The organism is Citrobacter sp. wls717 (assembly GCF_005280955.1).
GTDB lineage: Bacteria > Pseudomonadota > Gammaproteobacteria > Enterobacterales > Enterobacteriaceae > Citrobacter > Citrobacter werkmanii.
Genome location: NZ_SZWW01000038.1, coordinates 1 through 57671, shown reverse-complemented (window position 1 = coordinate 57671; position 57671 = coordinate 1). Strand labels below are relative to the sequence as shown.

50 protein-coding genes, 1 tRNA gene and 1 pseudogene (1 of these 52 running past the window's edge) are annotated in these 57671 nt (G+C 52.3%); 30 read left to right on the top strand and 22 right to left on the bottom strand.

The window, feature by feature from the left end:
* Nucleotides 1-2229, bottom strand: the 5' portion of a protein-coding gene (gene rcsD, locus FDX09_RS18580) for a phosphotransferase RcsD (protein ID WP_137347677.1). The gene continues 441 nt to the left of window position 1, outside the view; only the first 2229 of its 2670 coding nucleotides appear in the window; its start codon is at nt 2227-2229; its stop codon lies off the left edge, out of view.
* 743 nt (nt 2230-2972) lie between these two features.
* Between rcsD and FDX09_RS18575 the strand changes: the two genes are divergently transcribed.
* The 6 genes and pseudogenes from FDX09_RS18575 (at nt 2973) to mgtE (ending at nt 10297) form a co-directional block, all read left to right on the top strand.
* A complete protein-coding gene (locus tag FDX09_RS18575) occupies nt 2973-4073 on the top strand; it encodes a porin OmpC (protein WP_121529301.1) in 1101 nt (366 codons plus the stop codon).
* Nucleotides 4074-4189: 116 nt separating this feature from the next.
* On the top strand, nt 4190-5242 hold the full coding sequence (gene apbE / locus FDX09_RS18565; RefSeq protein ID WP_137347676.1) for an FAD:protein FMN transferase ApbE: 1053 nt from the start codon (nt 4190-4192) through the stop codon (nt 5240-5242).
* A 79-nt stretch (nt 5243-5321) separates the two neighbouring features.
* On the top strand, nt 5322-6386 hold the full coding sequence (gene ada, locus FDX09_RS18560; RefSeq protein WP_137347675.1) for a bifunctional DNA-binding transcriptional regulator/O6-methylguanine-DNA methyltransferase Ada: 1065 nt from the start codon (nt 5322-5324) through the stop codon (nt 6384-6386).
* Nucleotides 6386-7076: pseudogene (alkB, locus tag FDX09_RS18555) on the top strand (DNA oxidative demethylase AlkB). Before ada ends, alkB begins: the two are co-directional and overlap by 1 nt.
* A gap of 35 nt (nt 7077-7111) precedes the next feature.
* Entirely contained in the window at nt 7112-8755 is a 1644-nt protein-coding gene (locus tag FDX09_RS18550; RefSeq protein WP_137347673.1) for a multidrug ABC transporter permease/ATP-binding protein, read from the top strand.
* 105 nt (nt 8756-8860) lie between these two features.
* Nucleotides 8861-10297 carry a magnesium transporter gene (gene mgtE, locus FDX09_RS18545; protein ID WP_069323415.1) on the top strand — a complete coding sequence of 479 codons (1437 nt, stop codon included), beginning with the start codon at nt 8861-8863 and terminating at the stop codon, nt 10295-10297.
* On the opposite strand, the gene FDX09_RS18540 is transcribed toward mgtE, so the two are convergent.
* A complete protein-coding gene (locus tag FDX09_RS18540; RefSeq protein WP_137347672.1) occupies nt 10260-11504 on the bottom strand; it encodes a SulP family inorganic anion transporter in 1245 nt (414 codons plus the stop codon). The genes mgtE and FDX09_RS18540 overlap by 38 nt on opposite strands.
* A 277-nt stretch (nt 11505-11781) precedes the next feature.
* On the opposite strand from FDX09_RS18540, the gene mqo reads away from it, so the two are divergent.
* Complete coding sequence (gene mqo / locus FDX09_RS18535; protein WP_085047851.1) at nt 11782-13443, top strand: malate dehydrogenase (quinone); 1662 nt, start codon at nt 11782-11784, stop codon at nt 13441-13443.
* A gap of 93 nt (nt 13444-13536) precedes the next feature.
* Here the strand turns inward: mqo and eco are convergent, their stop codons facing one another.
* Nucleotides 13537-14034 carry a serine protease inhibitor ecotin gene (gene eco / locus FDX09_RS18530; protein WP_038643271.1) on the bottom strand — a complete coding sequence of 166 codons (498 nt, stop codon included), beginning with the start codon at nt 14032-14034 and terminating at the stop codon, nt 13537-13539.
* Between the two features lie 413 nt (nt 14035-14447).
* Between eco and napF the strand changes: the two genes are divergently transcribed.
* The 15 genes from napF to FDX09_RS18455 all read left to right on the top strand — a co-directional run bounded on the left by napF (nt 14448) and on the right by FDX09_RS18455 (nt 26632).
* The gene (gene napF, locus FDX09_RS18525; protein ID WP_137347671.1) at nt 14448-14939 is read left to right on the top strand and encodes a ferredoxin-type protein NapF; all 492 of its coding nucleotides are present in this window, start codon (nt 14448-14450) and stop codon (nt 14937-14939) included.
* Nucleotides 14929-15192: a chaperone NapD gene (napD, locus tag FDX09_RS18520; protein ID WP_038642193.1), complete on the top strand. Its 264-nt coding sequence runs from the start codon at nt 14929-14931 to the stop codon at nt 15190-15192. Before napF ends, napD begins: the two co-directional genes overlap by 11 nt.
* The gene (napA, locus tag FDX09_RS18515) at nt 15189-17675 is read left to right on the top strand and encodes a nitrate reductase catalytic subunit NapA (RefSeq protein WP_038642191.1); all 2487 of its coding nucleotides are present in this window, start codon (nt 15189-15191) and stop codon (nt 17673-17675) included. Before napD ends, napA begins: the two co-directional genes overlap by 4 nt.
* 6 nt (nt 17676-17681) lie before the next feature.
* Nucleotides 17682-18377, top strand: a complete 696-nt coding sequence (gene napG, locus FDX09_RS18510) for a ferredoxin-type protein NapG (RefSeq protein WP_038642189.1) — start codon at nt 17682-17684, stop codon at nt 18375-18377.
* Complete coding sequence (napH, locus tag FDX09_RS18505; RefSeq protein WP_038642187.1) at nt 18364-19227, top strand: quinol dehydrogenase ferredoxin subunit NapH; 864 nt, start codon at nt 18364-18366, stop codon at nt 19225-19227. The genes napG and napH overlap by 14 nt, the downstream gene beginning before the upstream one ends.
* On the top strand, nt 19224-19673 hold the full coding sequence (gene napB / locus FDX09_RS18500) for a nitrate reductase cytochrome c-type subunit (RefSeq protein WP_038642185.1): 450 nt from the start codon (nt 19224-19226) through the stop codon (nt 19671-19673). Before napH ends, napB begins: the two co-directional genes overlap by 4 nt.
* Before the next feature lie 9 nt (nt 19674-19682).
* Nucleotides 19683-20285, top strand: coding sequence for a cytochrome c-type protein NapC (gene napC, locus FDX09_RS18495; protein ID WP_137347670.1), 603 nt, complete (start codon nt 19683-19685; stop codon nt 20283-20285).
* A 20-nt stretch (nt 20286-20305) separates the two neighbouring features.
* On the top strand, nt 20306-20926 hold the full coding sequence (gene ccmA, locus FDX09_RS18490) for a cytochrome c biogenesis heme-transporting ATPase CcmA (protein WP_038642182.1): 621 nt from the start codon (nt 20306-20308) through the stop codon (nt 20924-20926).
* Nucleotides 20923-21582 (top strand): heme exporter protein CcmB, encoded by a 660-nt coding sequence (ccmB, locus tag FDX09_RS18485; protein ID WP_038642180.1) that lies wholly within the window; start codon nt 20923-20925, stop codon nt 21580-21582. Before ccmA ends, ccmB begins: the two co-directional genes overlap by 4 nt.
* A gap of 75 nt (nt 21583-21657) precedes the next feature.
* Nucleotides 21658-22395 (top strand): heme ABC transporter permease, encoded by a 738-nt coding sequence (locus FDX09_RS18480; RefSeq protein WP_006683732.1) that lies wholly within the window; start codon nt 21658-21660, stop codon nt 22393-22395.
* Nucleotides 22392-22604, top strand: a complete 213-nt coding sequence (gene ccmD / locus FDX09_RS18475) for a heme exporter protein CcmD (protein ID WP_085047853.1) — start codon at nt 22392-22394, stop codon at nt 22602-22604. Before FDX09_RS18480 ends, ccmD begins: the two co-directional genes overlap by 4 nt.
* Nucleotides 22601-23080 carry a cytochrome c maturation protein CcmE gene (ccmE, locus tag FDX09_RS18470; protein WP_038642175.1) on the top strand — a complete coding sequence of 160 codons (480 nt, stop codon included), beginning with the start codon at nt 22601-22603 and terminating at the stop codon, nt 23078-23080. The genes ccmD and ccmE overlap by 4 nt, the downstream gene beginning before the upstream one ends.
* Nucleotides 23077-25032, top strand: coding sequence for a heme lyase CcmF/NrfE family subunit (locus FDX09_RS18465; protein WP_110497374.1), 1956 nt, complete (start codon nt 23077-23079; stop codon nt 25030-25032). The genes ccmE and FDX09_RS18465 overlap by 4 nt, the downstream gene beginning before the upstream one ends.
* The gene (gene dsbE / locus FDX09_RS18460) at nt 25029-25586 is read left to right on the top strand and encodes a thiol:disulfide interchange protein DsbE (protein WP_003834613.1); all 558 of its coding nucleotides are present in this window, start codon (nt 25029-25031) and stop codon (nt 25584-25586) included. Before FDX09_RS18465 ends, dsbE begins: the two co-directional genes overlap by 4 nt.
* The gene (locus FDX09_RS18455; RefSeq protein ID WP_087857385.1) at nt 25583-26632 is read left to right on the top strand and encodes a cytochrome c-type biogenesis protein CcmH; all 1050 of its coding nucleotides are present in this window, start codon (nt 25583-25585) and stop codon (nt 26630-26632) included. The genes dsbE and FDX09_RS18455 overlap by 4 nt, the downstream gene beginning before the upstream one ends.
* A 101-nt stretch (nt 26633-26733) precedes the next feature.
* Here FDX09_RS18455 and narP read toward each other — a convergent pair whose 3' ends face one another.
* The 7 genes from narP to FDX09_RS18420 all read right to left on the bottom strand — a co-directional run bounded on the left by narP (nt 26734) and on the right by FDX09_RS18420 (nt 32179).
* Nucleotides 26734-27381 (bottom strand): nitrate/nitrite response regulator protein NarP, encoded by a 648-nt coding sequence (gene narP / locus FDX09_RS18450; protein ID WP_016153764.1) that lies wholly within the window; start codon nt 27379-27381, stop codon nt 26734-26736.
* A gap of 494 nt (nt 27382-27875) precedes the next feature.
* Complete coding sequence (locus tag FDX09_RS18445) at nt 27876-28373, bottom strand: type VI secretion system tube protein Hcp (RefSeq protein WP_085047856.1); 498 nt, start codon at nt 28371-28373, stop codon at nt 27876-27878.
* 2 nt (nt 28374-28375) lie between these two features.
* Nucleotides 28376-28720, bottom strand: coding sequence for a putative T6SS immunity periplasmic lipoprotein (locus tag FDX09_RS18440; RefSeq protein ID WP_071888157.1), 345 nt, complete (start codon nt 28718-28720; stop codon nt 28376-28378).
* Nucleotides 28717-29277, bottom strand: coding sequence for a type IV secretion protein Rhs (locus tag FDX09_RS18435; RefSeq protein ID WP_137347669.1), 561 nt, complete (start codon nt 29275-29277; stop codon nt 28717-28719). Before FDX09_RS18435 ends, FDX09_RS18440 begins: the two co-directional genes overlap by 4 nt.
* 731 nt (nt 29278-30008) lie before the next feature.
* Nucleotides 30009-30085: transfer RNA gene (locus FDX09_RS18430), tRNA-Pro, on the bottom strand.
* 74 nt (nt 30086-30159) lie between these two features.
* Nucleotides 30160-31920 carry an LPS biosynthesis-modulating metalloenzyme YejM gene (gene yejM / locus FDX09_RS18425; protein WP_038642064.1) on the bottom strand — a complete coding sequence of 587 codons (1761 nt, stop codon included), beginning with the start codon at nt 31918-31920 and terminating at the stop codon, nt 30160-30162.
* A gap of 31 nt (nt 31921-31951) precedes the next feature.
* Nucleotides 31952-32179 (bottom strand): YejL family protein, encoded by a 228-nt coding sequence (locus tag FDX09_RS18420; protein WP_003027506.1) that lies wholly within the window; start codon nt 32177-32179, stop codon nt 31952-31954.
* Nucleotides 32180-32313: 134 nt separating this feature from the next.
* On the opposite strand from FDX09_RS18420, the gene yejK reads away from it, so the two are divergent.
* The gene (gene yejK, locus FDX09_RS18415) at nt 32314-33321 is read left to right on the top strand and encodes a nucleoid-associated protein YejK (RefSeq protein ID WP_006683753.1); all 1008 of its coding nucleotides are present in this window, start codon (nt 32314-32316) and stop codon (nt 33319-33321) included.
* Between the two features lie 118 nt (nt 33322-33439).
* On the opposite strand, the gene rplY is transcribed toward yejK, so the two are convergent.
* Complete coding sequence (gene rplY / locus FDX09_RS18410) at nt 33440-33724, bottom strand: 50S ribosomal protein L25 (protein WP_006683755.1); 285 nt, start codon at nt 33722-33724, stop codon at nt 33440-33442.
* A gap of 124 nt (nt 33725-33848) precedes the next feature.
* Nucleotides 33849-35609, bottom strand: coding sequence for a DEAD/DEAH box helicase (locus tag FDX09_RS18405; RefSeq protein ID WP_137347668.1), 1761 nt, complete (start codon nt 35607-35609; stop codon nt 33849-33851).
* Between the two features lie 151 nt (nt 35610-35760).
* Here FDX09_RS18405 and rsuA point away from each other — a divergent pair, with 151 nt between their 5' ends.
* The 3 genes from rsuA to FDX09_RS18385 all read left to right on the top strand — a co-directional run bounded on the left by rsuA (nt 35761) and on the right by FDX09_RS18385 (nt 38353).
* A complete protein-coding gene (rsuA, locus tag FDX09_RS18400; RefSeq protein WP_137347667.1) occupies nt 35761-36468 on the top strand; it encodes a 16S rRNA pseudouridine(516) synthase RsuA in 708 nt (235 codons plus the stop codon).
* Nucleotides 36469-36483: 15 nt separating this feature from the next.
* Nucleotides 36484-37674 carry a Bcr/CflA family multidrug efflux MFS transporter gene (locus FDX09_RS18395; RefSeq protein ID WP_042307254.1) on the top strand — a complete coding sequence of 397 codons (1191 nt, stop codon included), beginning with the start codon at nt 36484-36486 and terminating at the stop codon, nt 37672-37674.
* Nucleotides 37675-38008: 334 nt separating this feature from the next.
* On the top strand, nt 38009-38353 hold the full coding sequence (locus FDX09_RS18385) for a YejG family protein (RefSeq protein WP_029139605.1): 345 nt from the start codon (nt 38009-38011) through the stop codon (nt 38351-38353).
* 3 nt (nt 38354-38356) lie between these two features.
* On the opposite strand, the gene yejF is transcribed toward FDX09_RS18385, so the two are convergent.
* From yejF to FDX09_RS18340, 9 genes are all read right to left on the bottom strand, one after another.
* Complete coding sequence (yejF, locus tag FDX09_RS18380; protein ID WP_137347666.1) at nt 38357-39946, bottom strand: microcin C ABC transporter ATP-binding protein YejF; 1590 nt, start codon at nt 39944-39946, stop codon at nt 38357-38359.
* Between the two features lies 1 nt (nt 39947).
* Entirely contained in the window at nt 39948-40973 is a 1026-nt protein-coding gene (locus FDX09_RS18375) for an ABC transporter permease (protein WP_061382084.1), read from the bottom strand.
* On the bottom strand, nt 40973-42067 hold the full coding sequence (locus FDX09_RS18370; protein ID WP_038642053.1) for a microcin C ABC transporter permease YejB: 1095 nt from the start codon (nt 42065-42067) through the stop codon (nt 40973-40975). Before FDX09_RS18370 ends, FDX09_RS18375 begins: the two co-directional genes overlap by 1 nt.
* The gene (locus FDX09_RS18365) at nt 42068-43882 is read right to left on the bottom strand and encodes an extracellular solute-binding protein (RefSeq protein ID WP_137347665.1); all 1815 of its coding nucleotides are present in this window, start codon (nt 43880-43882) and stop codon (nt 42068-42070) included.
* Between the two features lie 100 nt (nt 43883-43982).
* The gene (locus tag FDX09_RS18360; RefSeq protein WP_087857389.1) at nt 43983-45542 is read right to left on the bottom strand and encodes a cyclic di-GMP phosphodiesterase; all 1560 of its coding nucleotides are present in this window, start codon (nt 45540-45542) and stop codon (nt 43983-43985) included.
* Nucleotides 45543-45710: 168 nt separating this feature from the next.
* Complete coding sequence (gene mepS, locus FDX09_RS18355) at nt 45711-46280, bottom strand: bifunctional murein DD-endopeptidase/murein LD-carboxypeptidase (RefSeq protein WP_003027474.1); 570 nt, start codon at nt 46278-46280, stop codon at nt 45711-45713.
* Nucleotides 46281-46693: 413 nt separating this feature from the next.
* Nucleotides 46694-47407: a phosphatase PAP2 family protein gene (locus FDX09_RS18350; protein ID WP_137347664.1), complete on the bottom strand. Its 714-nt coding sequence runs from the start codon at nt 47405-47407 to the stop codon at nt 46694-46696.
* A 34-nt stretch (nt 47408-47441) separates the two neighbouring features.
* Nucleotides 47442-48428 carry a GTP-binding protein gene (locus FDX09_RS18345; RefSeq protein ID WP_069323434.1) on the bottom strand — a complete coding sequence of 329 codons (987 nt, stop codon included), beginning with the start codon at nt 48426-48428 and terminating at the stop codon, nt 47442-47444.
* Nucleotides 48429-48547: 119 nt separating this feature from the next.
* Nucleotides 48548-50014 (bottom strand): mannitol dehydrogenase family protein, encoded by a 1467-nt coding sequence (locus FDX09_RS18340; RefSeq protein WP_121529291.1) that lies wholly within the window; start codon nt 50012-50014, stop codon nt 48548-48550.
* A gap of 202 nt (nt 50015-50216) precedes the next feature.
* On the opposite strand from FDX09_RS18340, the gene uxuA reads away from it, so the two are divergent.
* On the top strand, nt 50217-51407 hold the full coding sequence (gene uxuA / locus FDX09_RS18335) for a mannonate dehydratase (protein WP_038642040.1): 1191 nt from the start codon (nt 50217-50219) through the stop codon (nt 51405-51407).
* A gap of 45 nt (nt 51408-51452) precedes the next feature.
* Here uxuA and FDX09_RS18330 read toward each other — a convergent pair whose 3' ends face one another.
* Nucleotides 51453-52925 (bottom strand): PLP-dependent aminotransferase family protein, encoded by a 1473-nt coding sequence (locus FDX09_RS18330; RefSeq protein ID WP_038642037.1) that lies wholly within the window; start codon nt 52923-52925, stop codon nt 51453-51455.
* Nucleotides 52926-53090: 165 nt separating this feature from the next.
* On the opposite strand from FDX09_RS18330, the gene torC reads away from it, so the two are divergent.
* From torC to torD, 3 genes are read left to right on the top strand one after another with little or no spacing between them, the layout of a single operon-like run.
* A complete protein-coding gene (gene torC / locus FDX09_RS18325; protein ID WP_137347663.1) occupies nt 53091-54224 on the top strand; it encodes a pentaheme c-type cytochrome TorC in 1134 nt (377 codons plus the stop codon).
* A gap of 9 nt (nt 54225-54233) precedes the next feature.
* Nucleotides 54234-56735, top strand: a complete 2502-nt coding sequence (torA, locus tag FDX09_RS18320; RefSeq protein ID WP_137347662.1) for a trimethylamine-N-oxide reductase TorA — start codon at nt 54234-54236, stop codon at nt 56733-56735.
* Nucleotides 56725-57357: a molecular chaperone TorD gene (torD, locus tag FDX09_RS18315; protein WP_137347661.1), complete on the top strand. Its 633-nt coding sequence runs from the start codon at nt 56725-56727 to the stop codon at nt 57355-57357. The genes torA and torD overlap by 11 nt, the downstream gene beginning before the upstream one ends.
* The last annotated feature ends 314 nt before the right edge of the window (nt 57358-57671 follow it).

The window sequence follows — 57671 nt, the reverse complement described above, 5'->3', positions numbered from 1 at the left end:
AGTAAGATTAGACGGATTATCTGTTAAAAAGAGATCATATTCTTGACTATTCAACCGTTCGTCGGGCGTGATGCAGGTTGCCCCCCAGTTTTCCAGTTGACGTAATACGATGCTCCGTACGTCATTAGAGGTCACATCAACCATCACGCAGACGTCATCTAACAGGCGCTCTTCACTATCAGCATGTTGATCGTGCAGTGGCATTTTAACATGGACTATATAACGTGTTCCAAGCTCTTCCCGCGCTTTAATGTTCAGGTGTCCACCCAGCTTACGGGCTAACTGATCGCACAGCCAAAACGTTAACGGGTTGGCTTTGCCATAACGATCGCCTTGTGTGTCATTAATGAACGGGAAATGCAGGTTATCAACTTCCTGTAACGTGACGCCTTCCCCGGTGTCCAGAATGCGGAAAGTCAGACGTTCAGCTTCCGATTCATCCTGGTCGACCTCCAGTGTGATTTTACCAATCTGCGTGGTGGTTACCGCATATTGAATCAGCAACAGCAAAATACGACGCAGGGCATCGCGGTCGCCACGGCGTTCGTCATGAGCGCTAAGGTGATTTTTAATCAGTAGCTGCAGCCCTTTACGCTTAATGGCCGGCAACACCTCCGGGACCACGTCGTCAATCAAGGCCTGCACGGAAAACAGCGTCGATTCACCTTTCCAGGCGTCGCTTTCCAGCAAGTTAGCCAACTGGATTTCATCCACCATGCGAACCAGAACGTCGGCCTGATTGGCCAGTTTTTGGCTGTCGGGGGTATTGAGCGCGGCGGCATTAGCAGCCAGTGTTTTAGCCGGGTCCTTCAGCGCATTACCAATATTCTGCATAAAGGCCGCGCGGGCCTGCTGGTTTTTCTCATACAGCCGCTGCGCTTGCTTCAACTTCTTATTAACCAGTACTTCACGGTCCTGGTCACGAATGATAAAGATCTGCGTTCGCGATGAGATCTGGCTGCGAAACAGCCTGATTTCATACAGTTCATTATTGATAGTGGCCTGAATAACGCCCTGATGTTGTTCCGCCATACTGGTAATATTTTGCAGATTTAAATGCGGCAGCAGGTGGTCGGCAATTTTATTGCTAATTACCGTGCGGTTGGCTTCTTGATCGTGCACCAGCAATCCCAGCGGCAGCAGGGAAACAATCTCTTCATTGATCGCACGCAGGATCCGCAGTTCATTATTTGCCGCATGATTTGGCGCCACTTCGGTTGAACGGGCAGGGAGGTGACGAAAGGTGGTATAACCAAACAGCGCCAGGGCCAGCAACGCGATGTTCAGTAACAGCGGCAGCAGAATGTTTTGCAGCGTATCGAGTAGCAATGAGCCAAATGGAACCTGCCAGACCAGCCGCATATCCGTCGTGTCCAGCGCCGATGAGATCTCAATTTTACTGTTGTTGAAGCTAATACTGACGCTGTCAGGCGACTCTTTTTCATTAACATGTTCAGTCGTTGAGCTGGTATCAGGGACCAGATGGAAACTGTCCAGCGGCATGCCGGCAGGGATCAGGTCATTAATCGGCAGGTCAAAGGCGACAACCGTTGCCAGATGTCCCGGCTGATTAAAGGTCGTGCGCAGCGTGAAGTAATGTCCGTTTTGCCAGACCAGACGGCGCAACGATGAGAAGCTTTCGCGCTCATCCAGCGCATTGGCCTGCTGCAACATTTCAGCGCGCCGGGAGTCAACAATATTACCGATCGTCGATTCCTTAAAGCCGGAAGTCAGATCTTTTAGCGGCAATGTTGAGATAAGGATCAGGCTATTGTCCTGACCATTAAGGTAATACATTGACCATGGAATATTTTCCGCGCCCCACAGCGTATCCAGATAGGTTGAGATTCGTTGGGTCATCTCCAGCGTAGAGCTGTCATGTGAGCCGAAAATCAGCGCCTCGGTTTTTCTGCGAGGTTTTTCAAGATAGTAGACATCTTGTTTCAGGCGAGTTTCCTGCAGCCCTTCTGCGCCAGGCGAGCTCGGCGTGGCGGCAATATTGTCATAAATTTGCCAGGTCACGTATCGCCAGGTATCGACCCTTTTATGAATGGCATGGGTGATATCGACAATCTGATAGCTCTTATCCTTTAGCCAGGTATTGACGGCGCTCTGGACCATGACGCCCATCATCACCAACAGCACCACGATCAGTAATAAGAAGTAACGGGTAATATTTCCCGGTAGTAGGGAGAATCGGGTAGAAGCCGTTGTGTCAGACTGACTCATTCGTGTTTATGACCTGTTAAACGACGCGAAAGTTGAAGGGGCAGTATAAAGGGTAATGTATGAATTGCCATACCTGGACCATGCCACAGAGTTTGCATTGGCTACGTCACATTTTGCTGCACCCCCCCCGATGATGCAAAAGTGTACAGCGGATAATAACGGGTACAAATATTTTGTAGTGAATGTATACATTTAGCATTAAATAACAAGAAATTAATAATAAGGTTTATTTCTGATCTCGACGTGACGGGATGATTAATAGACGTGATAGTTTTTCATCGGTAGCACAGAGCAGTCAGCTTTGTGTAAAGAAGAGTAAAAAAAAACCGAACGCAGAGCATTCGGTTGAAATAGGGGTAAACAGACATTCATGAATGAATGACGGTAATAAATAAAGTTAATGATGATAGCGAGTCTATTTTAGTTGCGAGTGAAGATTTTTTTTTATCATTCAGTGCTATGGTTGTGTTTTGTTTAATTAATTGATTTATATATATTTTATAATGATTCTTGACTATTTGTGCTTATTCTCTCCATTTTCTTAATTAAAAAAAGTTCCCTTTTGTTAATATTTTGAAACATCTACATAGATAAATGAAACATCTTTAAAGTATTAGTATCATATTCGTGTTGGATTATTCTGTGTTTTTGCGGAGAATGAAGTTGCCGACTGGTTAATGAGGGTTAGCCAGTGAGCAGTGGCATAAAAAAGCAATAAAGGCATATAACAGAGGGTTAATAACATGAAAGTTAAAGTACTGTCCCTCCTGGTACCGGCTCTGCTGGTAGCAGGCGCAGCAAATGCGGCTGAAATTTACAACAAAGACGGCAACAAATTAGACCTGTACGGTAAAGTCGATGGTCTGCACTATTTCTCTGATGACTCTTCTAAAGATGGTGATCAGACCTATATGCGTATCGGCTTCAAAGGCGAAACCCAGGTTAACGACCAACTGACCGGTTACGGCCAGTGGGAATACCAGATCATGGGTAACTCCTCTGAAAACGAAAACAACGCCTGGACCCGTGTGGCGTTTGCTGGTCTGAAGTTCGCTGATGCAGGTTCTTTCGACTACGGTCGTAACTACGGCGTGGTTTACGACGTAACGTCCTGGACCGACGTTCTGCCGGAATTCGGTGGCGACACTTACACTTCTGACAACTTCATGCAGCAGCGTGGTAACGGCTTCGCGACCTACCGTAACACCGACTTCTTCGGTCTGGTTGATGGCCTGAACTTTGCCATTCAGTACCAGGGTAAAAACGGTAGCCCGGAAGGCGAAGGCATGACGGGTGTGACCGGCAACGGTCGTGATGCACTGAATCAGAACGGCGACGGCGTTGGCGGATCTATCACTTATGATATCGGTGAAGGCTTCTCCCTGGGTACTGCAGTCACCAGCTCTAAACGTACTGACGAGCAGAACAAGCTGAACTTCGGTACTGGCGATCGTGCTGAAACTTACACTGGTGGTCTGAAATACGACGCGAACAACGTGTACCTGGCAGCACAGTACACCCAGACCTACAACGCAACGCGTGCGGGTAACCTGGGCTGGGCTAACAAAGCACAGAACTTCGAAGCTGTTGCGCAGTACCAGTTCGACTTCGGTCTGCGTCCGTCTGTGGCTTACCTGCAGTCTAAAGGTAAAGACCTGAACAATGGTTACGGTGACCAGGACATCGTGAAATATGTTGATGTTGGCGCAACCTACTACTTCAACAAAAACATGTCCACCTATGTTGATTACAAAATCAACCTGCTGGATGACAACCAGTTCACCCGTGATGCTGGCATCTCTACCGATGATATCGTAGCACTGGGCCTGGTTTACCAGTTCTAATCTGCGCTTATTATTGTTAAAAGGCCCTGCGGGGCCTTTTTTAATGCTTTTTTTCCGCCGTACAAACAACGATTTTTGGTGTACTCTTGCGCCCGTTCGCATGAGGATAATTACGTATGGAAATGAATTTTTATCGCGCAGCGCTGCTGGCTGTGACGATCTTTTTTGTCGGGTGCGATGAGGCCCCGAAACCGGCTCAGACCGCACAATCCGCCACCGTTCTGGAAGGTAAAACGATGGGCACCTTCTGGCGGGTCAGCGCGGTGGGCGTGGATGCCAAACGCGCCAGGGAGTTGCAGGCGAAGATCCAGACTCAGCTTGATGCTGACGATCAGCTTCTTTCAACCTATAAAAATGATTCTGCCCTGATGCGCTTTAATCTGTCGAAAAGCTTGTCGCCGTGGCCGGTTAATGACGCTATGGCGGATATCGTCACGTCGGCGCTGCGAATTGGCGCGAAAACCAATGGCGCGATGGATATCACCGTGGGACCGTTGGTCAACCTGTGGGGTTTTGGTCCGGATCAGCAACCCGTGCACATTCCCACTCAGGCGCAAATTGACGCCGCAAAAGCGCAAACCGGACTTTCACATTTGAAAGTGATTAATGAGGCTCATCGGGATTACCTGCAAAAAGACTTGCCGGATCTGTATGTGGATCTGTCTACCGTTGGTGAAGGTTATGCCGCCGATCATCTGGCGCGACTGATGGAGCAAGAGGGGATCGCCCGTTATCTGGTTTCCGTTGGCGGTGCGCTAAACAGTCGTGGTATGAATGCGGAAGGCCATCCATGGCGGGTGGCGATCCAGAAACCCACCGATCGAGAAAACGCGGTGCAAGCGGTTGTCGACATTAACGGGCACGGCATCAGCACCTCCGGTAGCTACCGTAACTATTACGAGCTGGACGGTAAACGCCTGTCGCATGTTATCGATCCGCAAACCGGTCGTCCGATCGAACACAATCTGGTGTCTGTGACGGTGATAGCCCCTACGGCGCTGGAGGCTGACGGCTGGGATACCGGTTTGATGGTGCTCGGCCCGGAAAAGGCCAAAGAGGTGGTGCGTCGTGAAGGGCTGGCGGTCTATATGATTGTGAAAGAGGGGCAAGGGTTTAAAACCTGGATGTCGCCGCAGTTTAAAAGCTTTCTGCTCAGCGAAAAAAATTAAAAAGCAAGATTGCGGGTTTTTATACCTGGCTATCAGGACACACTGAGGCTAAGCGCTATGCTTAACAAAGGAGTCCATAATGAAAAGTCGTTTACGCATAACGGATGATGACCGCTGGCAGTCTGTTGTGGATCGTGATGCTGACGCCGACGGTCAGTTTGTTTTCGCCGTCCACACTACCGGTATTTTCTGCCGCCCGTCCTGTCGGGCGAAGCATGCGCTGCGCAAAAATGTCAGTTTCTTTGCTGATGCCGAGCAGGCGCAGGCCGCCGGATTTCGGCCCTGTAAACGCTGCCAGCCGGATAAAGACAGCGCGCAGCAGCATCGGCTGGACAAAATAGCCCACGCCTGTCAGTTGCTGGAGCAGGAGTCGCCCCTCACGCTGGATGAGCTGGCGCAGCAGGTGGCGATGAGCCCGTATCACTTGCACCGTCTGTTTAAAGCCACGACGGGCATGACCCCGAAAGCGTGGCAGCAGTCCTGGCGCGCTCGTCGTCTGCGCGATGCCCTGGCAAAAGGGGCGCCAGTAACCCAGGCGATTTTGAACGCCGGATTCCCCGACAGCAGCAGCTATTACCGGCAAGCGGATCAGGCACTAGGGATGACCGCCAGGCAATTTCGCAAAGGCGGCGACAACGTTTCTGTGCGCTATACCCTGACAGATTGCGCCCTGGGGCGTTGCCTGGTGGCGGAAAGCGAACGCGGTATCTGCGCGATCTTGCTGGGTGATGATGATGCTACATTGGTCGCGGAACTGCATGAGCTGTTTCCCGCCGCTCAGGATGAAGCAGCCGATGCTGATTTCCAGCAGCATGTGCGTGAGGTCATCGCCGTGATCAATACGCGCAATACGCCACTGTCGCTGCCGCTGGATATCCGCGGGACCGCATTCCAGCTGCAGGTGTGGCAGGCGCTGCGCGCAATCCCATGTGGGAAGACGGTTAGTTACCAGCAGTTAGCCAGCGCCATCGGTAAACCGAAAGCGGTGCGCGCGGTGGCCAGCGCCTGCGGAGCCAACAAACTGGCGATTGTCATCCCGTGTCACCGGGTGATCCGTAATGATGGTGCGCTTTCGGGCTACCGCTGGGGTATTGCGCGCAAAGCGCAGTTACTGCAACGAGAAATATCTGGGGAGGAAACGTAATGCTTGATCTCTTTGCGGATGAGAAACCCTGGCAGGAACCGCTGGCATCCGGCGCGGTAATTTTGCGGCGTTTTGCCTTTGAGTCCGCGCCGTCTTTGCTGCAGGCGATCGCGGCTGTCGCCCGACAGTCGCCGTTTCGCCAGATGGTGACGCCCGGCGGTTACACGATGTCGGTGGCGATGACCAACTGCGGTCATTTGGGCTGGACGACGGATCAACATGGCTACCTTTATTCTCCGTTTGACCCGCTTTCCGGTGCGCCATGGCCGCCGATGCCGGATGCTTTCGCTGCACTGTGCCAGCAGGCGGCAACGGCGGCGGGCTATGCCGATTTTCAACCCGATGCCTGCCTTATTAACCGCTACACGCCAGGGGCGAAACTGTCATTACATCAGGATAAAGACGAACCTGACCTGCGGGCGCCTATCGTTTCTGTCTCGCTGGGGTTACCGGCCATCTTTCAGTTTGGCGGTTTGCGCCGTAATGACCCTTTAAAACGTTTACTGCTGGAGCATGGCGATGTCGTGGTATGGGGTGGGAACTCACGGTTGTTTTATCATGGGATCCAGCCACTTAAGACAGGGTATCATCCGTTAACCGGTGACTGTCGTTACAATCTGACGTTTCGCCAGGCTGGTAAAAAAGAATAAAAATAAGAATTATTATTGCTGTCGGCAAAGAGATGTTTAAACTGCGGGCTGTTATTACTTGTCCGGGTTGTTTGCATGGAACTTTTACTTCTTGTCTGGCGGCAGTATCGCTGGCCATTTATCAGCGTCATGGCGCTCAGCCTCGCCAGCGCTGCATTGGGAATTGGGCTGATTGCGTTTATTAACCAGCGCCTGATTGAAACGGTCGACACCACATTGATGGTGCTGCCGGAGTTTCTTGGCCTGCTGCTATTGTTGATGATTGTTACCCTCGGCTCACAACTGGCGTTAACCACGCTGGGACACCACTTTGTTTACCGCCTGCGTAGTGAATTTATCAAGCGTATTCTGGACACCCACGTCGAGCGTATCGAACAGCTTGGCAGCGCCTCGTTGCTGGCCGGTTTAACCAGCGATATCCGCAACATCACCATTGCTTTTGTTCGTCTGCCTGAGCTGGTGCAGGGGATTATCCTGACTATTGGGTCGGCGGCGTATCTGGCGATGCTATCAACCAAAATGCTGCTGGTGACGGCAATCTGGATGGCAATCACCATCTGGGGCGGGTTTGTGCTGGTCGCGCGGGTATATAAACATATGGCGACCCTGCGCGAAACAGAAGACAAATTGTACAACGATTACCAGACGGTGCTGGAAGGGCGCAAAGAGTTGACGCTCAACCGCGAGCGCGCCGAGCACATCTTTAATCAATTATACGTCCCGGACGCTAAAGAATATCGTCACCATATTATCCGTGCCGATACCTTCCACCTCAGCGCGGTGAACTGGTCGAACATTATGATGCTGGGCGCCATTGGCCTGGTGTTCTGGATGGCTAACAGTCTGGGCTGGGCGGATACCGCCGTGGCGGCGACCTATTCGCTGACGCTGTTATTCCTGCGTACGCCGCTGCTTTCTGCCGTTGGCGCATTGCCGACGCTGCTCACCGCACAGGTCGCTTTTAATAAGCTGAATAAGTTCTCACTGGCGCCCTTTAAGGCCGAATTCCCGCGACCAACCGCGTTTCCGGACTGGCAAACGCTGGAGCTGCGTAACGTGGTATTCCACTATCAGGATAATGCGTTCTCTGTCGGACCGGTAAATCTGACTATTCGTCGCGGGGAACTGATCTTCCTGATTGGCGGCAATGGTAGTGGGAAATCCACACTGGCTATGTTACTCACCGGGTTGTATCAACCGCAGTCAGGCGAGATCCTGCTCGACGGCAAAGCGGTTGCTGTCGAAAAACCAGAGGACTATCGCAAGCTGTTCTCCGCCGTGTTTACCGACGTCTGGTTGTTCGACAAACTGCTCGGTCCGGAAGGTAAAGAGGCCGATCCGGCGCTGGTGGCAAAGTGGCTGGAACATCTGAAGATGGGTCACAAGCTTGAGCTGAACGATGGGCGTATTCTCAATCTCAAGCTGTCGAAAGGGCAGAAAAAACGCGTGGCGCTGCTGCTGGCGTTGGCGGAGGAGCGTGACATTATTCTGCTGGATGAATGGGCTGCCGATCAGGACCCGCACTTCCGCCGTGAGTTCTATCAGGTGTTATTGCCGCTGATGCAGGAAATGGGTAAAACCATCTTCGCTATTAGCCATGACGATCACTATTTTGTTCACGCCGATCGTCTGTTGGAGATGCGTAACGGACAGTTAAGTGAATTAGTGGGCGATGAGCGTGACGCCGCCTCGCGAGATGCCGTCGCTCGTACTGCGTAATCCCTGCAACCGCCGGTTTTTTAGCCGCCCGGCGGTTGCGTTTATTGTTATTTACATAAATCGGCATCATGATTAATGATATTTCATATCATGGATTTATGATTAATGTCCGCATTCAACAAAAACAGCGCCAGACTGCGTGATGAAGAGCGCGCGCGCCTCATCTGGCTGCTGACCACTGATAAAGCCATTATTTCCACGCTGTTGGGCAAGCTTACCCTGGCTGAGCAATATGACGTCGGTACCTTAGCCGACGATATTGCTGAGGTAGGGGCGCTGGTGGCGCACCTGCCGCCGCCCGATCTGGCCGATACCCTCGAAGCATTACCTTCTGAAGAGCGCCACGCCCTGTGGCGGCTGGTCCAAAATGAAAAACGCGGTAACGTCCTGCTTGAGGCGTCAGAAAACGTCTGGGACGATCTGATTGATGAGATGAGCGATCGCGAGCTGCTGGATGCCCTGCAATATCTCGACATCGATGAACAGATTTACCTGGTCCAGCATCTGCCGCGTAATCTCACAGGCCGTCTGCTGGCAACGTTACCCGCAGAGGAGCGGGCGCGCGTGCGCCAGGTATTGCACTACGAGAAGAATCGCGTCGGTGCGATTATGGAGTTCGAAGTCATCACCGTGCGCCCGGACGTGACGCTGGAAGTGGTGCAGCGCTATTTACGGCGGCTGGGCAGGATGCCGGAGAACACCGATAAACTTTTCGTGACCGATCGCAATAAGGTGCTGGTCGGCGAACTGACGCTAACCTGTATCCTGCTCAATGATGTGCAGCGTAAAGTCAGCGAGGTGATGGAAGATGACCCTCTCACCTTTTCCCCGGAAGACATTGCCGAAAACGCCGCGCGTACGTTCGAACGTGACAACCTGGTCAGTGCCGCGGTGGTTGATCCTGCCGGTAAGTTGATGGGCCGTTTGACCATTGATGAGATCGTTGATGTGGTATACGAAGAGACCGATACCGATCTGCGTCGAATGGGGGGCTTGAGCGCCGAAGAGGATGTGTTTGCTCCTGTTACCAAAGCGGTAAAAACCCGCTGGGCATGGTTGGCCATTAATCTCTGTACCGCCTTTATCGCCTCGCGGGTCATTGATGGCTTTGAACATACGATCTCGCAACTGGTGGCGCTGGCCTCGCTGATGCCGATTGTGGCAGGGATCGGCGGCAATACCGGAAATCAAACTATTACCATGATTGTTCGCGCGCTGGCGCTACAAAATATTCAGCCGGGAAACCTGACATTTTTGATCCTGCGCGAGATGGGCGTGGCGCTGGTAAATGGCCTCGTCTGGGGGGGGATTATGGGCGGCATTACCTGGTGGCTGTACGATGATATGGCGCTCGGCGGCGTGATGACCCTGGCGATGATGCTTAATCTGCTGATGGCGGCGTTGATGGGGGTGATTATTCCCATGACGATGGTGAAGCTCGGGCGCGACCCGGCGGTCGGCTCAAGCGTCATGATTACGGCAATCACCGATACCGGCGGTTTCTTTATTTTTCTCGGTCTGGCAACGCTATTTCTGATGTAGCCGCGCGTTTACGTCTGACGATGCGCGGCAGGATGAGCATCGTCATCACCCCGGCAACCACGCCAATCGCCAGGTTGCCGGTAGCGACCGTTGCGCCGACGGTTATCAGCATGACCTGCGTTTCAGTAACGGGGATTTTCGTCAGTGTCGCGGGCTGGATACTCTGCCAACTGAAGGTTTTCACCGCCACAATCACCATAATTCCCGCCAGCACCGACATGGGTATTTTCGCCATGACTTCGCTCAACGCGGTGACTAGCAGCAGCAACACCAGCCCGGCGGCAATCGTCGAAACGCGGCTGCGTCCTTTGCCCATCTCGACGTTAACGATGGTCTGACCAATCATCGCGCACCCGGCAATGCCGCCATAAAATCCGGCCAGAATATTGGCTATCCCCAGTCCAGTGCTCTCTCGATTCTTATTCGACGGTGTCACCGTCAGATCATCCACCAGACGGGCGGTTAACAGCGACTCCATCAAACCGACAAAAGCGATGCTCAGCGCACAGGGCCAGATAATGGCCAATGTTTGCAGGTTGAGCGGCACTAACAACTGCGTTAACCCCGGAAGGCTATCGCTCATTGAACCTTCATCACCGACGGTTGGTAACAGTTGCCCACTGCTTACAGTAAATATCGTCAGCAGCACGATGGCGATAAGCGGCGCGGGGATTGTTTTAATCAATCGCGGAACCCACAGCACAATCAGCAGCGTCAGGATAAACAGTCCCCAGATTAGCGGGCTTTTCCCCCAGAAATGCGGGACCTGGGCAAAGAAAATCAAAATGCCCAGGGCGTTGACAAAGCCGGTCATGACGGCTGTAGGAATGAATCGCATCAGACGCGCCATCCCTGATACGCCAAACAGGATCTGAATCATCCCAGCCAGCACCACCGCAGGCAGAATGTACTGCACGCCATGTTGATGCACCATCGGACCAATCACCAGCGCAACCGACCCTGCCGCGGCGGTAACCATTGCCGGACGGCCGCCTAAAAAAGACATTGCCAGGCACAACACGACGGAAGCGATCAGGCTGACTTTAGGATCGACGCCCGCAATAACGGAAAAAGAGATCACTTCCGGGATCAGCGCCAGGGCGGTTACCACCCCCGCCAGCGTTTCTCGTACCAACAGGCGGGGTTGTCGCAGTACGGCGCGGGTGCTCTGTTCTGTCACCGCAGGGGAGGAGTGTGTTGCAGACATAGTAACTCTCAGGTCAGAAAGGGCCTGATAACAGAAGACCGACAGGCATCCGTGCGTGAATAGCAAAGCGCAGCATAGTACGCGTCTGGCGGGCAGGTTTCCAGAAGTGATTGTCAATAACCGTATAAATTATCAACGTATTAATAACATTTTTAAAATTAAAATATAATTTATAAACAATATTTAATTATTTTTACTTAAGTGTTACCGTTGGTGCCGCTCGATTTTCACCTGCATTAAAAGCAAAAAGCGATACTAAAAGTAAGGCATTAACATTATGAAAAAAGTGACTGCCATGCTCTTCACCATGGCTGTAGGGCTGAACGTTGTCTCAATGGCAGCAAAAGCGAAAGCGGCGGAAGAGCAGGAAACGGATGTACTGTTGATTGGCGGCGGTATCATGAGCGCCACGCTGGGAACCTATTTACAAGAGCTGGAGCCACAATGGTCAATGACCATGGTCGAGCGACTGGATGGCGTCGCTCAGGAAAGTTCGAACGGCTGGAACAACGCCGGAACCGGCCACTCCGCACTGATGGAGCTGAACTACACGCCTAAAAAGGCCGACGGTAGCATCAGCATTGAAAAGGCAGTCGAAATCAACGAAGCCTTCCAGATTTCCCGTCAGTTTTGGGCTTATCAGGTCAATAATGGCGTGATGCATGAACCGCGCTCATTTATCACTACCGTCCCGCATATGAGTTTTGTCTGGGGCGACGAGAACGTGAATTTCCTGCGCGCCCGTTACACCGCCCTGCAGCAGAGCACCTTATTCCGTGGTATGCGTTATTCCGAAGATCACGCGCAGATTAAAGAGTGGGCGCCGCTGGTCATGGAAGGTCGCGATCCGAAACAGAAAGTCGCGGCAACGCGCACCGAGATTGGTACTGACGTTAACTATGGTGAAATCACGCGCCAACTGATTGCCTCGTTGCAGAAGAAGCCCAACTTTGCGCTACAACTGAGCACCGAAGTACGAGGCTTTAAGCGTAATGCAGACAATAGCTGGACCGTTACGGTCGCCGATCTGAAAAACAACGAAGCGGAACATGATATCAAGGCGAAGTTTGTCTTTATTGGTGCCGGTGGCGCGGCGCTGAAGCTGTTGCAGGAAACCGACATTCCGGAAGCGAAAGGCTATGCCGGATTCCCGGTTGGCGGCCAGTTCCTGGTGGCGGAAAACCCGGACGTAGTGAATCGCCACCTGGCGAAAGTGTATGGTCAGGCCTCTGTGGGTGCGCCGCCGATGTCGGTACCGCACATCGATACCCGTATCCTGGATGGCAAGCGTGTCGTGCTGTTTGGGCCATTCGCGACATTCTCCACCAAGTTCCTGAAAAACGGTTCATTGTGGGATCTGCTCAGCTCGACCACGACGTCGAACTTTATGCCGATGGTCAACGTAGGTCTGGATAACTTCGATCTGGTGAAATATCTGGTAAGTCAGGTGATGCTGAGCGATGACGACCGTTTTGCCGCACTGCAAGAATACTATCCGCAGGCGAAAAAAGAGGACTGGCGTCTATGGCAGGCGGGGCAGCGTGTGCAGATCATTAAAAGTGATGCAGAAAAGGGCGGCGTGCTACGTCTGGGAACTGAAGTGGTCAGCGATAAAGAAGGTACGATTGCTGCACTGCTGGGCGCTTCGCCTGGTGCATCAACCGCGGCGCCGATCATGCTGCATCTGATGGAAAAAGTGTTTAAAGATAAAGTCGCCAGCCCCGAGTGGCAGGCGAAGCTGAAAACGATTATTCCGTCTTATGGTACTAAGCTGAACGGAAACGTTGAGGCAACTGAACAAGAGCTGCAATACACCAGCGAAGTTCTGGGTCTGAAATACGACAAGCCGCAGGTTGCCGATGAAGCGCCAAAACCGCAGTTGAAACCTCAGGCTCAACCGCAGCCTGAGCAGAAAGCTGTGGCGGATATCGCGCTGTAAATAAAATGCCGGATAAGCGCTGCGCTTATCCGGCCTGGTTCACGCGTCTGTAGGCCGGATAAGGCGGAACGCCGCCATCCGGCACATTCTCACTTAGCGCGCGACTGCGTCCTGAATCTTCTCTTCCGCTTTCCAGATACGGTATTTCACTTCCACGTTTTCCGGGGTGTAGACCACAATCGGCAACTTGCTGTTGTAGCGCAGCATACCGTCATCACCCAGATACGCGGTAATAAATTTCTTCTCTTTTTTACCGTCAGGGCAGGCCATCATGGTTGAAACCGGAGAGGTGACTTTGTCGAAAACATAGTAGTCGTATCCCCAACCTTCCAGCGTTTTGCTATCCAGTTCTCCGCCCAGGCGATGTTGGTTGCAGTCGACCTCCAGCGTCTGGCCGATCAATAGTTCTACTTTCAGGGTAGATTCATCTTTCTCAGGGGGAAGCTGGATTACCTGGCGCTTCATACCCTTTTCCGCTTTAGGATACGGGGCGACTTTTTCCAGCGGCTGAGCACCGGTATCGTTACTGCCAGCCCAGGCAGAGGTGCTGGCAAAGGCGGCGAAAAGCACGGCAGGGACAATTGTCTTCATCTTATTGTTCACAGTGTTTCCTTTCTTCTGTCTTATGAACGAGTCTGGGGCAGGTTAACATATTTGCATTATCTATTAATCTTTATTTACTTATATTTTCAGTGAGTATTTGAGTGTTGTCGGTTGTGTGTAGTGATATATTCTAAGGTTTATCTTAATTTTAAGATTATTCTCTTTATAGTGTTTTCGTTATATAATTTATTATATAACTCATTGAAACGTGAGCAAAAGCGCATTTTTTCCCGTCAACTCAACACTCTTTTGATCCGGCAACAGCATTTACCCCGATCGGGGTATGCTCCTCTTACACATCCTGAAATATCTTACGACTAAAAATAACTACTCATAAATAGTGCAGTTTTTTATGTCGTTCAACCCGCCGGGGGAGAGCGTCATTATGGAAGGACAATGTCATGGTTGATTTATCCCGTCGAGGCATGTTGACAGGCAGTTGGCGTAACGCCAACGCAGGGATCCGTCCGCCGTGGAGCAAGGAAGACTCTCACTTTCTGGCCCATTGCCTTCGTTGTGACGCCTGCATCCAGGCGTGTGAAACCGACATCCTGCAGCGAGGCCAGGGTGGTTATCCGAGCGTAAATTTCAAACACGGCGAGTGCAGCTTTTGTTATGCCTGCGCAGAGGCCTGTCCCGAATCACTTTTTCTTCCGCGCCACACCAGGGCATGGGATCTGAATTTTAGGATCGGGGAAAACTGTCTCGCACACCAATCAGTTGAGTGTCATCGCTGTCAGGATAGCTGTGAACCCATGGCCATAACCTTTCGCCCCATGCTGTCCGGTATTTATCAGCCACAGCTCGACAATCAGGCCTGTAACGGATGCGGCGCGTGTGTCGCGATTTGCCCGGTATCAGCCATTAATGCGGAGTACAACCATGGACAGTAACTGGCAGGTCTGCAGCCTGGTCGTTCAGGCCAAAAGTCAGCATATCAATGATATCGCCACGCAGTTGCGTTCGTTTCCGGGTTGCGAAGTTGCACTTAGCGATGTGGAAAGCGGCCAGCTCATTGTGGTGGTGGAAGCAGAGCAAAGTGAAACGCTAATGAAAACTATTGAGTCAGTGCGCAACGTTGCGGGCGTGCTGGCGGTGTCGCTGGTTTATCACCAGCAGGATGAGCAAGGTGAGGAAACACCATGAAACTCAGTCGTCGTAGCTTTATGAAAGCTAACGCCGTTGCGGCCGCTGCGGCGGCTGCCGGGTTAAGCGTGCCGGGCGTAGCCCGCGCGGTAGTCGGTCAGCAAGAAGCCATCAAATGGGACAAAGCCCCGTGCCGTTTCTGCGGGACAGGCTGTGGCGTATTGGTCGGGACGCAGCAAGGGCGTGTAGTGGCATGCCAGGGCGATCCGGATGCGCCGGTTAACCGTGGGCTTAACTGCATCAAAGGTTACTTCCTGCCGAAAATCATGTACGGAAAAGACCGTTTAACACAGCCGATGCTGCGCATGAAGGACGGGAAGTATCACAAAGAGGGTGAATTTACTCCGATTAGCTGGGAGCAGGCCTTTGACGTGATGGAAGAGAAATTCAAAACGTCCATGAAAGAAAAAGGCCCAGAGTCTATCGGCATGTTCGGCTCGGGTCAGTGGACGATTTGGGAAGGTTACGCCGCCGCCAAATTGTTTAAAGCCGGCTTCCGTTCTAATAACATCGACCCGAACGCGCGTCACTGCATGGCGTCAGCGGTGGTTGGTTTTATGCGTACCTTTGGTATGGATGAGCCGATGGGCTGTTATGACGATATTGAGCATGCCGATGCTTTCGTCTTGTGGGGCGCGAATATGGCGGAGATGCACCCGATTCTGTGGTCGCGCATCACCAACCGTCGTCTGTCCGATCCGAATGTTACCGTCGCGGTGCTCTCCACCTTCCAGCATCGTAGTTTTGAGCTGGCGGATAACGGTATGGTCTTCACGCCGCAAACCGATCTGGTGATCCTCAACTACATCGCTAACTACATCATTCAAAACAATGCGATCAACCAGGATTTCTTTAGCAAGCACGTTAACCTGCGTAAAGGGGTGACGGACATCGGCTACGGCCTGCGTCCAACTCATCCGCTGGAAAAAGCGGCGAAGAATCCAGGTTCCGATGCCTCTGAACCGATGAGCTTTGAGGATTACAAAGCCTTCGTTGCTGAGTACACGCTGGATAAAACCGCCGAAATGACCGGCGTACCGAAAGATCAACTGGAACAGTTGGCGCAGTTGTATGCCGATCCGAAGAAAAAAGTCATCTCCTACTGGACGATGGGCTTTAACCAGCATACCCGCGGCGTGTGGGCCAACAACCTGGTCTATAACCTGCACCTGCTGACCGGTAAAATTTCTCAGCCAGGCTGTGGTCCGTTCTCATTGACCGGTCAGCCTTCCGCCTGCGGTACCGCGCGTGAAGTTGGGACGTTCTCCCATCGTCTGCCTGCGGACATGGTGGTCACCAACGAAAAACACCGCGATATCTGTGAGAAGCACTGGAATATCCCATCGGGGACCATTCCGGCAAAAGTCGGGCTGCATGCCGTGGCGCAAGACCGTGCGCTGAAAGATGGCAAACTCAATGTCTACTGGACGATGTGCACCAACAACATGCAGGCCGGTCCGAACATCAACGAAGAGCGTATGCCGGGCTGGCGCGATCCGCGCAACTTCATCATCGTCTCCGATCCGTACCCGACGGTCAGCGCCCTGTCAGCCGATCTGATCCTACCGACCGCAATGTGGGTAGAGAAAGAAGGGGCTTACGGTAACGCGGAACGACGCACTCAGTTCTGGCGTCAGCAGATTAAAGCGCCGGGTGAATCGAAATCGGATCTGTGGCAACTGGTGCAGTTTTCCCGTCGCTTCAAAACAGAAGAGGTATGGCCGGAAGAACTACTGGCGCAGAAACCGGAGCTGCGCGGCAAAACGCTGTATGACGTGCTGTTCGCCACGCCAGCCGTGACCAAATTCCCGGTAGCTGAACTGGCTGAAGATCAGCTCAACGATGAATCCCGCGAGCTGGGCTTCTATCTGCAAAAAGGGCTGTTCGAAGAGTACGCCTGGTTTGGCCGTGGCCACGGGCACGATCTCGCACCATTCGACGATTACCACAAAGCGCGCGGTTTACGCTGGCCGGTCGTTGAGGGCAAAGAGACTCAGTGGCGCTACAGCGAAGGCAACGACCCGTACGTGAAAGCGGGGGAAAGCTACAAGTTCTATGGTAAGCCGGACGGCAAAGCGGTCATCTTCGCGCTGCCATTTGAACCTGCCGCTGAAGCGCCGGATAAAGAGTATGACCTGTGGCTTTCCACTGGACGTGTGCTGGAGCACTGGCATACCGGCAGCATGACGCGTCGTGTGCCTGAACTGCACCGCGCCTTCCCGGAAGCTGTGCTGTTTATCCACCCGCTGGATGCAAAAGCGCGCGATCTGCGCCGTGGCGATAAAGTCAAAGTGGTTTCCCGCCGTGGCGAAGTTATCTCGATTGTTGAAACGCGCGGGCGTAACCGTCCGCCGCAGGGGCTGGTATACATGCCGTTCTTCGATGCCGCACAACTGGTGAACAATCTGACGCTGGATGCGACGGATCCGCTCTCCAAAGAGACGGATTTCAAGAAGTGCGCTGTGAAACTGGCGAAGGTGTAACGCGTTATGTCCCGGTCAGCAAAACCCCAAAATGGCCGCCGCCGCTTTCTGCGCGATATGGTTCGCGCGGCGGGCGGGCTGGCCGTCGTTGGCGTGGCGCTGGGGTTACAACAGCAAACCGCACGTGCAACCGGCGTGCGGTTACGCCCGCCTGGCGCACTGAGCGAGGAGGCATTCGCCAGCGCCTGTGTGCGCTGCGGTCAGTGCGTTCAGGCATGCCCGTATGACACGCTGAAGCTGGCGACGCTGGCCTCCGGGCTGGCAGCAGGTACGCCCTATTTTGTCGCCCGCGATATTCCTTGCGAAATGTGTGAGGACATTCCGTGCGCCAAAGTCTGCCCCAGCGGCGCGTTGGACAAGGAAATTGAATCCATTGACGATTCGCGTATGGGGCTGGCGGTACTGCTGGATCACGAAAACTGCCTCAACTATCAAGGGCTACGCTGCGATGTTTGCTATCGCGAGTGCCCGAAAATCGATGAGGCTATCACTCTTGAGCTGGACCGCAATATGCGTACCGGCAAGCATGCGCGGTTTATTCCAACCGTCCATAGCGATGCCTGTACCGGCTGCGGGAAATGCGAAAAAGTCTGCGTACTGGAGCAGCCAGCAATAAAAGTGCTGCCGCTGTCGCTGGCGAAAGGGGAGTTAGGACACCATTACCGCTTCGGCTGGCTGGAGGGGAACAATGGCAAATCGTAAACGTGACGCCGGGCGTGAAGCGCAGGCAAAAAAAGGGTGGTGGAAGAGTCATCGCTGGCTGCTGCTGCGTCGTCTGAGTCAGTTTCTGATACTGGCGATGTTCCTGAGCGGCCCGTGGCTTGGCGTATGGATCCTGCATGGCAATTACAGTGGCAGCCTGCTGTTGGATACTGTCCCATTCACCGATCCGCTAATTACGTTGCAAAGCCTGGCCAGCGGACACCTGCCGGCAACGGTTGCGTTAACGGGGGCGGTCGTCATCACGGTGCTGTATGCCCTTGCGGGTAAGCGTCTGTTTTGCAGCTGGGTTTGTCCGATGAACCCGGTCACCGATTTAGCCAGTTGGTTACGCAGAAGGTTTGACCTGAATCAGTCCGCGACCCTACCGCGCTATATACGGTATGTCCTGCTGGTGGTTATCCTGGTCGGTTCCGCCTTGACCGGTACGCTGCTGTGGGAATGGATAAATCCCGTCTCTCTGCTCGGACGGAGTCTGATAATGGGATTTGGCAGTGGAGCGCTGCTGATTCTGGCGCTGTTTTTATTTGATCTACTGGTCGTTGAGCATGGCTGGTGCGGGCATCTCTGTCCACTGGGCGCACTGTATAGCGTGGTGGGAAGTAAAGGTGCATTAACCGTTTCGGCAAAAGAACGTAACAGATGTAACCGCTGTATGGATTGTTTTCATGTTTGCCCGGAACCGCATGTGCTACGTGCGCCGGTGCTGGATGAGCAAAGCCCGGTGCAGGTAACCAGTCGCGATTGCATGGCCTGCGGTCGCTGCGTGGATGTCTGTTCTGAGGATGTTTTTACAATAACAACACGATGGAGTTCGGGAGCGAAATCATGAAAAGCCATGACCTGATTAAAAAGCTGAGTCAATGGACGGCCCTGCTTGCCCTGGTCGTCAGTGGGGCCGTTTGGGCTGCAAACGGAGTGGACCTAAGCCAGTCACCGGAAGTCTCAGGGACACAGGAAGGGGCGATTCGCATGCCGAAAGAGCAGGAGCGTATGCCGCTGAACTATGTGAATCAACCGCCAATGGTTCCGCACAGCGTTGAAGGGTATCAGGTGACGACCAATACTAACCGCTGCCTGCAGTGCCACGGTGTGGAAAGCTATCGCACCACCGGCGCGCCGCGCATCAGTCCGACGCACTTTATGGACAGCGACGGCAAGGTATTGGCTGAAGTCGCGCCGCGTCGTTATTTCTGTCTGCAATGTCACGTCCCGCAGGCTGACGCTGCGCCGATTGTTGAAAATACCTTCACCCCCTCGAAAGGTTACGGGAAATAAGAGGTCATTATGGAAAATTCTAACCGTAAACCAAGCTGGATTAAGCGCGTCTGGCAATGGTGGCGTCGCCCCAGCCGTCTGGCGCTCGGCACGCTGTTGTTAATCGGCTTTGTGGGCGGCATTATTTTCTGGGGCGGCTTTAATACCGGTATGGAAAAGGCCAATACGGAAGAGTTCTGCATTAGCTGTCACGAAATGCGCAATACGGTGTACCAGGAATATATGGAAACCGTACACTACAACAACCGCAGCGGTGTGCGTGCGACTTGCCCTGATTGCCACGTCCCACATGAGTGGGGCCCGAAAATGATCCGTAAGATCAAGGCCAGTAAAGAGCTGTACGCGAAGGCGCTGGGGTTAATAGATACACCGCAGAAATTTGAAGATCATCGTCTGACGATGGCGCAAAATGAGTGGCGGCGTATGAAAGATAATAATTCGCAAGAGTGTCGCAACTGTCACAACTTCGAGTTTATGGATTTAACCGCCCAGAAAGGCGTTGCGGCCAAAATGCATGACCAGGCCGTGAAAGACGGGCAAACCTGTATTGACTGTCATAAAGGGATAGCGCACAAACTGCCTGATATGCGCGAAGTCAAACCGGGCTTTTAACAGGATGTAGATAACCAGGTATGCTTGAAGCCAGAGAATTACTTTGCGAGCGGGATGACAGAATACTGTTCAGCGATCTGTCATTTCGCGTCAACGCAGGGGAATGGGTACAAATTACCGGCAGCAACGGCGCGGGGAAAACCACTTTGCTGCGGTTGCTTACCGGGCTGGCGCGTCCCGACGCAGGGGAGGTTTGCTGGCAAGAGCAACCCCTGCATCACGTGCGGGACAGCTACCATCAGCAATTGCTGTGGATCGGACATCAGCCGGGGATAAAAACCCGGCTTTCGGCGTTGGAGAACCTGCGTTTTTTCCATCACGATGGCGACATCGCACAGTGTCTGGACGCGCTGGCGCAGGCGGGACTTGCCGGATACGAAGATATTCCGGTGAATCAACTTTCCGCCGGACAACAGCGGCGCGTGGCGCTGGCGCGTTTGTGGCTGACCCGCGCCCGGCTGTGGATCCTCGATGAACCCTTTACCGCCATTGATGTAAACGGCGTTGAGCGACTGACTCAGCGTATGGCACAGCATACGGAACAGGGCGGTATTGTCATTCTCACTACCCACCAGCCGCTTAATGTTGAGACCAATAAAGTGCGACGTATTGCGCTGACCAGCGAGAGGGCAACGCAATGATGTGGCGAATCTTCCGTTTAGAACTGCGAGTTGCGTTTCGTCATAGTGCGGAAATCGCCAATCCTTTATGGTTCTTTCTGATTGTTATCACGTTGTTTCCTCTGAGCATTGGGCCGGAGCCACAGCTGCTGGCGCGTATTGCGCCAGGCATTATCTGGGTTGCGGCGCTGCTGGCGTCATTGCTGGCGCTGGAGCGCTTGTTTCGTGATGACTTACAGGACGGCAGCCTTGAGCAGTTGATGCTGCTGTCGCTGCCGCTTCCGGCGGTCGTGCTGGCGAAAGTGATGGCGCACTGGGTCGTAACCGGTTTGCCGCTGTTAATCCTCTCTCCGCTGGTGGCATTACTGCTGGGCATGGATATGTACGGCTGGAAAATTATGGCGCTGACTTTGCTGCTCGGCACGCCGACGCTGGGTTTTCTCGGCGCGCCTGGCGTAGGTCTGACGGTGGGTTTAAAGCGCGGCGGCGTGCTGTTAAGCGTGCTGGTTCTCCCGCTTACTATTCCACTACTGATTTTTGCGACCGCGGCGATGGATGCGGCCTCCATGCACTTGCCTGTTGAAGGATACATGGCGATTCTGGGTGCGTTGTTGGTAGGCAGCGCCACGTTAAGCCCGTTTGCCACGGCTGCGGCGTTACGGATAAGCGTGCAGTAATGCGACAGGATTTGCAGGCCGGGCAAGGCGCTCCGGCAAAACGGATATTAATTAATGGAGTCTGGTGACTGAACTATGTGGAAAACACTTCATCAATTGGCGATGCCCCCTCGGCTCTATCAGATCTGCGGCTGGTTTATTCCGTGGCTGGCGATTGCCAGCGCGGTGGTATTAATAACCGGATGGGTGTGGGGCTTTGGCTTCGCGCCAGCTGATTATCAGCAGGGACAGAGCTATCGCATCATTTATCTGCACGTTCCGGCGGCAATCTGGTCGATGGGAATTTATGCCTCGATGGCTGTTGCGGCGTTTATCGGCCTGGTCTGGCAGATGAAAATGGCCAATCTGGCGCTGGCTGCGATGGCGCCCATTGGCGCTGTGTTTACCTTTATTGCGCTGGTGACGGGGTCCGCATGGGGCAAACCAATGTGGGGAACCTGGTGGGTCTGGGATGCCCGACTCACCTCTGAACTGGTGTTGCTGTTTCTCTACGTTGGCGCCATTGCATTGTGGCATGCGTTTGACGACCGCCGCCTGGCAGGGCGTGCCGCCGGTATTCTGGTGTTGATTGGTGTGGTCAACTTACCGATTATTCACTACTCGGTCGAGTGGTGGAACACGCTGCATCAGGGGTCAACCCGTATGCAGCAAAGCATCGATCCGGCAATGCGCGCACCGCTGCGTCTGGCGATTGTCGGTTACCTGTTGCTGTTTGTCACGCTGGCGCTAATGCGCATGCGTAACCTGATTTTGATGATGGAAAAACGCCGCCCGTGGGTGAGCGAACTGATCTTAAAAAGAGGCCGCCAATGACCCCTGCATTTGCATCATGGAGTGATTTTTTCGCGATGGGCGGTTACGCCTTGTATGTCTGGCTGGCTGTTGCCATGAGCGTTATTCCGCTGCTGGTGTTGGTGCTGCATTCAACATTACAGCATCGCGCAATCTTACGCGGCGTGGCCCAGCAGCGGGCGAGGGAAGCGCGCATGCGCGCAGCGCAAGTACAACGGGAGGCGGCGTGAATATTCGACGTAAAAATCGGCTATGGATAGCCTGCGCGGTACTGGCAGGTCTGGCGTTGACCATTTCGCTGGTGCTCTACGCGCTGCGTTCCAATATCGATCTGTTCTACACCCCGGGAGAGATACTCTACGGTAAGCGCGAGACACAGCAGATGCCTGAAGTCGGTCAGCGTCTACGCGTGGGTGGGATGGTGATGCCGGGCAGCGTGAAGCGCGATCCGCAATCGCTAAAAGTAACTTTCAGCATCTATGACGCCGAAGGTGTGGTGGATGTGACCTATGAAGGCATTTTGCCGGACCTGTTCCGCGAAGGGCAGGGGGTTGTTGTTCAGGGCGAGCTGGACAAGGGAAATCATGTGCAGGCTAAAGAGGTTCTGGCCAAACATGATGAAAATTACACCCCGCCGGAAGTCGAAAAAGCGATGCAGGAAAACCACCGTCGCCCGGAAAGTGTTTATAAGGATAAAACGTCATGATGCCGGAAATTGGCAATGCGCTGTTGTGCCTTGCGCTTGGCGTTGCACTACTGCTGTCAGTCTATCCGTTGTGGGGCGTGGCGCGCGGCGACGTGCGGATGATGGCCTCCGCACGGCCCTTTGCCTGGGTCTTGTTTATCTGCGTGATGGGAGCGTTCCTGATTCTGGTTAATGCCTTCGTGGTTAATGACTTTACCGTGACCTACGTCGCCAGTAACTCCAATACCCAGCTTCCTGTCTGGTACCGGGTGGCAGCGACATGGGGCGCGCATGAAGGCTCGCTGCTGCTGTGGGTGCTACTGATGAGCGGCTGGACGTTCGCCGTCGCGGCGTTCAGCCAGCGCATGCCGCTGGACATTGTCGCCCGCGTGTTGGCGGTGATGGGGATGGTCAGCGTCGGCTTCCTGCTGTTTATCCTGTTTACCTCTAATCCGTTTGCCCGCACGTTGCCCAATTTCCCTGTTGAAGGGCGCGATCTGAACCCGCTGTTGCAGGATCCGGGACTGATTTTCCATCCGCCGTTGCTGTACATGGGGTATGTCGGTTTCTCGGTAGCTTTCGCGTTTGCGATCGCCGCGTTGATGAGCGGGCGTCTGGACAGCACCTTCGCTCGCTTTTCGCGTCCATGGACGCTGGCTGCGTGGGTGTTTCTGACGCTGGGGATTGTACTCGGTTCGGCCTGGGCCTATTACGAGCTGGGCTGGGGCGGCTGGTGGTTCTGGGATCCGGTTGAGAACGCCTCCTTTATGCCATGGCTGGTGGGCACAGCCCTGATGCACTCGCTGTCGGTAACCGAACAGCGCGCCAGCTTCAAAGCCTGGACGCTGCTGCTGTCAATCTGCGCCTTCTCGCTGTGCCTGTTGGGGACTTTCCTGGTGCGCTCCGGCGTACTGGTTTCGGTGCATGCTTTCGCCTCTGACCCGTCGCGAGGGATGTTTATTCTGGCCTTTATGGTGCTGGTGATTGGCGGTTCCCTGCTGCTGTTTGCAGTGCGTGGGCATAAGGTTCGCTCGCGGGTAAACAACGCGCTGTGGTCGCGTGAATCGCTGCTGTTGGGCAACAACGTCCTGCTGATCGCCGCTATGTTGGTGGTGTTATTGGGCACGCTACTGCCGCTGGTGCACAAACAGCTTGGGCTGGGCAGCATTTCGATTGGCGAGCCGTTCTTCAATACCATGTTTACCTGGCTGATGGCGCCGTTTGCGTTGCTGCTGGGCATTGGGCCATTAGTGCGCTGGGGCCGTGACCGACCGCGTAAACTGAAAACGTTACTGATCATCGCGTTTGTCACCACGCTAATTCTGTCGCTGCTGTTGCCGTGGCTGTTTGAGGATCGTATTGCCGCCATGACGGTGGTGGGGCTGGCGATGGCGTGCTGGATTTTTGTGCTGGCCATGTCCGAAGCGTACCTGCGCATTTCTCGTGGAACGAAGCTGACGCCCAGCTACTGGGGGATGGTATCGGCTCACGTTGGGCTGGCGATTACCATTGTTGGTATTGCCTTTAGCCAGAATTACAGCGTGGAACGCGATGTCCGTATGAAAGCGGGTGATAGCGTCAGCATCCATGACTATCAGTTTACTTTCCGTGAAGTGAAAGATATTACCGGACCAAACTACCGGGGCGGGGTCGCCATTATTGGCGTCACGCGTGATGGTAAACCGGCAGCCACGCTGCATGCGGAAAAACGTTTCTATAACAGCACCAGTTCGATGATGACTGAAGCGGCGATTGACGGCGGGTTCACGCGCGATCTGTATGCTGCGCTGGGTGAAGAGCTGGATAACGGCGCATGGGCTGTACGTTTGTATTACAAACCGTTTATTCGCTGGATTTGGGCCGGAGGATTGCTGATGGCGCTGGGCGGGGTGTTCTGCCTGTTTGATCCACGCTATCGCCAGCGCACGCGCCCTCGCGCCGCGGTGCAAAAAAATGCGTCGGAGGCTGTATGAAGCGCAACGCACTGTTAATTCCGTTTATTATTTTTCTCATTATTGCGGCGGCGCTGCTGTGGCAGTTAGCGCGTAACGCGCAGGGAGACGACCCTACCAATCTGGAGTCGGCGTTGATTGGCAAACCTGTTCCGACGTTCCGTCTGGAATCGCTGGAAAACCCGGGTCAGCATTATCAGGCCGATGTGCTGACGCAGGGCAAGCCAGTGTTGCTGAACGTCTGGGCGACCTGGTGTCCGACCTGTCGCGCCGAGCATCAGTATCTGAATCAGCTGTCTGCGCAAGGCGTGCGGGTAGTGGGCCTGAACTATAAAGACGATCGTCAGAAAGCCATTGTCTGGTTGAAAGAGTTGGGCAATCCATACTCATTAAGTCTGTTTGACGGCGACGGTATGCTCGGCCTCGATCTTGGCGTGTACGGCGCGCCGGAGACATTCCTGATCGACGGGAAAGGTATTATTCGCTATCGCCATGCCGGTGATCTTAACGCCCGGGTGTGGGAAAGCGAGATCAAACCGTTGTGGGACAAGTACAGTAAGGAGGCTGCGCAATGAGATTTTTATTGGGCCTGCTGATGCTGGTTATCTCGGGATCCGCGCTGGCGACTATCGACGTAATGCAGTTTAAGGATGAAGCGCAGGAGCAGCAGTTCCGCCAGCTTACCGAGCAACTGCGTTGTCCTAAGTGTCAGAACAACAGCATTGCCGACTCTAACTCAATGATTGCCACCGACCTGCGGCAGAAAGTGTACGAACTGATGCAGGAAGGCAAAAGTCAGAAAGAAATTGTTGACTACATGGTGGCGCGCTACGGTAACTTCGTCACTTACGATCCGCCGTTAACTCCGCTGACCGTGCTGCTGTGGGTGATGCCGGTGGTAGCGATTGGTCTCGGGGGCTGGATTATTTTCGCCCGTACTCGCCGACGCGTGCGGGTGAAACAAGAAGAGTTTCCTGACGACATCATCCCGGATGGCAAGCGCGGTGGATTCGGACTCTTTGTGCCCGGCATCGTGGTGGCGCTGGTGGTCGGCGCGGTGAGCTATTATCAAACCGGGAACTATAAACAGGTGCAGGTCTGGCAGCAGGCCACCGCTCAGGCCCCAGCGCTGCTGGAGCGGGCATTGGATCCAAAAGCCGACCCGTTGAATGAAGAAGACATGACGCGTCTGGCGCTGGGGCTGCGCACTCGCTTACAGGCCGATCCCGCAAATGTTGAAGGCTGGATTATGCTTGGACGCATTGGCATGGTGCTCGGCAACGCCAGCACGGCTACTGAAGCCTATGCCAATGCTTATCGGCTGGATCCGAAAAACAGCGATGCGGCGCTGGGCTATGCGGAAGCGCTGACCCGTTCATCCGATCCTGATGATAACCGTCGGGGCGGGGAGCTGTTACGTCAACTAATACGCGGCGAACATGCCAACGTGCGCGTATTGAGCATGTACGCGTTTAACGCTTTCGAACAGCAGCGCTTCGGCGAAGCGGTTGCGGCGTGGGAGATGATGCTGAAATTATTACCCGCCAACGATACCCGTCGGGCGGTAATAGAACGCAGTATTAAACAGGCGATGGAGCAGCTAACGCCGCAGGAGAAGTAAGAGTGGAAGATGCCGGATGGCGACGCAACGCGTCTTATCCGGCCTGGCGATGCACGTGACGTGTAGGCCCGATAAGCGTAGCGCTATCGGGCAATATCTGGTTATTGCATACCGCGCGTTTGCAAAAACAGAATAGTGGCAGCAACGCGAGAGCGCACGTTGAGTTTGCGCAGCAGGTTGCGAATATGCACCTTCACCGTCTGTTCGGAAATATTCAGCACTGAAGCAATCTGTTTATTCGACAGCCCCTGAGCCAGTTCATGCAAGACATCCAGCTCGCGTTCGGTGAGAATGCTGAACGGATCTTCTTGTGCGCCGAACAGGTCGCGTTCGCGCAGATATTCACTGACGCGTGTACTGAACGCTTTACCGCCTTTGGCTCCGCTGCGAATGGCTTCCAGCAGGACTTCAGGATCGCTGTCTTTGAGCAAATAACCATCCGCACCCGCGTCAATTAGGGCGTATACATCGCTGGCGGCATCCGAAACGGTCAGAATGATAATTTGTGCGGTCACACCGTCCCGACGCAGCGCATTCAGGGTATCCAGCCCACTCATACCTTTCATATTGAGATCCAACAGGATCACGTCAAGGTCCAGACGGTTTGCCAGATCGATCGCACTTGCGCCGTCACCTGCTTCAGCTACTACGTTAAATGCGGGATCCAGTTGCAATAATTGACTAATTCCCCGCCGCATCAGTGGGTGGTCATCGACAATCAGCACCCGAAAAGGCGTTGCTTCAGGCATACTATTCTCCTGAGTTTTATTAGTATCATTATTGTTTTCAGCGCATCAATCGTCCAGATTCATCGCGCTGATGAGAGGATAAATTTTACCCCAATTTGTGCATGGGTAAGTAGTAAAACCTGTGCTGAAGAGAGGGGAATACATGGATAATGTGATGCTCAAGAACGGTAAGACGCCGGGAGGGGGCTGGGGGGCGGGTGGAAAATGGGATCAGGCTATGGCATAACTTTTCAGTATCTGCAATCGGGCCGATCCTGCATACGGTTACGGTTCTGTCAGTAATGTATAGTTACAGCGCCTTATTGAGAACCAACGTTCACAAATGGTTATGGTGTAACAATCTGGAGCATTGAGGATCGACCCGTACGTCTTTACGCATCAGCCGTCGTTCTTCATCAGGAATGGGTACCCAGGTACAAAAACGTTACCCACGTTCTGATATTGTTGAGTTTAAAATTGATTGATGAAATAGAGGGCGCGTGATGCCCGTTTATTTATTGTTGCTGTTCTTTTTTTGCTGGTTTCATCCAGGCATCATTGTATTTAATATTCCCTCTAACATAATTCCATTCAATGTCATGGAATCTAAGACCTACTACCTCATGCATATTAGGAGATGAACTACCGGGGTAGTAGACATGTGTAAAATCTACAGAGGATATAACGACATCTTCCAGAGTAATATTATAAATCTCTACTTCGATCCCTGCTTCTATAGTCTCATAATATTTAATGACTGCCTTTTGCAGTCTCTTCCCTTCACAAACAGCTACAGCCAGGTAAGGGCTGACTTTATCAAGTTGCTTATGCACAATTACGGGATTATGCTGCCTACAGCCTGTCATGCTGCCAGTGTTGCTATCAACAGGCTGTCTCACACCGTAACTACTATTCATGACTTCTATAGCACCTTCACGGCCTAAGGATAAACAATCTCCCGGAATCTGCATTCCGTTTTCATCATATAAAAATAAATAAGCTGGTAATGACATGATTAATACACCATATTTGTTAGCTGTCCATTATTATCAATAAAAAATTTATGTACATAGTCCTTGCCATTTAATCCATATGACACTGTATAGGAATAACCATAACTCCATTTAAAATCAATGCAATCACTCGGATATGAAAGTTGTAAGTCATATTCGGATTTTTCAATGTGATATCCCTTGCTCCGACTCGATTCGATTCGGTAGTAGTTCAATACATCTTTTTGATCAGTGCTAAAACAAAGATAATTGCCATTTATAAAAGTAACTCTTGGGTGTGGTGCAGGCATACCTCCGGGGCATCCAGATAGCATTAATACCAATGGCATTATTATTAATCTTTTCATCCAGGGAATCCTTTCATAACAGGTTTATATATAGATAATATTGAATGAATAGAGTCATTAGAATTGAGGTTACGGTATTTAACCAGGGCGTAAGTATCTCTGTTAAGCCCAAATGCTTGTATCAACCAATAATCACTGGCTATTGATGCTTGCTGTTCTAATCCGTAATGAAGAAAGTCAGCCTTATCTAAACTGTAACTGTAATCAGCGAAACGTGAGAATAAACCTCTGGTTCTAACAAACATACCTTTCTGTGCTTGCCAGGCGTGAACCATCTCATGCATGAATCTGTGTTTTTTCTCTAGTATATCTAATGAAAAATCAGGTGAATACGTACCCTCTCTAAACCAAAGTTCACCGTTTGGTGTCATTGCAATATCTACGGGTTGTAAGTTGAAGGGGAGATAGCTTTCACGGTGTACCCACACCTTGCTATAGATAATGCTCTCACCAAATAGCGTCCTGGCTAGTGCAATCTCTCCTATTGTAAGTAGCCTGACCCCTCCGGGGGCTATAGGAGTTCCCGACGTGGGATTTATTGTTCCGTTTACGGACATAGTATATCCATACATTTTGTATTGGTTTATGCGCTAATGGTACTCCTACCCTAAAGCATTGGGAAAGTTTCTTTCCGGGGTAAATTCTGAATTCTGTGAAATTAAATTATTATAAATCATCTGTTTACTGAATAAATCAGCCTTGTCATTACAAAGTGAATGCAGGGTATTATGATTGGGCTGGGGCCTGTGTGACTTTAAAACCTTCTTGGCTTCATTCTATTTGGGAAGCGTTCTGTACGCGGTGTATTTGGCTGGACAGAAAACGATAAGCGATGATAAATCAAAAATAGCAGCCTTTGCTATGTCGATGGTTGGCTACTTTAGCAACTTTGTAAATTTGACGTTGCTAATACGAAGTTGTCTGTGGTTGAAGACCATTGTGGGGAAATTATCTACGACATCAGAAATGGGTAAGCTATAGGTAGATGATGGCGATGTGGAAAGGGAAGCTCAACTGTTTCAGAAAAAGCAACAAAAGGATGAGTTCCTTAAATTCGTTTTCTCTGACAATAGCATTGCTTCAGGATATCTTTTGCACCGGGCAGACTATCAAAATTCCTTTTTCATAAATGAGGTTGATGACTTCCCGGTGATGTGTATAGCTGAAATTTTACCGCGAAGTCGACGCTTTGCGTCGGGGATTTTTCCCCGATTAATCCCCGTTACTTCCCCGTTCAGAAAACTGGTATAAAAAAACCAACCACAAGGGTTGGTTTTATTGGGATTTTTGGTCGGCACGAGAGGATTTGAACCTCCGACCCCCGACACCCCATGACGGTGCGCTACCAGGCTGCGCTACGTGCCGACGCTATGGCTGACAATACTACTGCTTTCCAGCGTGAATGCAAGAGGGTGGCTTGCTAACTGATTTATAATTAATCAGTTAGCAATAAATCGTTTCTCATCCGTAAGAACTTGCAGCAGCAGGCTCAGCTGCGGTTTCTGATCTTTTATCTTCTCACCGTGTAAATCATAGGTCTGATAGTTACCGTTGTTGTTAAGCACCAGCGTCATCTCTGGCGTGGTAATCGCCAGCGTGCTGCCGTCGGCGGCGGTAACCCAGTAATGGCGGCGGGTTGCATTAAACAAATCCTGGCCCTGCGAGTACTCGTTAGCTGGCGTGCTGACGTGGAGCAGACGTTGCATGAGCGTCGTCATCAGGTCCGTATGATCGGTCAGGCTATTGATGCGCTGAGCAGGTGTTCCCGGCCAGTGAATAATCAGAGGAACCTGCAGATGACCGCGCGACCAGGCAAAATTGTTCTCTTCCTGAGTCAGCGGTACGCCCCGACCCGCGGTAATAATCACCACCGTGTTGTTCAGTTTACCGGAGTCGCGCAGGGCGCTAAGGATCCGGTTAATGTTGGCATCCACATCCTGAGCGGCATTGGCGTAGCGTTTGGCAAAGTTCTTCTGGTTGCTGTCGTTCAGGTTCGTCCCGTTAAAGGAGACCCAGGAGAACCAGCGGTTATCTTCCTGCGCGTAGCGGCCCAGCCAATTGATCCACTGGCTGGCGGTCTGCTCGTCAGACTGCGTTTGCACGCTCGGCATAGAGAAATCTGACAGTAGCGCCTGGCGATAAAGTGGGCTGGTAAAGCCATCCGAGGAGAATAGCCCCAACTGATATCCCTGCTGGTTCAGCGCAGAGATCAGCGCCGCAGGCGTTCGGGTCGACAAAATGCCGTCCATATAGCTTGGAGAAACGCCATAGAACAGGCCAAAAATCCCGTTATCCGTGGTGTTGCCTGTGCTCATGTGACGCGTAAAGGCGATATTCTGCTCAGCGAATTCAGCCAGCGCTGGCATCTGTTTTTCAAAACGGGAGTAGTTCAGGCCGTCTACGGTGATCAGCAGAACGTTCTGTCCGGTTCCCATATCGCGGTAGCGCAGTTCGCTGAGCGGGTACTGCACGGAAACCGCTTCCGGGTTTCCCTGCTCGATCAGGCGGCGTTGATATTCTTGCGCATCCAACAGACCATGTTTTTCCAGAAACTTGCGTGCCGTCATCGGGTAGGAGAGCGGCAGGTTCGCGCGTTGCATGGTAATAGGGCGATAGAAATTGGCGTCTGCCCAGATGTACACCACATGCGAGGCGATAAAGGAAACGAAGAAGAATGCGGCTAACGGTTTAGCAAAATGGCGACGACGCGTCAGGCTGCGTAGTTTTTGCCAGCTCCAGGTCGCAAACAGCATTTCGATTAACAGAATAACCGGCACGCTGATAAACATCAGTTGCCAGTCACGCGCCGCTTCATTCTGGTCAGGGTTAATGACCAGTTCCCAGACGATCGGGTTGAGGTGCAGGTGGAAGCGGGTAAAAACTTCGCTGTCGATTAACAACAACGTCATGCCAGCCGTCGCCAGGATTGCTGATAAGAATCGCATCAGCCTCTGGGACATGACGATAAACGTCAGGGGAAACAGGATCAGCAGATAGGTGGCAAACACCAGGAAGCTAAAATGCCCGACAACACTCAGGTAGGAATAAACGCGCCCTGCAAGCGTAGTCGGCCAGTCGGCGACAAACAGGTAACGGCTACCGAGTACCATGGCCAACAGAATGTTGAACAAAGCAAACCAGTGCCCCCAGCTAACCATCTGGGAGACTTTCTCACGGTAGCGCTGACGATGAGTTACCATAAACTGTTGTTCGTTTCCCCGGATCAGGCTCTTAATGCGCTTGGTCGTCGTTTACCGAAGACTGTAATGCGCGGGCAAAAGAGTTGGCAATCGCCTGGCGCTGGGCCGGTGCGATGCTTGTATTGATAAGGTTAGTCACCATGTTTCCCAGTACCATCAGGGAAAGATCGGTCGGCGCCTTATGTTTTTCCAGTACGTTGAGCATCTCATTCAGCAGTTGTTCAACGTGTTCGTCACTATAGCGGGAAATTTGTGGCATAAATCGAAATCAGTCTGTTCATGAAAGGGCAACATATTACCGTACGGACAGTTTTTTTTCTGCTTTTTTATCTTCTATTGCGTCACTGCCCGGCAGGTGGTTGAATACCGCCCGGTCTAAAAGGAGAGTTTATCATGAGTCTGGATATCAACCAGATTGCCCTGCACCAGCTTATCAAACGTGATGAGCAAAACCTTGAGCTGGTCTTGCGCGATTCATTACTGGAACCGACAGCGACCGTTGTCGATATGATGGCTGAACTGCATCGGGTGTATAGCGCCAAGAATAAAGCCTATGGCCTGTTCAGCGAAGAGAGCGAGCTGGCGCAAACGCTACGTTTACAGCGTCAGGGTGAAGAGGATTTTCTGGCCTTTAGCCGTGCCGCGACAGGGCGTTTGCGGGACGAGCTGGCGAAATATCCTTTTGCCGATGGTGGTATTGTCTTGTTCTGCCATTACCGCTATCTGGCGGTAGAGTATCTGCTGGTGGCCGTACTGAACAATTTAAGCAGCATGCGCGTCAATGAAAATCTGGATATCAATCCGACGCACTATCTGGATATCAATCATGCGGACATCGTGGCGCGTATTGATTTAACCGAGTGGGAAACCAATCCGGAGTCCACACGCTATCTGACGTTCCTGAAAGGGCGGGTAGGGCGCAAAGTCGCCGATTTCTTCATGGACTTTCTCGGCGCCAGCGAAGGTCTGAACGCCAAAGCGCAAAACCGCGGTCTGCTGCAGGCGGTCGATGACTTCACCAATGAGGCGCAACTGGATAAAGCCGAGCGCCAGAATGTGCGGCAGCAGGTGTACAGCTACTGCAACGAGCAGCTACAGGCCGGTGAGGAGATTGAGCTGGAGTCGCTGTCTAAAGAGCTTTCCGGCGTCAGTGAAGTCAGCTTCAGCGAATTCGCTGCTGATAAAGGGTATGAGCTGGAAGAGAGCTTCCCGGCGGATCGCAGTACGTTGCGCCAATTAACCAAATTTGCCGGCAGCGGCGGTGGGTTAACCATTAATTTTGACGCCATGCTGCTGGGCGAGCGTATTTTCTGGGATCCGGCTACAGATACCCTGACCATCAAAGGTACGCCGCCGAACCTGCGCGACCAGCTCCAGCGCCGCACGTCGGGCGGGAAATAAAACTGTTTGCCGGATGGGGCGCAAACGCCTTATCCGGCCTGCGTGATTCATCTTTATCGCGAACAAAATTCCATAAAAAAACCCCGCCGAGGCGGGGTTTTCTTCAACGTCCAGGCGATTACGCGCGAACGAAGTCGATGTGAGTCAGCTTCGGCTTGAAAGCGTGACGCTGTACAGCCTGAGCTTTAACTTTAACTTCTTTACCGTCAACAACGATGGTCAGAACTTCGCTGTAGAATTCAGCTTTAGCTTGCATGTTCATAACTGCATCGTGATCCAGTTCGATAGCAATCGGGGCTTCTGCGCCACCGTAGATGATTGCCGGGAACTTGTTAGCGGCACGCAGGCGGCGGCTCGCACCCTTACCCTGCTCTTTACGTACTTCAGCGTTGATAGTAAACATTTAAATCTCTCTTTAATAATTCCTGCTACAGGCGACCCAGCAACAGGTAAGTGATCTGCTTTGCGTATGCAAAAGCGGGCGAGATTCTATACTCAAACGGCTGGTACATCAATCAAAAGTACAATTAACCGCGTAATTCATGTGCCCGGCGAAAGCGACCTTCATAATCGAAGACCTTTTCACGCACCTGCCAGTACTGACCTTTCATGCGCGCAACCACGAAATCAGGATGGCGTAACAGCGCCTGCTGGGCGAGGATATCGGCGGCGGTTATCCAGCGTAAGGGAATACCGGGGGTACGGGTGTGCGGGCGAATAAACAGTTGTTCGAATGCCGTACGCTGCGCGGGAGTGTGTAGACGAAAGCGTTCGCTGACGTCGGCTCCGTCTTCATCGTAATAGGTGATTTTTAGCCATTCGCCTTTTTCATCCTGGCCATTTTGTAACACCATACCGCTACAGCGCAGGACCAGCGCATCTTTTAGCCTCAACGCCGCTTTCAGCATATCATCCGGGTCGACCAGCACCGTATCGCATTCACGGCAGCGGCGGGCGGCAATGTCATTTTCCGCGTTGCACTGCGGGCAATTTTTAAAACGGAAACGGAAGTCGCACTGTTCGCGATGACCGTCATCATCTTCAAACCATCCCTGGCAGCGGCGACCAAAGTGTTCAATCAGCGTGCCGTCAGCCGTTGTTTTGCCCCAGAAGGTGTTGGCAAATCCGCAGGCAGGGCAGAACACCTGCACCGGCACGTTGTCGCTTTTTCCCTTCGGCGCGCCCACTTCCGGGGCGTACAGATCGTGGGGATTACCCGCGTAATCGAGGATCAGACAGTCGGTTTTACCTGGGGCAAGGCGCAGTCCGCGACCAACAATTTGTTGGTACAGGCTGACTGATTCCGTCGGGCGGAGAATGGCGATAAGGTCGACGTGTGGGGCATCGAAGCCGGTAGTCAGGACCGACACATTCACCAGAAAACGAAAGCGCTGGGCTTTAAACTCTTCAATCAGTGCGTCACGCTCCGCGCCTGGCGTATCTCCGGTAATAAGCGCGGCATCGTCAGCAGGCAGCAGGCCCAGAATTTCTTTGGCGTGTTCAACGGTGGCGGCGAAAATCATCACCCCTTTGCGCGTCTGGGCAAACTCAATAATCTGGCTGATGATATGCGGCGTGATTCGCTGCTGCTTTTTTAATTCCCGATTAAGGTCCGCCTCGCTGAACAGGCCGTTACTTTGTGCCTGCAGGCGGCTGAAGTCATACTGCACGACCGGCATGTCGAGGCGTTCCGGCGGCGTCAGGTAGCCGTGTTTAATCATATAGCGCAGCGGTAATTCATAAATGCAGTCGCGAAACAGCGCTTTTTCATCGCCGCGCACCATTCCGTGATAATGAAAGTGGTAAATCCAGCCTTTACCCAGACGAAAAGGCGTGGCGGTAAGCCCCAGCAGGCGTAAATGGGGATTGACGTTGGTCAGGTGAGTGAGGATTTGCTGATACTGACTCTCTTCATCATCACCGATGCGGTGACATTCATCGACGATAAGCAGGGAAAACTCTCCCTGAAAGGCATCCAGATTACGCGCCACCGACTGTACGCTGCCAAATACCACTTTTCCGTGGCTCTCTTTACGCTTCAGCCCGGCGGCAAAAATATCGGCCTCCAGCCCCAACGCGCAATATTTGGCGTGGTTTTGCGCGACCAGCTCTTTGACGTGCGCCAGTACCAGCACGCGACCACGCGCCACGCGGGCCAGTTCCGCTATCACCAGGCTTTTGCCTGCGCCGGTTGGCAGGACGATAACCGCCGGCGTGCGGTGGTGGCGAAAATGGTTGAGCGTGGCGTCCACGGCTTCTTGTTGGTACGGGCGAAGAGTAAAAATCATGGGCTCACTAAGGTAAACAGTAACAATGAATAGTATGCCATGAATCATTTCCCTTGAGGGATGGTGTAACGCCGCTATACTGGGCGGATAACAGTCCCACTTTTCGGGCGCAAACCCGATTCTCGTATTTTTACAGGCAAAAATCACACTCATGCGACTTGATAAATTTATCGCTCAGCAACTCGGCGTCAGCCGCGCTATTGCCGGGCGTGAGATCCGTGCTAACCGCGTTACCGTCGACGGTGAAATCGTCAGAAATAGCGCCTTTAAGCTGCTGCCAGAACATGACGTCGAATATGACGGCAATTCCCTGATTCAACAGAATGGCCCGCGCTATTTTATGCTGAATAAGCCGCAGGGCTATGTTTGTTCAACGGATGATCCGGATCACCCGACGGTTCTTTATTTCCTCGATGAACCCGTCGCACACAAATTACATGCGGCAGGCCGTCTGGATATCGACACCACCGGACTGGTGCTGATGACCGATGACGGACAGTGGTCGCATCGCATCACTTCGCCACGTCACCATTGTGAGAAGACCTATCTGGTGACGCTGGAATCGCCAGTGGCGGATGATACCGCCGGGCAGTTTGCCCGGGGCGTACAACTGCATAACGAAAAAGACCTGACAAAGCCGGCCGTGCTGGAAGTCATTACGCCAACTCAGGTGCGATTGACCATCAGCGAAGGGCGCTATCATCAGGTGAAACGCATGTTCGCCGCCGTGGGGAACCACGTTGTAGAACTGCACCGTGAACGGATCGGCGCCATCAAGCTTGATGATGACCTTGAGCCTGGCGAATACCGTCCATTAACTGAAGAAGAAATTGCCAGCGTTAACTTAACCCCGCGTTAATCTCAGGAGCTAAATGTGACCACCCGGCAGAACTCGTCAATTGCCATTGTCTTTATCCTTGGCTTGTTAGCCATGCTGATGCCGTTGTCGATTGATATGTATCTTCCGGCGCTGCCTGTTATCTCTGAACAGTTTGGTGTGCCTGCCGGTAGCGCGCAGATGACCCTCAGTACCTATATTTTAGGTTTTGCGGTGGGGCAGTTGCTGTATGGTCCAATGGCAGACAGCATTGGGCGTAAGCCGGTAATACTGGGCGGAACGCTGGTGTTTGCGGCGGCGGCAGTTGCCTGTGCGCTGGCGCAAACTATCGATCAACTGATCATAATGCGTTTCTTCCATGGTCTGGCGGCTGCGGCGGCGAGCGTGGTTATCAACGCCCTGATGCGCGATATCTATCCGAAGGAAGAGTTCTCGCGCATGATGTCATTCGTCATGTTGGTCACCACGATAGCGCCATTGCTGGCGCCCATTGTGGGCGGCTGGGTGCTGGTATGGCTGAGCTGGCACTATATCTTTTGGATCCTCGCCGTGGCGGCTATTCTGGCTTCAGTGATGATCTTTACGCTGATCAAAGAAACATTGCCCGTAGAGCGTCGCCAGCCGTTTCGCTTGCGCACTACTCTTGGCAACTTTGCCTCGTTGTTTCGTCATAAGCGCGTACTGAGCTATATGCTGGCCAGCGGGTTCAGCTTTGCCGGAATGTTTTCTTTCCTTAGCGCCGGGCCTTTTGTCTACATTGAGATTAACCATGTTTCACCGCAGCATTTCGGTTACTACTTCGCGCTGAATATTGTTTTCCTGTTCGTGATGACCATCATCAACAGCCGCTTTGTTCGCCGGGTTGGGGCATTGAATATGTTCCGTGCGGGGCTGTGGATCCAGTTTGTGATGGCGGGCTGGATGGTTTTCAGTGCGCTGTTCGGGGTAGGTTTTTGGGCGCTGGTGGTGGGCGTGGCGGCATTTGTCGGCTGCGTGTCGATGGTGTCATCTAACGCGATGGCGGTCATCCTGGATGAATTCCCGCACATGGCGGGAACGGCATCATCTTTGGCGGGGACGTTCAGATTTGGCATTGGCGCTATTGTTGGGGCACTGTTGTCACTGGCGACCTTTAACTCGGCCTGGCCGATGATTTGGTCGATAGCGTTTTGCGCCACCAGCTCTATTCTCTTCTATCTCTACGCCAGTCGCGCTAAAAAACGGTGATCTAATACACAACCTGGAGGTCATAAGGCCTCCAGAGTTGATGTATATCAACCGCAAATCTATCAATTCTCCTGCTTATGTTTATTTTATGTAAAATCAATTTATGTAAAAAGTCACATCATTGTAGTTAAAAAGGTTGAGTTAGATCGCAGAAACGAGTACATATAGCCCGGAAATTTGCCAGAACCATTGAATAAATTTAAATACCTGGTTCGGAAAGCAGCATATGGACATGGGTGTAAACGTTTACCAACTGTTTAAAGACGTTTTGTCAATGATGTGTTAATATTGATGTAAAATAATTGTGAAGTGATTGTGCTTCCAGGGAAAGAAAGTGATGACATTACAACTCTCAATCGTTCATCGTCTGCCGCAGTGCTATCGTTGGTCGGTGGGTTTCGCAGGTTCGAAAGTTGAACCGATTCCGCAAAACGGCCAGAGCAATGAGAACAGCCTGGTGGCGCTCAAATTGCTCAGCCCGGATGGTGATAGCGCGTGGTCAGTCATGCATAAACTCAGCCAGGCCCTCAGTGACATTGAGGTTCCTTGTTCCGTTCTGGAATGCGAAGGGGAGCCGTGCCTGTTTGTGAATCGTCAGGATGAGTTTGCTGCGACCTGCAGACTGAAAAATTTCGGCGTGGCAATCGCAGAACCTTTTTCAAATAACAATCCGTTTTGAGCGTCAGCTTAGCGCGAGCAGCTGACGCGTATAGGCCTGTTGTGGCGCGTTAAATACGTGCTCGCATTGCCCCTGTTCAACAACTTCTCCCTGCCTTAGCACAATAACCTGATGGCACAACGCGCGTACGACATGCAAATCATGGCTGATAAAAATATAGGCCAGACGATGCTTTTCCTGTAAGGACTTTAACAACATCAGGATTTGCGCCTGTACGGTCCTGTCGAGTGAGGATGTCGGCTCATCCAGAATGATCAGCGAAGGTTTTAGAATCAACGCCCGGGCAATGGCTATGCGTTGACGTTGACCTCCGGAAAACTCTGCGGGATAACGATGTCGCGTTTCGCTATCCAGCCCCACTTCCGTCATGACCGCTTTCACCTGCGCTTCACGTTGTTCGGCAGTAAGTGTCGGTTGATGGACGCGTAGTCCCTCCTCAATAATTTGTAGCACGCTTAAACGTGGGTTTAGCGAGGAGTTAGGATCCTGAAATACCACCTGAATGCGGTGACGTACGGGTAACAGCTGGCGATGATTTAAGGTATGCAACGCCTGGCCATCGAACACAATACTCCCCTGCGATGTGATTAGCCTCAGTAGCGCCAGCCCGGTGGTGCTTTTCCCGGAACCTGACTCACCGACCAGCCCCAGCGTTTCACCGGGCCGCAGGGAAAAACTGACGTCGTTGACCACGACGTTATGGTCTACTACGCGCTTCAGAATACCTTTGCGGACAGGGAAGGCGACGCGGAGTTTTTCCACTTCCAGCAAGGGAGCTTGCCCTACAGGTAAGGGGACCGGGTCACCGGAAGGTTCGCTGTTTAACAATTTCTGCGTGTACGGATGCGAGGGCGCAGAGAGCAGTTGTGCGGCACGATTTTGCTCAACGCACAGGCCGTTTTGCATGACCGCCATGGTATCGGCCAGCTTTTTCACAATGCTGAGGTTATGGGTGATGAACAGTAATCCCATGTTCAGCTCTCGCTGTAACTCCCGCAGCAGTTGCAGAATCTGCGCCTGGACGGAGACATCCAGCGCGGTGGTGGGTTCATCGGCAATCAGCAGTTCTGGCCGCGTTAGCAGCGCCATGGCGATCATCACACGTTGGCGCTCACCGCCGGACAACTGGTGCGGGTAATCTGCGAGACGTTTGGCCGCCTGACGGATCCCGACGCGGTCCAGACAGGTTAGAATCTCTGCCCGGGCGGCCTCGCGACGCATTCCCCGATGCAGCGATAGCACCTCGTAAAGCTGTTTTTCCAGGTTGTGAAGCGGGTTCAGTGACACCATCGGCTCCTGGAAAATCATGGCGATTTTGTTCCCTCGTACGCCGCGAAGCGTCTGCTCGTCGGCGTGAAGCAATGATTCACCATGGAAGCGAATATCACCGGCAAGATAGACCGCAGGAGGGGACGGTAATAAGCGCAGAATAGAAAGCGCGGTCACACTTTTCCCTGAGCCAGATTCGCCCACCAGCGCCAGCGTTTGCCCGGCATCAACCCGCAATGAGAGAGTGTTGACCACGGTGCGCACACTCTCCTGGTGGCGAAAACCTACCGATAAATTCTCAATAGCTAACAGAGGTTGTGTCATTTTAAATCGCCTTATTGGGATCAAACGCGTCGCGTACCGCTTCACCAATAAAGATCAGTAGCGATAAAAGCAGGGCAACGGAGATGAACGCAGTGATCCCAAGCCACGGCGCCTGCAGGTTATTTTTACCTTGTAACAGGAGTTCTCCCAACGATGGCGAGCCAAGCGGTAAGCCGAATCCGAGGAAATCCAGCGAGGTCAGGGTGGTTATCGAGGCGCATAATATAAACGGTAAAAAAGTCAGAGCGGCGACCATCGCGTTGGGTAGCATATGACGCAGAATAATACTGCGATCGCTCACGCCGAGCGCCTGCGCGGCACGAATGTAATCAAAGTTTCGGGTACGTAAAAATTCCGCACGCACCACGCCAACCAGACTCATCCAGCCAAACAGCACGGTAATGCCCAGCAGCCACCAGAAGTTGGGCTGGACCACGCTCGACAGCAGAATGATCAGAAACAGCGTTGGCATACCAGACCAAACCTCAATGAATCGCTGCCCCCACAGGTCCACCTTGCCGCCATAATAGCCCTGAATAGCGCCAGCCATGATGCCCATCACGCTGGAACACAGGGTCAGCATTAAACCAAACAGGACCGAGATACGCGTGCCGTAGAGGATACGCGCCAACACGTCGCCGCCGTTGGCGTCCGTCCCCAGCCAGTTTTGCGCAGAAGGTGGGGAAGGGAAGGGCTTATCAGTGGCAAAGTTAATGCTGGTGGCCCCAAAGCGTACGGGCGCCCACAGGATCCAGCCCTGCTTCTCCAGGCGCTGCTGTAGCCAGGGATCCTGATAATCAGCTTTGGTCGCCAGTGGTCCGCCAAAGTCGCTTTCACTGTAGTTTTTGAACAAAGGGAAATACCAACTGCTGTCATAGCGCACCAGCAGCGGCTTATCGTTGGCAATCAGTTCGGAACACAGGCTAAGGCCAAACAACACCAGAAAAATCCACAGCGACCAGTAGCCGCGGCGGTTATGACGAAAACGCGCCCAGCGGGCCTGATTGACGGGGCTTAATCGCGACATTAGCGTCCCTCAAAATCAATACGGGGATCGACCAGCGTATAGCTGATATCACTGAGAATATTCAGCAGCAGTCCGATCAGGGTGAAGATATAGAGCGTGCCAAACATCACCGGGTAGTCGCGTGATACGGTGGATTCATACCCCAGTAACCCCAGTCCGTTAAGCGAGAACATGACTTCAATCAGCAGCGAGCCGGTAAAAAACATGCTGATAAACGTTGCCGGGAAACCTGCTATCACCAGTAACATCGCGTTGCGAAACACATGTTTCCATAGAATATTTTTCTCGCTTACCCCTTTGGCGCGCGCGGTGACGACATACTGTTTGCGGACTTCATCCAGAAATGAGTTTTTAGTCAGCATGGTCAGCGCGGCAAACCCGCCAACCACCGTCGCCAGCACCGGCAGGGTAATATGCCACAGGTAGTCGGTTATTTTTTGATACCAGGGCAGAGAATCAAAGTTGGCGGAAACCAGCCCGCGCAGCGGGAACAGATCGTAGTAGCTTCCCCCGGCAAAAAAGACGATCAGCAAAATCGCAAACAGAAAGGCCGGTATGGCATAGCCGATAATAATGAATGCGCTGCTCCACACATCAAATCGGCTGCCATTGTGCACCGCTTTACGGATACCTAGCGGGATCGACACCAGATAAATGATGAGTGTGCTCCACAGCCCAAGCGTAACGGAAACGGGCAGGCTGTCTTTGATAAGCGTCAGCACCGAAGCGCTACGAAACAGGCTGTCGCCGAAATCGAAACGAATGTAGTCCCAGAGCATTTTGAAATAACGTTCGTGAATGGGTTTATCGAACCCGTAGCGGCGGGTGATTTCTGCAATTACTTCCGGGTCAAGACCGCGGCCTCCGCGATAATTGCTGTCGCTGATGTTACCCACGCCGGTTTGCGCGTGGCTGGCGCGAACGCCTTCGCTGCCCGCGCCGGGTAAAGCGCCACTTTGCCCGAACTCAATAGCGGCGACGGCCTGCTCAACCGGACCGCCGGGGGCAATTTGCACGATAAAAAAGTTGATGGTGATGATGGCCCAGAGCGTCGGGATCACCAGCAGCAGACGTCGAATCAGATAAGCGCCCATTTACTCTCCCTGTCGTCTGGCTGCGGGTAGCTTCGCCGCTTTGTTGACGTCATACCACCAGTTGTCGAGGCCGATGGTGTAAATTGGGCGAATAGCAGGATGTGAAAATTTGTCCCACCAGGCGATACGATCCTCGGCCATGTACCACATCGGCAACATGTAGTAGTTCCAGGTTAATACCCTGTCCAGCGCCCGTCCCAGCGGGATCAGTTTGGCTTTATCACCTTGCGCCGCGATGATTTGATTGATCAATTTATCAATCACCGGGCTTTGCACGCCGGGCGCATTGTAGCTGGAATCAATGTATTCAGAGGCCCACAGAATTTGCAGGTCCGAACTCGGCCACGGCATCGCGCGATACAACCTCGGCATCATGTCATAGTCGCGACTGCGCAGGCGGTTCGTGATTTGCGAATTATCAACCTGGCGGATGTTCATGGTGATGCCTAAGCGCTGCAGGTTGTGCTGGAACGGCAGTACCCACTGGCTGTTACTGCCCGCCGGGAGCAACAGTTCGAAGCTCAGGGGTTTACCGCTGGCGCTGTTCACGCGCAGTTGTCCCTTTAGTATCCAGCCAGCCTGTTCCAGTAAGGTATTGGCTTTCAATAAGTTGTCACGATCGTAACCATCACCTGTTGATTTTGGCGGCTGATAAATTTGGCTGAAGACCTCAGGGGGGAGATCTTTTTTCAATGGCGCGAGTATCACCAGTTCATCCGCATCGGGGTAATTTTTTGCGGCATACTCGGTATTCTGAAAATAGCTGTTTGTCCGGCTCCAGGCGTTATAGAACAGGGCTTTATTCATCCATTCAAAATCAAAGGCCAGCGTGATGGCTTCACGTACGCGTCGATCGCTGAATACCGGACGCTGAATATTAAAGGCCAGCCAACGCGTATCCTGTGCGGATTCGTTTTTTTGCTCATCTTTGATGATGTAATGATTTGCGAAATTTTTGCCGGTATAACGTGTCGCCCAGTTTTTGGCATCGTTCTCCAGACGCAGATCAAACGCCCCGGCCTTAAACGCTTCAAAGGCGACGTTGTCATCAAGATAGTAATCGTAGCGGATGGTATCAAAGTTCCAGCGTCCGCGGTTAACGGGCAGGTTCGCGGCCCAATAATCTTTGACCCGCGAATAGACAATATACTGGCCCATTTTCCACTGGGTGATACGGTACGGGCCGCTGGCAAGCGGTGGGGAAGATAAGGGATCGCTGAGTTTATGATCCTTCCAGTATTTCTCAGGCATCACGGGTAATGAAAACAGGCTGAGCATATCCTCTTTGCCCGGTTTGGCTAATTCAATACGCACGGTTAACGGTGCAATGGCTTTTACCGTTGTGCCTTTGTAGACGAGGCGAAACTGCGGCACGCCTTCAGTCATAAATTTGTGAAAGGTGAAGGCGACATCGCTGGCGGTAATGGGGGAGCCATCGTGAAAACGCGCCCGTGGATTAATGACGATTTCTACCCAGGAATAGTCGTCAGCATAGCGCGCGCTGTCGGCAATGAGCGGGTAATAGCTGCCAGGCTCGTCGTCAGAGGTGGTAAAAAGCGTATCGTACAGCGTTTCGGTGCGCGCGCCGGGATTGCCACGCATTGCATAGCGGTTGAAGTTATCGAACGTACCAATCGCGGAGAGGGTGATTTGCCCGCCTTTGGGCGCGGCTGGGTTAACGTAATCAAAGTGGTTAAAGTTAAACGCGTACTTCGGTTCGCCCAGTACGGCAAACGCATAGCTTTCTTTGATGGATTGCGCCTGAACGCTAAACCCGATGAGGGCGATAAACAGCAGCAGTAGGCGAGGGATCATATAAAAGCGCTTTCCTTTTCCTGTCACAACCCGACGGGCATCATGCCTGAGAGATAAGGGGTGTGGCGGCGAGTAAGAGTATATGAATCGCAAACTGCGATCACCACGTTGGCTTATTGGGCTGCGCCATCCAACGCACGAAATCAGCAAGCTTTAACGGTCGGCTAATCCAGTATCCCTGGAAAAAATGTACTCCACGATCGCGCAGCCAACGAGCTTGCTCAGGTGTTTCTACCCCTTCAGCAACCGTCAGCATATTAAGACGCTTAGAGAGTGTCAACACGGCGTCCAGAACCGGAGAGGTCAGGGTTTCTGTGCCGATGGCGTTAATAAACCCGCGATCGATTTTCAGGTAGTCAACGGTGAAGCGTTCCAGATAGATAAGCGCGCTATGACCGGTGCCGAAATCATCAATAGCAATTTCAAAGCCAACAGAGTGTAGCCATTCGAATAGCTGTGTCGCCTCGTGTTGATTAAGCATATCGCGTTCAGTGATTTCCAGCACTAACTGAAAATGGTTCGCGGGAAGCGAGGCGCGCAGCCGTCGAATGTCATCTTTAAAACTCTCGCCGTGCAGGTGCGTTGGTGCGATGTTAATCCCCAGTTTGGCGCCAGCAGGAAACACTTTTTGCAGCGTCGGGGCGTCCTGCGCTATTAACTTAAAGAGGTGTTGGGTCAGCGGGACAATCATTTTCTGCGATTCTGCATAATGAATGAAGGCATCCGGTGGGATCTCACCCGTTGATGGATGATGCCAACGTAATAACACCTCAACACCTTTTACCTCCAGCGTTTGCATCTCTACGACGGGCTGGTACACCACATAAAATTGATTATGTTTGATGGCGTGGAGGATATCTTTACCAGGGCGTAACCGGACAGTGAAGATGTAATACCAGAGGAGAACCCCGGTGATAATCCCGGCCATACATCCCAACATAATCGCGTACCAGATGTCGTTGTACGTCCACTCTTGCGCATACAAACGAATCTTCAGCGGTACCTCTTTAAGCGTCGCCTGGCGCCATGGCGTGTTAGGCAGCGCAGAGACGTCCATAATTCGGGATGAAAATGTTGAAATAGCCGTGTCGCCAGCAATAACGGCAATACCATTAAAATTATCCTCGCGGGCGGTATAAAGCAGATAGGGCGCCAGGTTGATATTCAATGAAGAAAATACACCGCTGTTATGGAACGAGCGATTGCGGTGCCAAATCATTATTGCTGGTTTATCCGGCATCATGGGCGTCCCGGAAAGTATTTCCACATCAACATCTTTGTTGATATTAAGCTTCGGGATCAGCGACAAAATGGGGGCGTTCATTGCGCCTGTTGCGGAGGAGCAAAAAGCAATACCGTCTTTTACCAGCAAAAAAGCGCGAACGTTGAGGTTAAAAGCCGCACTGGAGGTAAGTTTTGCAGCGACTTGCTGGCAGTTCTTTTCCAGCAGGGGTTGAAGCGCATCTGTGGTGGTTTTGAGATCTGCAAAGTAACTACTGACATAATTCTGGATATCGGCAAGCAGCGTTTCGTACTTAACCTCTCGCTTATGCCAGGTAACCAAAAATTGCAGGGTACTCACCAGCAATGCGACGATAAGCCCCGTTAACATACAGGAAAGCAGGATTTTCCGACCGGATGAAGAGCTGCGTCTGAACATAGTTCCTTATGTTTACCTGTAGTAACCGCTTATTCTGTATGAATATAACCTGAAATGGTCCATGCTGTGAGATTTTTCTTAGTCGAGAGGCGAAACAAAAAAGCACCGCCGAAGCAGTGCTTTTGATATGTCTCATCAGGATAGCCAAGGGATAGCTGCCAAACGAAATTAACTGCGGCTCAGAACCCGGCGAGCTTCGTTGTAACGTTTTTTCCAGTAAGGCTCGTTCATGCTGGAAATGATAACGCCACTGCTGGTCGAGGCATGAACAAACTGGTTGTTGCCGATATAGATACCGACGTGGCGGCCTGTGGAGCCAGCACGGAACAGAACCAGATCGCCTGTGCGCAGATTAGTACGCGAAACGGATTTACCCGTTTCCTGTTGTTCGTAGGTTGAGCGCGGAAGCTCTAAACCAAACTGCTCACGGAACGTACGCTGTACGAAGCTGGAGCAATCAATACCTTTTTTGGTGCTGCCGCCAAGGCGGTAACGCACGCCTTTCCAGTCAGCATACTGATCCATAATACGTGATTTAACATCGATATTACGGACCATATTTTCAAATTCATCCTGAGAGGCTTGCAGTGAAGAGTTATCTCCATTGCCCACAGCATGCGTCTCAGAATGCATATTCCTGGCGGTGTTCGTGGTACTACATGCGGAAAGCAGAACCGCAACTGCTATCGCGGGTATGCCCCGCAAGATATATCTCAAAATCGGTTGAGATTTGACCATTTTGTTTGTTTTCCCTTGAAGTCCTTAACGATAAATATCGTTATAAAAAATGCCAAACGTGACGAGACTAATTACCATCGCACGATGAGACAATTCCTTAAGGTCAAATCTGTGGCAGAACGCACAAATTTATTCAGAAAGGGAATAATTGTCCCGCGAGGCAAAACGAGTTCGAGGTTACCCGATCGCCCCAGTCATTGCGAGAGATTTTATGTGATTTCTTATAAGAAAAATTGATACAGAAAGTGAATAAACGGCATTGGCTAAATTAAGAACAATTAGCGTAAAAAATATGCAAGCCATTCATTCTAAACATGAATAAGATGACAGGAGAATGACAATCAGAATGATGGAATATCGGTCGTCATCATCAGGGAATCAGAAGTTTCCCTGATGATGTTAATTGTTTTGCGTTATTTGTTTGAAAATTGTTTGTTTTTGCCGGGCAGATAATTCACAAACAGCGTGACCAGACGATCGCTTAATGGCGTCATTAGCCACCAGGGTAAGCCAATCAGTACAACCGTCATGGAGCCGACCACGATATCGGTGAGCCAGTGAGCGCCGATCATTACGCGTGGAAAGGCAAAAACCACAGCGATAATAAGGCCGATTATGCCTGCAACTTTTCCGAAATAACGCAGCATAAATGCGGAAAAAATAAGCAGCATCATACCGTGATCGCCAGGAAAACTGTCTCTGGAGGCATCTTTGGTTGGAATATGCAGCAGTTCGCTGACGCGATAAATATTATCCAGCATCAGAGTAGGGCTGGCGCGTTTAACCGGAATAAGCGCCTGGCCCAACTGATTTAATACCACTGCGGTGAGCAGCATCACCAGACCAATAGCCACAATACGCCGGCGACCTTCCACCGTATCCTTCAGCCAAAAGTGCAGCATCAGTGCGCCCATAGCCAACAACGAGCAGCCATCAAATGCCCGGTTATTGGTGATCGCAACAATCCACAGAAACAGCGGGCTTTCAACCAGCTTCTGATTGAAGAAACGGAAGACGCCCGTATCCAGTGAGGACCAGAACCCGTGCCCGGCGGGAATATACCAGGACAGAAACAGCGCTATACCGGCAATATTGAGCAGTATAATAAGAGGGTATCGGGTTTTCATCGTTGTTTACCATTGCTATAAAACGAAGGCAACCTTACGCGCTACCGTCTAAACGAAGTCTCAACAATGCGCTCTGTAACGTATTCCAGTCGGTGTCGGTATCGGAGATGAGTTCAATACGGCTATCCGGCGGAGCGACGTTTTGCGTCTCAATATGCCAGTCGTCTCCCTGACGGTTAATGCGCACCAGCCCCTCTTTGATACGCATTACACCTTTTACACGCCCTACGGGTGCAAGGCGCGACCATTCCAGCAGGCCGATGGTATCGAACACCGTATCGGCGTCAAAGATCCAGCCGCAGGCCTGATGACCCTGACCGCTGTTCAGGCTGCGACGCCAACGCTGTTGTGCGGGCAAACTTAACGCCGCCAGCCCTTTTTTGTCAGCATGACTATGGGCGTGCTCAGCGCTTGCGGGAAGCTGCGCCAGGTTTAGTCGGGGCAAATCCAGTAATTGACCGGCAATATTTCCATGATCGGCATGGACCAGTTGGCGATTGCCGCCATAGTGCTGCCACCAGGTTTGCAGGGCGTTTTCGCTTTCCGTTGTGGCGCGGTCGGCTTTGTTGGCGACGATGATATCGGCGGCAGCCAGTTGATCGCGGAAATTGTCATTGGCGACGCTTTTTTCATCCAGTAGCTGGCGAGGATCAAGAATACAAAGGGTCGCGCGCAAATCGATCCACGGTTCGTAAACCGGAGCGGTAAGTAAATCCAGAATCTGTTTGGGATGTCCGAGACCGGTAGGTTCAATGAGCAGTCGGTCAGGTTTTCCCTGACGCAATAATGTATTGAGGCCAACCTGCATTGGCAGACCGTTAACACAGCACATACAGCCGCCGGGGATCTCTTTTAGCAATGCGCCGCTGTCGGCTAACAGGGCACCATCAATACCGACTTCGCCAAACTCATTGACCAGTACGGCCCACTTCTCTGCGGGATCTTTGTTTGCCAATAAATGAAGAATAGAGGTGGTTTTGCCACTGCCGAGAAAACCGGTGATGAGATTGGTTTTAGTCACATTTACTCCAGAATCATAAATTGCCGTAATGGCATTTAACAATCCTGGCGAAAAACGGGGAAAAAGAGAAGGGGTGAGAGGACGAAGACGCGCTTCGTCCTGATTAATGGCAGAAATCGTTAACTTTTTAACGTCTCAATGACAGCCTGATGCGCCCCATATTGGGCAATACGTTGCCAGGCGAGCTGAATGGCCGCAACAAACTGCGGATTCTGTACCAGATCGGTGGCGAAAATCTCATGCAGAGATAGCAGGGCGCTGACGCGTTCTGAGTCTGTACTCTGCTTCACAAGCGCGCTGATTTTCTCGCTCAATGGATCACGAATATCAATGGCCGCACCTGAATCATCCACTCCGCTCACGTAACGCATCCAGCTTGCGACGCCGAGCGCCAGCAGCGGCCACTCGCTGCGCCGTGCTAAATGTACGCGGATCCCTTCCAGCATACGCTGGGGTAATTTTTGGCTACCATCCATCGCGATTTGCCAGGTTTTATGCTTCAACGCCGGGTTGGCAAAGCGTTCCAGCAGGCTAGCGGCATACTGGTCTAAATCAACATCGGTGATTTGCAGGGTAGGCGCCTGTTCGTTGAGCATCAGACGGTAGGCGGCTTCACGAAAAGCGCTGTCCTGCATGCAGTCGCTGATGTGCTGAAACCCGGCCAGATAGCCGAGATACGCGAGAAACGAATGACTACCGTTCAGCATTCGCAATTTCATTTGTTCCCACGGCAGAACGTTTTCAACCATTTGTACGCCGGCGGTTTCCCACTGCGGACGACCACACACAAAATTGTCTTCAATCACCCACTGAATAAAGGGCTCACAGCTGATTGCGCAGGGATCGGCCACCCCCAACTCGCGGGCGATTTCAGCCAGTGACTCTTCGGTGGCGGCAGGAACAATCCTGTCCACCATGGTACCCGGGAAGCTGACATGTTCCTGGATCCAGTGGGCCAGCTCAGGTGAGCGTTTCTCCGCCATTCCCAGTACGGCGTTTTTTACCACATGGCCATTATCCGGGATATTATCGCAGGAGAGGACGGTAAAAGGTTGCAGCCCGCGTTCACGTCGGCGGTGCAGCGCTTCAACAATAATGCCGGGTGCGGAATGTGGCTCAGCCGGAGTCTGTAGATCATGAATAATGCGTGGATGAGAAAGATCCAGCGAGCCTGTTGCCGGATCGATGCAGTAGCCTTTTTCCGTAATCGTTAACGAGACAATCGCCACCTGAGGTTCACAGAATTTTTCGATAATGGCCGCCAGCGAATCCAGCGTGGCGTTCAGACATTCTTTGACGGAGCCGATAACAATCGGTTGGTTGCCATTCGCCCCTTTTTCTAACACGGTAAATAAATGATCCTGCTCGCGAAGCTGACTCATTAGTCGATCGCCGCTGAACAGACTTATCTCACAAATTCCCCAGTCCCCACCCTGTGTATTCAGTACCCGATCGGTCAGTAATGCCTGATGGGCGCGGTGAAAAGCACCGAAACCAAAATGCACAATCCGCGTTTTTAATTGTTGGCGATCGTACTGCGGCATCATGACATTTTTCGCGAGCGGCACTGAGGCAATAGTTTTCATTCAATACACCTGATTAACCATTAATTAACAATGGCAGTATAAAGTTATATGACAGCAAATTGAATTGGTGTGCCTCATTTATCCGGGTAATGTGAGCTGGATCAACCAATCATTGCGGATTCGTTGATCCTTCTGCAGATGCCTGTATGGTAGTCGTCATTCAGTGAGTCTAATTTGGTATAACAACTTGTGAGGTGAAACCATGGAACAAACCTGGCGTTGGTACGGACCTAACGATCCAGTATCGCTTGATGATGTGCGTCAGGCTGGCGCAACGGGTGTTGTGACCGCCTTGCACCACATTGCCAACGGCGAAGTCTGGCCGGTTGAAGAGATTAAAAAGCGGCAGGCTATTCTGGCTGAAAAAGGGCTGACCTGGTCAGTGGTGGAAAGTATCCCCGTCCACGAAGATATCAAAACGCACTCTGGTCAATATCAAACGTGGATTGCTAACTATCAGCAGAGTATCCGTAATCTGGCGACCTGCGGCATCGATACCGTGTGCTATAACTTCATGCCGATCCTCGACTGGACGCGTACTGACCTCGAATATCAGTTGCCGGACGGCTCCAAAGCGCTGCGTTTTGACCAGATCGCTTTTGCTGCCTTTGAGTTGCATATCCTCAAACGTTCAGGGGCTGAAGCGGATTACACCCCGGAAGAACAACGCCAGGCGCTGGACTATTTCAATGCCATGAGCGAGGCCGATATTGAAAAACTGACGCGCAATATCATCGCAGGTCTGCCCGGTGCCGAAGAGGGGTATACCCTGGATCAGTTCCGTGCGCGCCTTGCTGAATATGACGGCATCAGCAAAGACGACTTGCGCAATAACATGGCGGTATTCCTGCGGGCGATAGTGCCAGTGGCAGAAGAAGTCGGCGTGCGTCTGGCCGTACACCCGGACGATCCGCCGCGTCCGATCCTTGGCCTGCCGCGCATCGTTTCGACCATCGAAGATATGCAGTGGCTGAAAGACACCGTCGACAGCATCAATAACGGTTTCACCATGTGCACCGGCTCCTACGGCGTACGCGCCGATAACGATCTGGTGAAAATGATTGAAACCTTTGGTGATCGTATTCACTTCACGCATCTGCGTTCAACTTGCCGTGAAGATAACCCGAAAACCTTCCACGAAGGTGCGCATTTGCAGGGCGATGTGGATATGGTATCGGTGGTGGCGGCGATTCTGAGCGAAGAGCAGCGTCGTAAAAAGGCGGGCGATCTGCGTCCAATCCCGATGCGCCCCGATCACGGGCACCAGATGCTTGATGATTTGCATAAAAAAACCAACCCGGGCTACTCTGCGATTGGTCGTCTGAAAGGACTGGCGGAAGTCCGTGGCGTTGAGCTGGCGCTGAAACAAACACAGTTCCGCGATCTGCTGTAAGGCGAACAACAGGGATTGAGCGGCAGGCTCGATCCCTGTAATCCATTAAGGCTGCGATAGCGCCTGCTCCAGTACCGCCAGGACTCTTTTTATCTGCTGTAACTGCAATCCACCAAATCCAAAAAACATAACTGCGTCGCTGTTCTCTTCACGCCATGCGGCTTCTGAGCCATTTTCTATATCTGGTAACGTATCGAAACGAATCCCGGCCAGCAGGCAGCGTTGTTGTAGCCTGGCGATAATTTCGGGGGACCAGGCAATGCGTAATGAGAGGTGCAGACCTGCCGTTGCGCCAGCGATTTTCCCTTCGGGAAACAGTGCGGATAGGCCGTCGCGTAATAGCGTAAGACGTGCCGCATAATTGCAGGCCAGCTTGCTGATATGCGTATAAAACACCTGATTTTGCATTAATTCGGCCAAAAATTGCTGCAACAACCACTGGCTCCCGTTGTTGTTGAGCGCTTTCATATTCTGTACGGCCGGAAGCAGTTCGTCAGGGCAAATGAGATAGCCAAGACGTCCTCCTGGTCCCAATGTTTTGGAAAATGTCCCTATATAGATAACCCGGTTGTGATAATCCATGGCTTTCAGCGCGGGAAGGGGATTTTCTCCATAGGTAAAAACGGCATCGTAATCGTCTTCAATAATGTAAGCGCCGACGCGCTGCGCCCATGTTAATAATGCCTGACGCCGCTCCAGTGACAGGACGCTACCCAGCGGATACTGATGCGCTGGAGTAACATAACAAAGCTGGGTAGCATATTCCGGTAAATTATCTGTTTGCAGTCCGTGGTTATCGACAGCAATTGGCGTAATGTCTGCGCCGTAATAATTAAACAGATGCCAGGCCCCCGAATAACAAGGGGACTCGGTTACAATATGGCACTTTTTTTGCTGACTGAAAGTATGATGGTTAATAAAGAGTTGACTGAGCAGTGACAGTCCTTCCTGAATCCCGTTAGTAATAATGATGTTCTCTGCTCGAGTATTAATACCGCGAGATAAATTAAGGTATCTGACCAATTGTTCACGCAGTGAAAATAATCCATTTGGTGAATGATATCGGGTGAATAATTGTTCCTTGAGGACGCTGGGGGCGTTATTCCATTTGCGCCAGCTTGACCAGGGAAAAGCATTGGGATCGGGAACGCTCATTTGGCAATAGCACTCTCGCCCAGGCTCTGCATAAACATCGGTGGGGATCCCAGCCGCTTTAGGTTTCATCGGCGGGGAACCCTGCGCGACGGGCACGATTGCTGGCGTTGTGCGTACAGGTGTGGTGAAGATGACCTCGTAGCCGATACCTTGTCGACTCTTAATTAATCCCGCGGCCATGAGCTTATCATAGGCCATCACGACCGTTATTTTGGCAACGTTTAATACCTGTGCCTGCTCGCGAATAGAGGGAAGTTTATCTCCACAAAGCAAATCACCGCGCTGAATGGCCTGGAAATAAAATTGAAATATCTGCAATTGCAGCGGGGTACGGCTTTCTCGATCGAGAGTCAGTGTTAGCATGAGGAATTCCTTATGTATATATACGCACTATATTACGAGCTTCTCTTCTTTACGTTTTGATGCACCTCATAGAGTAGATGCTGTTCCTATAAGCTGCTTTTACTGTCTCTATTTTTGATTTTTATGATCGCTTAGCGTGTCGCTATTAAAAAAATGGAGGCAAGCATGTCGTGGATAAGAAAGAACGCACTGTGGTGCGCATTCGTCGGGGCAGTAGCAATGGCCCTTGCAATTTGGGGGACGTGGCAAGGCGTTCATTACACCAGTACCACCGAATTTTGTTTATCGTGTCACTCGATGCGCACACCAGGAGAGGAATATAAAACCAGCGTGCATTTTCGCAATGCTTCTGGCGTGCGTGCTGAGTGTAAGGATTGTCATATTCCGCCAGGGATCGTCCCGACGCTGGTTCGTAAAACGGAAGCCTTAAACGACCTCTACCACACCTTTATCTCTCCTTCGATTGATACCCCGGAAAAATTTGCCGCAAAACGAGCGGAATTGGCCCAGCGAGAGTGGGCGCGAATGAGCGCTAACCATTCGGCGGCATGTAAATCTTGCCACAGCTATGAGGCGATGGATCACGGCAAACAATCTGCGAATGCGGCGGCGCAAATGACCGCGGCGGCGGCAAAAGACAGCAACTGTATTGATTGCCATAAAGGTATTGCCCATCACAAACCCGATATGAGCAGGGGTTTCCGCGATCGCTATAAGCAGTTGCAGCAGCAGGGAGCGTCTTTATCGAATGCGAGCACGCTGTTCTCGTTAAGCGAAAAAGCATTGACGCCAACGGCCGGAAGCCCCGCAGGTAAAGCGCTGTTATTTCCTGCCACCGAGGTCAAAGTGCTGAAAAAAGAGGGCAGCAACGTGCAGCTTGAACTGACGGGCTGGCGTGAAAGCAAAGGACGCGGGCGGGTGATAACCCAGTATATGGGTAAGCGTGTGTTCTCGGCCGTGCTTGATGACGCCTTGATGGCGAACGTAAAAGTACTACAAACCCAGGTCGATCCTGACTCACACCAGCAATGGCAGCAGGTGAGCGTGACCGCCTGGACCTCCGCCCAGGGGCTTATCAGCAATATTGCACCGATCTGGGAATATTCGGATCAAATGCTGCAATCCACCTGTAGCGCCTGTCATAGCACTCCTCCTACGACCCGATATACCGCCAACGGCTGGATCGCCGGATTGAAAGCGATGTCCACCTATTACCGACTGAATCCGGTGGAAGAACGTACGTTGTTGAAATACCTCCAGACCCATGCCAGCGATGTGTCTGAACCTAACAAAAATTAAGGAAAATATATGGATATTCATGAATTTAACCCGTCTCGCCGCCGTTTTCTGAGCGGTATGCTAGCGGTGGGCGCGGCCAGTGCGCTGGCGCCGAATCCGCTGATATCAAAAGTATGGGCAGCGGGAGAAAACCCCGCACAGTGGATTCAATCCGGTTCGCATTTTGGCGCTTTTGAAGCCAAGGTTGTCAACGGCGAGTGGACAGAAACCCGGCCTTTCAAACATGACAAATACCCTTGCGATATGCTGAACGCGGTGCGTGAAGTGGTCTATAACCCGTCGCGGGTACGTTATCCAATGGTTCGTCTGGACTGGTTACGTAAACGCGAGAAATCGGATCGCAGCCAGCGCGGAGATAATCGTTTTGTGCGGGTAAGTTGGGATCAGGCGCTGGATCTGTTTTACGAAGAGCTGGAACGGGTACAAAAAACCTACGGCTCATCGGGGGTATTTACCGGGCTGGCCGACTGGCAAATGGTAGGGAAATACCATAAAGCGGGCGGGGCGATGGACAGAGGGCTTGGTCTGCATGGTAGCTATGTGACGACCGTTGGCGACTACTCTGCAGCAGCTGCGCAGGTTATCTTGCCGCATGTGATTGGTTCGCTGGAAGTTTATGAACAGCAAACGTCACTGCCGCTGGTTATTCAGAACAGTAATACCATCGTGCTGTGGGGATGCGATCCGATCAAAAACTTGCAGATCGAGTTCCTGGTTCCCGATCACGATGCGTTTGGCTACTGGCAACAGATTAAAGAAGCGGTTGCGCAGGGTAAAATGCGCGTTATCAGCGTCGATCCAGTGCGTAGCAAATCGCAAAACTACCTTGGCTGTGAACAACTGGCGCTACGACCACAAACCGATGTCGCGTTAATGCTGGCACTCGCCCATACGCTGTATGAAGAAAAACTGTATGACACGGCGTTTATTAACGATTACACCGTGGGTTTTGAGCAGTTTTTGCCCTATCTGCTTGGGGAGAGTGATAAGCAGCCGAAAAATGCCGAATGGGCAGCGCAAATCTGTGGCCTGACGGCGGAGCAGATCCGTGATTTCGCCCGCCTGCTGGTCAAAGGCCGGACCCAATTTATGGGCGGTTGGTGCGTACAACGCATGCATCATGGCGAACAGTATCCCTGGATGCTGGTGGTGCTGGCCAGTATGGTTGGGCAAATTGGCTTGCCGGGCGGCGGCGTAGGGTTTGGCTGGCATTACAACGGCGGTGGTACGGTGACATCCACCGGACCTGTACTGTCCGGGCTGGGAGGGATCGCGAATCCTCCACCGGCGAAGTATAAAGCGGATTTTCGCGGCGCATCGGAGCATATCCCCACCTCACGCATCGTTGACTGCCTGCTGGAGCCGGGCAAAAAGGTTGCCTTTAACGGCGAAACGTTAACCTGGCCTGATATTAAAATGGCGATCTACAGCGCGGCGAATCCATTCCATGCGCAGCAGGATCGTAATCGCATGATCAAGGCATGGAAGAAGCTGGAAACCGTGGTGGTATTGGATCATCAATGGACCGCGTCGTGTCGATTTGCCGATATCGTCCTGCCTGTTACCACCCGCTTTGAACGTAACGATATTGAACAGTTTGGTACGCATTCGAACAAAGGGCTGATGGCCCTGCATCAGATTGTTAAACCGCAATATGAAGCGCGGCATGATTTTGACGTTTTTGCCGGATTATGTAAGCGCTTTGATAAAGAGGCGGTGTACCGCGAGAACCGTGATGAAATGCAGTGGATACAGGCGCTCTACGACGAAGGTGTGAAGATGGGCGCGTCGCTCGGTGTCTCCTTACCGGACTTTACTACGTTCTGGCAGGGCGAAGGATACATTGAATATCCGGCCGGACAGCCGTGGGTGCGTCACGGTGAGTTTCGCGACCAACCAGATCTTAATCCCCTGGGAACGCCGTCAGGTCTGATTGAAATCTACAGTAAAACCATTGCTGGCTTTGCTTACGAGGATTGTCCCGGTCATCCGGTATGGATGGAACCGTTTGAACGTAATCATTCCGCTAAAAAAAATAAATATCCGCTGCATCTGCAATCCTGCCATCCGGATAAACGTCTGCACTCACAGTTGTGCTCGAGCGAGGCGTTTCGCAATACCTATGCGGTTACCGGAAGAGAACCGCTTTATATCAGCGCGCAGGATGCCACTGCCCGTGGTCTGAAAGCAGGTGATATCGCTCGCGTCTTCAATGACCGTGGTCAGGTGCTGGCTGGGGTGGTGATTAGCCCGGATTTTACCCCTGGCGTAATCCGCATTCATGAAGGGGCCTGGTATTCCCCGCAGGAGGGTGGAAAAGCCGGGACGTTATGCACTTATGGCGACCCGAATGTCCTGAGCGCCGATATTGGTACTTCACAGCTGGCGCAAGGCCCTTCAGCGCATACCGTGCTGGTGGAGGTCGAACGTTATCAGCAGAAAAAAGCGCCACCGGTAACGGCATTCGGCGGCCCGGAGACAGTAAAAGAGGAGGGGGGAAGTGCAGCATAACCAAATACATCAGCAGCGGGTGGACATGTACCAGTGGTTCTCGCAATTGCTGTTCCGTGAGCTGGACGAAAAGCAACTTGCCAGCCTTGAAAACGACGATAATCGGGCGTGGATTGTCTCACTGGCGGCGATTCCTGGATTGTCTGGCAAGGTTAAGCATTTTGAGCGTAGTCTGACCCGGATTTTACGCCGTGATTCCCGACAGCTGGAACTCGCCGCGGATTTTGCCTCGCTGTTTCTGCTGGCGCCGCCTGGCGGAGTCTCTCCCTATGCAGGGCACTATCCGCATACGACCGCGTCAGCAGAACGTCAGCAAATGAATGTGCTGCTGATCGAACACGGTCTGACCGCGCGGGAAAATGAGCCATCCGATCATATCGCCATTCAACTGGCATTGATGGCGAAGATGATTGCTAAAGAGGAGGCGGTATCTGCGCAGTATTACTTTTTGCATCACCATATGATGTGCTGGGCGCCATTGCTACGCGATGCCTGCCTGGCGCGAGATGAACAGGGGTTTTACCCGCAGGCGGTCAATCTGATAGTGAGTTTTATGCGCGAGGATGAACAGTATCTGGAATCGCTGTTAATGGATGATTTTTATCTCAGCAGTCAGCGCTGAAAATAAAAAGGGACAGCTGGTGCTGTAATGCCAGCCAGTCAGCGCCTCAGTTTCAGAAAGTATCAACCTGTACTGGCGGAGGTAAAGAACATGCTATCTCGGAGAAAGCGTTCCGTTCACCTCATGCTCATTGCTTCTCTTAAGCATTGGTTCATGTGAACGTGTAAAGGGCGTTCTCCGCCACGCCCTTTACAATCCCGGCTCCCGGCGGGAAAATTGCCACTTCGTGGTTCCCTCCGCTTTTTCCTTCAGGCTTCCGGGCCGGGCGCGAGGTAGCGTCCCTGTAAAGCGCGCCCTGAGCCAGCATCCATGCT

What these genes read in the sequence shown, in the direction of transcription:
- FDX09_RS18575 (WP_121529301.1), top strand. Translation starts at nt 2,973, where the DNA reads ATGAAAGTTAAAGTACTGTCCCTCCTGGTACCGGCTCTGCTGGTAGCA.
- apbE (WP_137347676.1), top strand. Translation starts at nt 4,190, where the DNA reads ATGGAAATGAATTTTTATCGCGCAGCGCTGCTGGCTGTGACGATCTTT.
- ada (WP_137347675.1), top strand. Translation starts at nt 5,322, where the DNA reads ATGAAAAGTCGTTTACGCATAACGGATGATGACCGCTGGCAGTCTGTT.
- FDX09_RS18550 (WP_137347673.1), top strand. Translation starts at nt 7,112, where the DNA reads ATGGAACTTTTACTTCTTGTCTGGCGGCAGTATCGCTGGCCATTTATC.
- mgtE (WP_069323415.1), top strand. Translation starts at nt 8,861, where the DNA reads ATGTCCGCATTCAACAAAAACAGCGCCAGACTGCGTGATGAAGAGCGC.
- FDX09_RS18540 (WP_137347672.1), bottom strand. Translation starts at nt 11,504, where the DNA reads ATGTCTGCAACACACTCCTCCCCTGCGGTGACAGAACAGAGCACCCGC.
- mqo (WP_085047851.1), top strand. Translation starts at nt 11,782, where the DNA reads ATGAAAAAAGTGACTGCCATGCTCTTCACCATGGCTGTAGGGCTGAAC.
- eco (WP_038643271.1), bottom strand. Translation starts at nt 14,034, where the DNA reads ATGAAGACAATTGTCCCTGCCGTGCTTTTCGCCGCCTTTGCCAGCACC.
- napF (WP_137347671.1), top strand. Translation starts at nt 14,448, where the DNA reads ATGGTTGATTTATCCCGTCGAGGCATGTTGACAGGCAGTTGGCGTAAC.
- napD (WP_038642193.1), top strand. Translation starts at nt 14,929, where the DNA reads ATGGACAGTAACTGGCAGGTCTGCAGCCTGGTCGTTCAGGCCAAAAGT.
- napA (WP_038642191.1), top strand. Translation starts at nt 15,189, where the DNA reads ATGAAACTCAGTCGTCGTAGCTTTATGAAAGCTAACGCCGTTGCGGCC.
- napG (WP_038642189.1), top strand. Translation starts at nt 17,682, where the DNA reads ATGTCCCGGTCAGCAAAACCCCAAAATGGCCGCCGCCGCTTTCTGCGC.
- napH (WP_038642187.1), top strand. Translation starts at nt 18,364, where the DNA reads ATGGCAAATCGTAAACGTGACGCCGGGCGTGAAGCGCAGGCAAAAAAA.
- napB (WP_038642185.1), top strand. Translation starts at nt 19,224, where the DNA reads ATGAAAAGCCATGACCTGATTAAAAAGCTGAGTCAATGGACGGCCCTG.
- napC (WP_137347670.1), top strand. Translation starts at nt 19,683, where the DNA reads ATGGAAAATTCTAACCGTAAACCAAGCTGGATTAAGCGCGTCTGGCAA.
- ccmA (WP_038642182.1), top strand. Translation starts at nt 20,306, where the DNA reads ATGCTTGAAGCCAGAGAATTACTTTGCGAGCGGGATGACAGAATACTG.
- ccmB (WP_038642180.1), top strand. Translation starts at nt 20,923, where the DNA reads ATGATGTGGCGAATCTTCCGTTTAGAACTGCGAGTTGCGTTTCGTCAT.
- FDX09_RS18480 (WP_006683732.1), top strand. Translation starts at nt 21,658, where the DNA reads ATGTGGAAAACACTTCATCAATTGGCGATGCCCCCTCGGCTCTATCAG.
- ccmD (WP_085047853.1), top strand. Translation starts at nt 22,392, where the DNA reads ATGACCCCTGCATTTGCATCATGGAGTGATTTTTTCGCGATGGGCGGT.
- FDX09_RS18465 (WP_110497374.1), top strand. Translation starts at nt 23,077, where the DNA reads ATGATGCCGGAAATTGGCAATGCGCTGTTGTGCCTTGCGCTTGGCGTT.
- dsbE (WP_003834613.1), top strand. Translation starts at nt 25,029, where the DNA reads ATGAAGCGCAACGCACTGTTAATTCCGTTTATTATTTTTCTCATTATT.
- FDX09_RS18455 (WP_087857385.1), top strand. Translation starts at nt 25,583, where the DNA reads ATGAGATTTTTATTGGGCCTGCTGATGCTGGTTATCTCGGGATCCGCG.
- narP (WP_016153764.1), bottom strand. Translation starts at nt 27,381, where the DNA reads ATGCCTGAAGCAACGCCTTTTCGGGTGCTGATTGTCGATGACCACCCA.
- FDX09_RS18445 (WP_085047856.1), bottom strand. Translation starts at nt 28,373, where the DNA reads ATGTCATTACCAGCTTATTTATTTTTATATGATGAAAACGGAATGCAG.
- FDX09_RS18440 (WP_071888157.1), bottom strand. Translation starts at nt 28,720, where the DNA reads ATGAAAAGATTAATAATAATGCCATTGGTATTAATGCTATCTGGATGC.
- FDX09_RS18435 (WP_137347669.1), bottom strand. Translation starts at nt 29,277, where the DNA reads ATGTCCGTAAACGGAACAATAAATCCCACGTCGGGAACTCCTATAGCC.
- yejM (WP_038642064.1), bottom strand. Translation starts at nt 31,920, where the DNA reads ATGGTAACTCATCGTCAGCGCTACCGTGAGAAAGTCTCCCAGATGGTT.
- FDX09_RS18420 (WP_003027506.1), bottom strand. Translation starts at nt 32,179, where the DNA reads ATGCCACAAATTTCCCGCTATAGTGACGAACACGTTGAACAACTGCTG.
- yejK (WP_006683753.1), top strand. Translation starts at nt 32,314, where the DNA reads ATGAGTCTGGATATCAACCAGATTGCCCTGCACCAGCTTATCAAACGT.
- rplY (WP_006683755.1), bottom strand. Translation starts at nt 33,724, where the DNA reads ATGTTTACTATCAACGCTGAAGTACGTAAAGAGCAGGGTAAGGGTGCG.
- FDX09_RS18405 (WP_137347668.1), bottom strand. Translation starts at nt 35,609, where the DNA reads ATGATTTTTACTCTTCGCCCGTACCAACAAGAAGCCGTGGACGCCACG.
- rsuA (WP_137347667.1), top strand. Translation starts at nt 35,761, where the DNA reads ATGCGACTTGATAAATTTATCGCTCAGCAACTCGGCGTCAGCCGCGCT.
- yejF (WP_137347666.1), bottom strand. Translation starts at nt 39,946, where the DNA reads ATGACACAACCTCTGTTAGCTATTGAGAATTTATCGGTAGGTTTTCGC.
- FDX09_RS18375 (WP_061382084.1), bottom strand. Translation starts at nt 40,973, where the DNA reads ATGTCGCGATTAAGCCCCGTCAATCAGGCCCGCTGGGCGCGTTTTCGT.
- FDX09_RS18370 (WP_038642053.1), bottom strand. Translation starts at nt 42,067, where the DNA reads ATGGGCGCTTATCTGATTCGACGTCTGCTGCTGGTGATCCCGACGCTC.
- FDX09_RS18365 (WP_137347665.1), bottom strand. Translation starts at nt 43,882, where the DNA reads ATGATCCCTCGCCTACTGCTGCTGTTTATCGCCCTCATCGGGTTTAGC.
- FDX09_RS18360 (WP_087857389.1), bottom strand. Translation starts at nt 45,542, where the DNA reads ATGTTCAGACGCAGCTCTTCATCCGGTCGGAAAATCCTGCTTTCCTGT.
- mepS (WP_003027474.1), bottom strand. Translation starts at nt 46,280, where the DNA reads ATGGTCAAATCTCAACCGATTTTGAGATATATCTTGCGGGGCATACCC.
- FDX09_RS18350 (WP_137347664.1), bottom strand. Translation starts at nt 47,407, where the DNA reads ATGAAAACCCGATACCCTCTTATTATACTGCTCAATATTGCCGGTATA.
- FDX09_RS18340 (WP_121529291.1), bottom strand. Translation starts at nt 50,014, where the DNA reads ATGAAAACTATTGCCTCAGTGCCGCTCGCGAAAAATGTCATGATGCCG.
- uxuA (WP_038642040.1), top strand. Translation starts at nt 50,217, where the DNA reads ATGGAACAAACCTGGCGTTGGTACGGACCTAACGATCCAGTATCGCTT.
- FDX09_RS18330 (WP_038642037.1), bottom strand. Translation starts at nt 52,925, where the DNA reads ATGCTAACACTGACTCTCGATCGAGAAAGCCGTACCCCGCTGCAATTG.
- torC (WP_137347663.1), top strand. Translation starts at nt 53,091, where the DNA reads ATGTCGTGGATAAGAAAGAACGCACTGTGGTGCGCATTCGTCGGGGCA.
- torA (WP_137347662.1), top strand. Translation starts at nt 54,234, where the DNA reads ATGGATATTCATGAATTTAACCCGTCTCGCCGCCGTTTTCTGAGCGGT.